Genomic DNA, 56,622 nt, shown 5'->3' on the forward strand with positions numbered 1-56,622 from the left:
GCCACCTCCTCTCGATCACTCCTCGAGCGACGTTACCTGCCGCGCGCCGCCGGAGCAGCGCGCACGATCACCAGAATTTGATACCGACGGACTTCAGCCGGCGCTGATGGAGGTGCTCCACATGGGCGATGTCGTCCTGGGCGATGAGGTCGCCCCACGCGGACGCCGCTTTCGTCCCCTGTGCCAGCAGTTCCTCCATCTCATCGTCGACGACGTCGGCGCTCTGGATGATGCGCGAGCCGAACCCGATGTGCCAGCGCTCGTCGCGCAGCACGAGCTCCATTCCCTTGACGACGCCGGGCATCTTGACCGAGAGCCCCTTGAGCGTCTCGAGCAGTGCGTGCTGACCCGCCGTGAGCACCACGCCCTCGAGGATCATGTGGTAGAGCCCGACGGCGGCCGTGAGGTTCTCGTGGTCCTGGGCGACCTGCTCCGCGATCGCGGGGAGGCGCTGCTCGAAGAGCTCGACGAGGTCCGGGCTCACGCGGTCGCGCAGGGCGTCGACCCGCTCGGTCATGGCCGCACCGGGGACGCCGCAGACCTCTCGCACCACGCGGTCGAAGAAGCGGGCGTGGCGGGCCTCGTCGCGGGCCTGGGCCTGGAAGACCTCGGCCATCTTGTCGTCGCTGCTGGCCGCGGCGTGGAACGAGGTGAGGTGCGTGGCCACCGAGGTCTCACCGATGCAGAAGCCGGCGAGCAGGCCCAGGACCTGGTCGTACTCGTCCTGGTCGAGCTGTCCGAAGGCCTCGATGTCGGCCGTGAGGTCGATGGCGTTCTCGTCCCACTGCAGCGATTCCGCGAGCTGGGCGAAGTGGCCGTACCCGGTGATCATGTATGCAGCATCCTCACATCTCCGGGAACTCGCCCGGTTCCACCTCGCGGAAGTCCGCCTTCTCGGCGCCGCAGATCGGGCACATCCAGTCGTCGGGGATGTCCTCGAAGGGCGTCCCGGGCGGGATGCCGCTGTCGGGGTCTCCCTCCTCCGGATCATAGATGAACCCACACATTTCGCAGAGCCAGCGCTTGGCCGCGGGCCGCGACGCTGTCTGCTCGACGGTCATCGGATCTCCTGACGGTTTGCCGAGGAGCGGGGGCACCGAAACGCCGCGAAGGGGCGCCGGAACCCTCCGGCGCCCCTTCGCGATCAGTGGTCGATCAGTCGTCCATCTGGGCGACGTACATCGTCACCTCGGGAGCGACCCCGATCTCCTCGAACTCCGGGGCCTCCCACACGTGGAGCTCCATGGCGTGTCTCCTTCCTGTCGGCCGTCGTTCGGACGAGCCGGCGCGACGATTCCTGGCTCTCTGGGTGGATTACTCGGGCAGCGCGAAGCAGAACAGCGCGTCACCCGCGGCGGCACCGAGCAGGCCGGGCAGGAAGCCCTCGACCCAACCGCCCCACCCGGTCGGCACCGCGATGTACTGCCGGCCGTTCACCTCGTACGTGGACGGGCTCGAGTGGTGCCCGCTGCCGCACTGGAACGAGTAGAGCTTCTCGCCGGTGTCGGCGTCGAGGGCGACGAACTCACCGGTCGGCGTGCCCTGGAAGACGAGCCCGCCGGCGGTCGTCAGCGTGGAGGCGCACATCGGGTACTCGTTGTTCCAGCGCCACTTCTCCTCGCCCGTCACCGGGTCGATGGCCGCGACGTACCCGTAGAAGTCGTCGAGGTCGACGGCGACGCCCGCGCCCCAGTAGGGGATGCTCTCCCGGAACTCGCGGCGGCGGCGGGTGGCCGTCGCCCCGACCTCCTGGACGGGTACGTAGATCAACCCCGTGCTGGGGTTGTACGACATGTGCGTCCACTCCTTGCCGCCGGCCGGGCCGGGCCAGAAGTGCACGGGGACGCCCTCCTCGTCCGGGTAGACCTTGGGCGTGACCTTGCCGTCCGGCGTGATCTCGCCCCAGGTGATGCGGTCGACGAAGGGGAAGACGCGCACCAGCTCGCCGTTGGTGCGGTCGAGGACGAAGAAGTAGCCGTTCTTGTCCGCGTGGGCGAGCAGCTTGCGCCCGTCCGGAGCGTCGAAGAGCAGGTTCTCCATCGTCGAGTCGTAGTCCCACAGGTCGTGCGGGGTGAACTGGTAGTGCCACCGGATCTGGCCGGTGTTCACGTCCACCGCCACGACGCTGTCGGTGTAGAGGTTGTCGCCGGGGCGGACGCCGCCGTCGAAGTCGGGCGCCGGGTTGCCGGTGCCGTGGTAGAGCAGCTCGAGCTCGGGGTCGTAGGTGGGGGTGACCCAGCAGTTGGCGCCGCCGCGCTGCCACGCCTCGGCGTTCTCGTCGCCCCAGGTCTCCGAGCCGGGCTCGCCCGGCTTCGGGACGGTGTAGCAACGCCACTGGCGCTCGCCGGTCTGGGCGTCGAAGGCGTCGATGTGGCCGCGGAGGCCGAACTCGCCGCCGGCGCTGCCGACGATCACCTTGTCCTTGACGATCAGCGGCGCGACCGAGCCGCTCTCGCCGGCGCGCACGTCACCGTTGACGGTGTCCCACACCAGGTCGCCGGTCTGGGCGTCGAGGGCGATGAGGTGGGCGTTGAGGGTGTAGAGGTACACCTTGCCGTGACCCACCGCGACGCCGCGGTTGACGTTGCCGCAGCACAGCGAGACGTCGTAGGGCGACGCCCACTTGTAGCGCCACAACTCCTCGCCCGTGGCGGCGTCGATCGCCCACACCTTGCCGTCCGGGCCGGAGACGTACATGACGCCCTCGACCACCAGCGGCGAGGCCTCGAACGAGTAGGTGGAGGCGCCGGAGTGCAGGCCGTTCATGCCGGCCTGGAAGACCCACGCGGGAGTCAGGCGCTTGACGGTCTCCTTGTTGATCTGGTCCAGCGGGCTGTACCGCTGGCCGTCGTAGCTGCCGTAGTAGGTCAGCCAGTTGGCGGGCTCCGACTTGGCGTTCTTGATGCGCTCGAAGTCGACGTTCCCGGTGGCCGGGGCCTGCCCCTTGGTGGCGCTGAGGGTCTTGTGCGGGACGGCCTCGCCGGCGTCCACGTAATCGGTCACGACGGAATTCCTCTCTCGGGCTCTACGGCTCTACGGGCGTGGCTGCGGGGGACGGTCCTGTTTCGCCGAGTCCGGCACCTCGCCGCCGAACACGAGCGCACCCGTCAGGCCGCGACCCTCGTCGTTGCCGGTCGTGGAGCCGTAGTAATAGGTGCCCGGGCCGGACAGCGAGAGCCGCGCCGTGCCCTTGGAGTGGTTGACCAACCAGATGATCTTGGGGTCGCCGTTGTGGGGGAGCACCGCGCAGTGGGTGTTCTTGTCGTCGTTGATGAGCGTGAGCTCGACCTCGCCCCCCTCGGGGAAGACGAGGATCGACGGCTCCCAGATGAGCTCGTCCTCCGGGATCCGGACCGTGGCCCGCATGATGCCGTCGGACCCCTTCTCGGCGTGCCCGATGGACCCCGTGCCGAGAAGTCGGCCCAGTGCTGTCCTGTTCTGGCCGTCCAGGCCGGCTGCGCTCAGCTCGGCGTCTCGATCTGTGGACGTCATCCGACGTACCTCCTCGTGGATGCCCGATCTCTTCTCCGTCGACGGGCCCGGGCCCAGGGGCGGCCGGTGCCGTCGCGGGACGTGGCGCATCGCCGGGACGTCGAGGTCGGGGAGGGCTCTCGCTGCTGCCTTCGGTCACTCGACCGTCCGGCCGACGACGTCGACCACTGGGGCGGCAGGACACGTCCGTCCCACGGCGGCCGGTCGATCGCGGGCGCCGAGCGGTGTGTGCTGAGCCACAGGCGACAGTAGGGAGCCGTTCCGACGTCGGCAAGAGGTCCAACGAGGTCAATAGATCTCGATCATGTCCACGGGGCGCCGATCACTGCCCCGGCCTCGGATGATCACGGTCGGTAGTTTTCTGGACTGTTCCGTTTTCCGGAACGGGGGACGACTCGTCCGGGACGGACCGTCAGCCCTGTCCGACCGGCGGGGTTCTGCGTGCCGAGGTGTCGTGGATCACCGTCAGGCGTCTATGGTCGGTCGTGGGCGGCGCCGCCGGCGGGGGCGGTCGGCGCCGGACGGGAGGACTGTCGGGTGGGCAGGTTCGGGTCGGCCGAGGCGCTCCGATGGCTGAGCACGCACGGGACGCACGCCGACAGCGTGGAGATGAAGACCCTGCTGGTGCCGCCGGCCGGGGCGGCGGCCGAAGCCCTGACGGGGCGCCACGCACCGACCTGGAGCGTGCGCCAGAGCTACCTCCTCGACACCGCGGAGCTGGATCTCCTCCGGGCCGGCGTGGAGGTCCGCCTGCGGCGCCGTGCGCGCGGGAAGTTCGACCTCGCGGTGTCCGCACGTCGCCGCGGCACGGAGCTCGGGTGCTACCGGCCCCGGGGCGCGCGCGTGGAGTACGACGTCGTGCCCGAGGGGGTCTGGAAGGACATCGAGGTGCGCCGCGACATCGACTCGGCGATCGCCGCGTCGGTGATCGCCGGCTCGGCGAAGGCGCGCGAGCTGCTGTCCGCCACCCAGTGCACGTGGGCCCTGACCGGCGGGAGCGAGACCGTCGACGACGCCGCCCTGAGTGAGCTACACGTGCACGGCCCGATGGTCGTGCGCCGGGTGAAGGTGTCGGCGGGCGGGCTGGGTCTGCGGCGTGTCGACCTCGAGCACTTCCGGTTCCCGAGTGGGCGCGAGCTGGTCGAGCTCTCGACGCGCTGCTGCCCACAGGAGGCGCCGGACGCCGCCGCGGGGTTCGAGCAGCTGCTCGCCGAGCGTGAGGTGATGGTCGCGCCGGAGTACCGCACGAAGACCTCCGTGTGGCACGACGAGATCGTCGGGCGCCGGTAGTCCCGGTCGTCCCGGTCCCGGTCCCGGTCCCACCCGGGCGGGGCGCGTGTGGCTACCGGGGCTCGTGGTGCCCCCGGGATACCGTGGGGCCATGGCCGGGCGGACCGAGACACCTGACAAGCGCGGGTCCCGCAGCCGCCCCATCACGGGCGGGCGGACCCCGCGCGCGAAGGGCGGCGGTGCCGACACCACGGCCCGCTCGCCCCAGCAGCGCCGTCCCACGCGGGCCCGCAAGCGGCCGGCGACGCGGACGACCAAGGGCCGTGCTCCCGCGCGCCGCACCGGGCCCGGTCCCATCGTGCGCACGCTGCGAGGCGGCTGGGTGCTCACCGCCCGCGGGCTCGGCTCCCTGGTCCGGACGCTGGGACGCGCCCGCGACGTCGACGCCGCCCACCAGCGTGACGGCGTCGCCCTCGGCCTCGTCGTGCTCGCGGTCCTCACCGCCGCGGGGGTGTGGTGGGGCGCCGGCGGGCCCGTGGGCGCGGGCCTGGACGTCGGGCTGCGCACCGTCATCGGCGCGGCGGCCCTGGTGCTGCCCGTCGTTCTCCTCGGCGTCGCGGTCGTGCTCCTGCGCACCGACCCGGAACCCGAGACCCGGCCGCGCACCGTGGTCGGCGCGCTGCTGCTCGGCGTCTGCGTGCTGGCGGTCTGGCACCTCGTGGCCGGCGCCCCGCGCGACCTCGCCGGGCGGCGCGCCGGCGGGGGCGTCCTCGGCGCCGTGGTCGCCGACCCGCTGGCGCGCGGCGTCACCGTCTGGATCGCCGGGGTCGTCCTCGTGCTCGTCGGGCTCTACGGGCTGCTCGTGCTCACCGGCACGCCGGTGCGCGAGGTCGGAGTGCGCCTGCGGGCGCTCGTCACCGGCGAGCACCCGGACGACGAGTGGGGCGGGCCCGACGACGTCGACGTCGACGGCGTGTCCGAGGACGACGACGGCACGGCGCCGACCGCCGCGATCCCGCGGCGCGGGCGCCGCAAGGGCGGCGACCTCGGCGACCTCGGCGACCCCGAGGGCCCGGAGGACGGCTCGCAGGCGGGCGACGCCGCGGGCCACCCGGCCCGCCACCGCGACCGCAACGCGGCGGCCGTCCCCGACCTGACCCGCCCCGCCGAGGACGAGCCGACGGCACCGCCGAAGGGCCGCGCGAAAGCTCCGGCGCGTGCGGCCGCGGCGGCGCCCCCGGCGCCCCCGGCGCCCCCGGAGGCTCCGGAGGAGACCGAGACCGACCCCCAGGCCGCGACGTCGTTCAGCTCGCACCGCGACGATCCCGACTCCGACTACCGGCTGCCGCCGCCCGACCTGCTCACCCCGGGCGAGGCGCCCAAGGCCCGCAGTGCCGCGAACGACGCGATGATCGAGGCCATCACCGGGGTGCTCGAGCAGTTCAAGATCGACGCCGAGGTCACCGGCTTCACCCGCGGCCCGACGGTCACCCGCTACGAGGTCGAGCTCGGGCACGGGGTGAAGGTCGAGAAGATCACCGCCCTGCACCGCAACCTCGCCTACGCCGCGGCCACCGACCGCGTGCTGCTGCTCGCGCCGATCCCGGGCAAGTCGGCGGTGGGCATCGAGGTGCCCAACACCGACCGCGAGATGGTCCGCCTCGGCGACGTCCTCAACTCGGCGACGGCCCGCGCCGAGACCCACCCGATGGTGATCGGCCTGGGCAAGGACATCGAGGGTCGGATGGTCACGGCCAACCTCGCGAAGATGCCGCACCTGCTCGTGGCCGGCTCCACCGGCTCCGGTAAGTCGAGCTTCGTCAACTCGATGCTCGTGTCCCTGCTGCAGCGGTCCACGCCGGACGAGGTCCGGATGATCCTCATCGACCCGAAGATGGTCGAGCTGACGCCCTACGAGGGCATCCCGCACCTGATCACGCCGATCATCACCTCGCCGAAGAAGGCGGCCACGGCGCTGCAGTGGCTGGTCGAGGAGATGGAGCAGCGCTACGCGGACATGCAGGCCAACCGCGTACGGCACATCGACACGTTCAACGAGAAGGTGCGCAGCGGCGCGATCCAGGCGCCGCTCGGCTCGGAGCGGGTCTACCGGCCCTACCCCTACATCATGTGCATCGTCGACGAGCTCGCCGACCTCATGATGACCGCGCCCCGCGACGTCGAGGACGCCATCGTCCGCATCACCCAGAAGGCGCGGGCCGCCGGCATCCATCTGGTGCTCGCCACGCAGCGCCCGAGCGTCGACGTCGTCACCGGCCTGATCAAGACGAACGTGCCGTCGCGTCTGGCGTTCGCGACGTCGTCGCTGACGGACTCGCGGGTCATCCTCGACCAGCCCGGTGCCGAGAAGCTCATCGGCATGGGCGACGCGCTGTTCCTGCCCATGGGCGCGGGCAAGACCAACCGCCTGCAGGGCGCGTTCATCGCCGACGACGAGATCTCCGCGGTGGTCGAGCACTGCAAGGAGCAGGCCGACCCGCAGTACACCGAGGGCGTCACCACCGAGGCCGCCGGCGAGAAGAAGGAGATCGACCCGGACATCGGGGACGACCTCGAGCTCGTGGTCGCGGCGGCCGAGCTGATCGTCACCAGCCAGTTCGGGTCGACCTCGATGCTGCAGCGCAAGCTGCGGGTCGGGTTCGCGAAGGCCGGCCGGCTCATGGACCTGCTCGAGACCCGTGGCGTCGTCGGTCCGTCGGAGGGCTCGAAGGCCCGCGACGTGCTGTTCAAGCCCGACGAGCTGCCCGACCTCCTGGCGTCGCTGCGCGGGGAACCGGTGCCGTCGGCGGCGGCCGACGACGATCCGGACGGGCCGCCGGCCGACGAGGACGTCGAGCGCGGGTAGCCGCGTCCTGCGGGGCGGCGGGTCGTGATCCTGGGGCGGCGCGAGGCTTACCCGTCCGGATGTTCTGCGCGGGTCGCCGACGGTGGCCGATGTGGGACTGCTCGGCGTGGTTCAGGGTTGCCACTCGCCGCGGCGGCGGTCGTTCATCGCGTCGGCGAGGCCGTTGTCGTAGTCGGACGGGGCGGGCATCGCCGCGATGATCGCCTGAGTTCGATCCTCGAGGGCGGTGTGGGCGAGACGGTCGGTCGGGATGTAGAGCTGGTCGTCTCGTAGGGCGTGGAGGGTCTGCTCACCGACCGAGTCGATGTCGCGGCCGTACTTCTGCGCGGCGGCAGTTCCGGCGGCGACGACGTGTTCGAGGCCGGCGGCTCGTTCGGGGTCGAGGGCTTCGGTCGGGGCGAGCTTCACGCTGTTGGCTGCGACGGAGGTGGCGACGAGGCCGGGGATGAGCACCGAGGCGCTGAGGGGGAGGTTCGAGTCCCGGAAGCCGCGTCGTAGCGCTTCGGTCATGCCGATCACGGCGAACTTGGACGCGTGGTAGGTGTAGCCGGAGCTTCGCTCGGGGAAGACGGCGAGCCCGGCCGCGGATGCCGTGGTCACCACGTGCCCCGGTCGTGATCGTTCGATCATGCGGGGGACGAAGGTCTGGATCGTGTTGTTGACTCCGCCGAGGTTCACGCCGACCACGTAGTCCCAGGTGGCGTAGGTGAGTTCGCCGACCAGCGGCTGGAACACCCCGAGGCCGACGCCGGCGTTCGCGACCACCAGGTCGACCGGGCCGAGGTGTCCTTCGATGTCCTCGGCCGCCGCGTGCAGGGCTTCGCGGTCGCGGACGTCGATCCGGCGCGTGAGGACGCGGGTGAGCGTGGAGAGCTCGTCGCGGGCCTGTGCCAGCGCGCGATCGTCGAGATCGAGAAGCACGACCGCGGCTCCTCGCCGAGCCACCGCACGTGCGATGCCCAGGCCGATGCCCTGCGATCCGCCGGTGATGACCGCGATCGTGGTGGAGTCGACGTCCATGACCCCACCATGCCACAAATCAAGAGTCTCTATGACTTTCGAGTGTGTGTGACTTTCGACTGTCTATGCTGTCCTGGTGGCCGGTCTGCGGGAGCGCAAGAAGCAAGCGACGCGCGGGGCGATCGTCGCCGCCGCTCTGCGGCTGTTCGATGAGCGCGGCTACTCCGCGACGTCGGTCGCCCAGATCGCCGAGCACGCGGAGATCTCGCCGGCCACGTTCTTCGTCTACTTCCCGACGAAGGAAGACGTCGTCTTCGCCGACCAGCAGCGCCGCGTCGAGCAGGTCAGCGAGGTCTTGCGCCAGCGCAGCGCCGACGAGCCGATCGCCGTGGTCCTGCGCCGAGCGCTGGCACGTCTGCTCGACATCGGTCCGATCGGTACGGCGAGCGAGGACGCCCAGGCCGCTCGTGGCCGTGTCGTGGCCGCATCGCCTGAACTGCGCCACGCGGCCGTCGGACGCCTGTTCGCCAGCGAGCAGCGCTGGGCCGAGGTGCTGCTCGAGACCGACCCCGCACTGGACCCACTCGTGGTCCACGCCGCCCTCGGCGCCGCCCTCGGCGCGGCCATCGCCGCCGCGACCACCGCGATCGACCAGCGCCTCCCGCTGCTCGAGCGAGTCCAGACCGCTGTGGACCTCGCACTTCCGACTGCTGCGGGCCCCGCTTGATCGGCGGGCAGGGGCTGACCTGGCACTGCCGCGCTCCTCGACCGGGTCGCCCTGCCCCGACGATCGCGGGCATGAATGGTCGGACCTCGCCCTCCGGTGTCGCCGAGGCTGGGACATGTCAGGAGGGATCAGACATGGAGCTGTGGAACCGCGCGATGGACGCCATCGAGGCACACCTCGACCACGACGTTCCCGTTCGGGACGTGGCGGCGGTGACCCTCACCTCGGAGTACCAACTCCGCCGGGTGTTCTCGATGCTGGCCGGGATGCCGCTCTCGGAGTACATCCGCCGCCGGCGCATGACAGTCGCGGCCGGCGCGGTGCGCGACGGCCACGAGGCCGTGCAGGACATCGCCGTGCGGTTCGGCTACACCTCGGCAGACGCTTTCGCGCGCGCGTTCCGGGGCGTGCACGGCGTCGGGCCCGAGCAGGCCCGCCGCCCGGGCGCGATCCTGCGTTCCCAGCCCCGTCTGTCCTTTCACCTCACGGTCGAAGGGAGAACGGACATGCAGTACCGCATCGTCGAGAAGCCGGCGTTCCGTGTAGTGGGCCGCAAGACCCGCTCCACCATCGCCTTCGAGGGCATCAACCCCGAGGCCGAGCGGCTCGTGAGGTCGCTGCCGGACGCCGACTGGGAGGCGTTCGAGGACCTCTCGGACCAGGAACCTCACGGTGGCATCTCGGTCTGGAACGACGCCGACGGGACCGGTGGGGCCGAGGGCACCGAGGCCGACTACTACGTCGGTGCCGCCACCAACAAGCCTGCGCCCCAGGGGTACGACGTCCTGGCCGTGCCCGCGCACACATGGGCGGTGTTCACCACCTCGGGAGCGTTCCCGCAGTCACTGGAGTCCCTCTGGCGGGCCGTCGGAGGTGAATGGCTACCCGCCAACCCGTACCAGCTGGATCCCGCGCCGTCGCTCGTTCACGCGACCTACCACGACGAGGACGGCGAGCACGCCGACATCGAACTCTGGCTCGCTGTCCGACCCACGACCTGACCGGCACAGCCCTACGAGCCGGGCGCGGAGGCCGAGGTCTCTCCACCGACCTCGATGGCCACGGACCCGCGCTAGTCTAGCCGCGCCCGTCACAGGGCACGACGGGCCAGCGGACGTCGTCACGGACGACCGTCGGCTCTCGCTAGCGGCGAGCCTGTGCGGTGATCAGCCAGGCGGCCGAGTCATAGCGCACGGCGCGGTCGTCGTGATGGGCCTCGACGCTGACACGCAGTGCCTCGAGAGCCCGGTCGCGGGTCTCGGGGTCGAGATCGGCGAGCAAGCCGGCGTGCTGGCCGGCCAGGTACTGCATCGCCCGCTCGGGAGTCGGGCCGAAGTCCATCGGCGCGCGCACGTCCTCCAGCGCGACGTCCACGAACCCCGCCGCGCCGAGGAGCGTCCGCACCCGATCCGGCTCGGACAGGGCGAACGGGCTCGGCGCGTCCGAGGGCGGCACCGACACCGATCGCCCCACAGCCAGCGCGGTCAGCACCTCGCGCAGGAACGCGTTGCGCTCGAACGGCTGCCAGGTCAACAGCACCAGCCGTCCACCCGGCTTCAGCGCGTTCGCGATGTTGCCGAACGCGGCCACCGGGTCGCCGAAGAACATCGCCCCATGGCGGCTGATCGCCACATCGAATCGCTCAGCCGGGAACGGATGCACCTGAGCGTCGGCCTGTTCGAACCGCGCGTTGCCGACGCCCTCGCCGGCTGCGCGACGGCGCGCGAGCTCGATCAGCTGCGAGGACAGGTCGACCCCCAGCGCGGCGCCACGTTCCGCGCGCCGCGCCGCGTCCAGGGTGCTCTGACCCGCACCGCACCCGATGTCGAGGACGTGGTCGTCCGCGGCGATCCCGGCCGCTCCGAGGAACCGGGTCCGATAGGCAGCGACCCCGCGGTCGAAGTGCTCAGCGTGATCGGCCCAGAACCGGCCGGTCGCGCCATCCCAGTTGCCCAACTGCACCGCGTTGGACGGGTCGATGTTCCCCCGAACGCTCACTCGGGCAACGGTCTCAGGCACGGGTGCACAGCAGGACATGGGGTGAGGTGGCCCCTGGCACCGGACACGGACGGTGTGGGTCAGTGATCTTGGTCAGGCCGGGGCGGGCCGCTTCGTGGTCCAGCGCGCCGAGCATGCCGATGCTGAAATGGCGCCGCTTGGGCTTGTACCAGCACTCTATCCATTCGAATATCGCGTTGGCAAAGTTCGGCACGTGAATTCCAGGTCCGTGAGTCCAGCAGTTCGAGCCACACGATGCCTCAGAACGACTCCATCATCGAATTCGTCGTAGCAGTCACCGATCGGGCCCATCGACCCGAGCAGCCCGGCGGTTTGCAGCCTCGACCCGCGCGACATCGACACGATCCCGTCGGGGATCGGGGCCTCGGCGTACGACAGGGTCGCGTTCCCGGACGGGTTCGCCGCGAGTTCGAGCCGCCCGCGCGCCTCGGTGGCGCCGCTCGGCCCGGTCCGGGTCGGGTGCCAGCGCGATCTCGGCGACCCGCTCGCGCAGCGCCATCACCGGCAACCCCACCGCCTCGTCGAGCACGGCGGCCACCACATGACGGGCATGATCAGCGGAGAGGTCGCGGAGACACTCGCTGAGCGCGCGGACGTTCGGTTCGTCGAGCCGGCCCCGCCACACCGCGGCCCCCAGCGGGGGTAGCCGCGAGAACGGGCCGTCGGCCGGCTCCAGACGCCGCGACGCCGCGACGCGCGAGCAGCCGAGCACGGCGGCGACCTCGTCGCCGGAGAACTCGTCCGAGCTCGCCAACCGTCGCGGGCGCCCGTCGAGCTCCTCGACCGCCGACCCGAGCTCGCGCAGCCCGGCCCCAGCCCGGCCCCAGCCCGGCCCCAGGCCCGCCACAGCTCGGCCTCGGCGCGGTTGTGCACCGCGAACCGCGCCCGCACGAACGCCGCCAGGTCCCGGCCGCTGACAACGACGGCGGGGAAGCCCCAGCCCCGGCCCCACCACCGGACACGGAACGGTAACGATCCCGACCGCGGGGTGATCGTCTCTGCGGCGAGCGCGTGGCGTTACGGACACTGAACGTCTGCGACGCCACGCCGCTGACACCCCGCCGACCGCGCGATGGCCTCGTCGACGACGAACACGCGATGCCCGGAGAGGCGCAGGTGCCGGTGCCCGCCGAGCGTGCCGGGCGTCGCCGAGAGGTAGGGGTGGCCGTCGACGCCCAGCAGACGGAACATCAGAGACCCGAGACGCGCAGCGTGATGTTGATCCGCTCGCCGGGCGCCGTCCCGACGTCGGGCACGTCGCGGTCGGGCAGCAGCCTCGGCACGCCGTGGTAGGCGAGGCGGTGCTCGCCCCCGAAGACGATCAGGTCGCCGGAGTACAGCTCGACGTCCTGCCACGGGCCGCGGCGATCGTGCGGGCTGCCGATGCGGAAGACGCACGCCGCGCCGAGGCTCAGCGAGACCACGGGATCGGGCGCGAGTTCCTCGCGGTCCTGGTGCATCCCGAGGCGCGCGTCGCCGCGGTAGGAGTTGATCAGTGCCACGTCGGGCTCATAGGCGACGTCGGGCTCGTCGTAGGCGTCGGCGACGGCCGTCGCCCCGAGTGTCGCCAGCCACGCCGGGAAGGGCTGGACCGGCGATCCGTCCTGGTCGTCGCGGGTGCGGCTGTAGCGGTAGGGGATCCAGTGCCAGCCGAGGCACACCGTCTCGACGCTCATCCGCGCCCCGCCGGGCAGGGTCGCGTGTCGCGCGCCGGGACCCTCGCGGGCCCACTGCTGGGCGGCGCCGACGATCCGCCGCTGCCTCTCGGGGCAGAGCCAGTCCGGGACGTGGACGACGCCCGGGGCGAGCGTGCGCCGCTCGCGCGGGATCAGTTCGAGCACCGGCCCTCCTCTTCTCCTGCCCCGGGGAACACCATGGCGGGGTGGAGCGTGGCGGCAGGATCGACGACGTGCCCGCCGTTCCCGTCGCCCTGACCCTCGACGAGATCCGCGCGGTGACCGCCTACGCCGCGGCCTCCGCACGCCCGGCGCTCGCGCTGACCGACGACGAGCGGGCGCACTCCGCGATCGCGACCGCCCAGGCCTTCGCCGACGGGGGAGCCCGCACCAAGACCCTCCGCGACGCCGCCTGGGCCGCCCATCGCGCCGCGCGGGAGGCGCGGGATGCCGGCCGTGCCGCCGCCAGCGAGGCCGCGCGCGCCGCGGGTCACGCGGCCGGGGCCGCGTTCCTGCACCCGTTCGCGAAGGACACCCAGGTCGGGCACCTCCTCGGCGCGGCGGCGTATGCCGCGCGGGCGTGCGAGCTGTCGGGCGAGGACCCCGACCACCACCTCGCCCGGTGCCGGGACCTCGCGACCCCGACCGTCGTGGACGTTCTGCGCCGCTACCCGCCCGCCCCGGCCGGCTACGGACGGCCCGGGGAGCTGATGCGCGAGCTCGCCGCCGCGCTCACCGGTCCAGCCGGGCCGTGACGACACCCGTCTCGTAGGCGAGCACGACGGCCTGGACGCGATCGCGCAGGTCGAGCTTGGTGAGGATGCGCCCCACGTGGGTCTTCACGGTCTGCTCGGCCAGCACGAGGTGCTCGGCGATCTCGCCGTTGGACAGTCCGCGGGCGACGAGCACGAGCACCTCGCGCTCGCGGGCGGTCAGCACGTTCAGCCGGGTCGAGGTCGAGCGGGCGGGCACCGCGCGGGAGGCGAACTCGGCGACCAGCCGCCGGGTGATCGACGGGGCGAGCAGCGCGTCCCCGCCCGCGACCACCCGGACGGCCCGCACCAGCTCCTCGGCCGGCGCGTCCTTGAGCAGGAAGCCGCTCGCCCCCGCGCGCAGGGCCTCGTAGACGTACTCGTCGACGTCGAACGTGGTCAGCACGAGCACCCGCACCTCGCCGTGGCGCGCGAGGATCCGCCGGGTGGCGGCGAGGCCGTCGAGGCGCGGCATGCGGACGTCCATGAGCACGACGTCCGGGGTGTGGCGGTCCACCGCAGCCACGGCCTCCTCGCCGTCGGCGGCGTGCCCGACGACCTCGAGCCCGTCCTGCGCGTCGAGCAGCGCGCCGAAGCCCTCGCGCACCATGGCCTGGTCGTCGACGACGAGGACTCGCGTCACGCGTCGCTCCCGGTGATGCCGTTCAGCGTGGCACGTGACGTCGACGGGTCAAGCTCCGCTGCGCTCCGTCTCCCGGCCGGCAGCCGAGCGTCCACCGCGAACCCGCCCTCGGCGGTCGGGCCGACGGTCAGGGCGCCCGCGACCGCGGCGGCCCGCTCGCGCATGCCCGGCAGCCCGAGCCCGGAGCCCGGTCCCGCCGCCGAGCGCCCGGGGCCGTTGACCACCCGCAGCCGCACGGCGTCCGGGGTGTGCTCGATGGTCACCGTGACCGGCGCGTCCGCCGCGTGCCGCGAGGCGTTGGCCAGTGCCTCGGCGAGGATCCGGTACAGCGAGACCGACGCCGCGGGGCCGAGCCCGGCGGGATCGCCGGTGGTGGTCACGGTCAGGTCGACGCCGGCTGCGGACGTGGCGGCGAGCAGCTCGTCGACGTCTCCCGCGCCCGGCTGCGGGGCCAGCTCGGCGTCCTCGTCGTCGGCGCGGAGCACGGACAGGACCCCGCGCAGCTCGGTGAGCGCCGCGCGCGCCGCGTCCCCGATCGCCGTGAACTCCTCGGCCGAGGCCGCGTCCACTCCCGGCAAGCGGTAGCGGGCGGTCTCCGCGCGCACGACCACCATCGACATCGAGTGGGCCACGACGTCGTGGAGGTCGCGGGCCACCCGGGCGCGCTCCTGCAGCACCGCGCGCCGCGACTCGGAGTCCGCCCGCAGCTCCTCGGCCGCGGCGATCTCCCGGCGCTGGGTGAGCACCCGTCGCGCCAGCAACCCCACCGCCAGCACGATCACGGTGAAGAAGATCCCGTCTCCGTCGCCCTCCGCCGATCGGGTCGCGACCACGAAGACGACGGCCAGCCCGACGGTGCCGACCGCGGCCGCCCACCGGGCGCACCGGGCGACGACCAGCGCCGTGAGACCGCAGAGCACCACCAGGTGCACGACCTGCACGGCGAGGGCGTGGCCGGGCTCGGGCCCGACGAACAGCGCCACCAGGAGGGCTCCCAGTGTGGACGCCACCCAGGCCCACCACGGGTGCTCGGGCGCGACGAGCACCGGCAGGACGACCACGAGCGCCGCCGCCGGCGCCGTCGCCGGGGTGACGGCCAGCTCGGCGAACGCGGTCGGCCAGGCGATCGCCAGCAGGATCCCGGCGAGGACGACACGGCCGACGATCGACCAGCGCTTCCGGCGGTCGGCCCTCGGCGCGGCAGCTCCGCTCCGCTTCGTGCCGCCTGCCATGGTGGAGAGGCTAGGAGGCCCGCGCGGGTCGTGTCGTCACACCAGGGTCCTCACCCCCGGGTATGACGTCCGGACCTCGATGGGATCGTGGTCCTGCTCGGCAGCCCACTCCGTGGCACGACGCGCGACGAGGTCGGTGGCGGCGAGCGTTCCCCGCCATGACCTGCACCGACGCCCATGCCTCCGCGCCGCCGACCCTGGCGTGGCCCCGCCGGCTCGCCAGGCCGCGGACCGCGACGATTCTCGTCGTCCTCGCGGTGCTCGGCGGACTGATGCTCGCTACCGGCACCGGGCAGGCGACCGTCCCCCGCAGCGGGCCCGAGGACCCCGGCGCGGCCCGCGCGGTCGCCGAGCTCACCGCCGGGCACGACCGCGCCGACGCCCGGCTCCCGGCGTCCTATCTCGCCGCGACGGCCCGGACCGAGCGGCGCCCCGCCGTCGTCGACGGGATGCTGCTGAACCCGGCCGGTGGGTGCTCCTCGCCGGTCGACCTGCCGCGGTCGTTCGACGACGCGTGCCGGGCGCACGACCTCGGCTACGACCTGCTGCGCCACGCCGCCGCGCGCGGCGCGCCGCTCGGGGGATGGGCTCGGGCCGCGCTGGACCGGCAGCTGGCCACCGACCTCGCGGCCGCCTGCGACGCGGGGGTCGGGACGAGCGCGATCGGCACCGGAGCGTCCTGGGATCGCCTGCGCTGCCAGGTCGTCGCCGGTCTGGCCGACGTCGCCGTCGCGGTGAACTCGTGGCGGCAGGGCTGGAGCGTGCCGGTCGTCGAGCACGGCCCGTTCGTCCGCGGCCGGGTGTGATCGCCGCACTCCTGCTCGCGATCTCGACGTTCCCGCCGATGCTCCCGCGCGGCGTGGTGACCCAGCTCGTCGAGTCCGCGGTACTGACGGGCGCCGGGCGGCGCCTCGATCGGCGGGTGGGGAGCAGGCTCCCGCCGACGGGTGTCGGTCTCGCCGGGACCTGGGTCGCGGTCACGCTCGGGATGCAGGACGTCCAGCGCGTCGACATGGGCCTGGCGCCCGTCGGCTGGTCGCTCGTCGCGGTGGTGGGGACGCTGATCGTCCTCGCGGCGCGGTGCCGGGCGGTGCGGGTCGTGCCCGTCGTGGGCGCGATGACCCTCGTGCTCGGTCTGGTCGCGGTCCCGGTGGCGACAACGGCCACGGCGGACGGGCCGCTCCCCGTCGCGGCGCCCGCCCCGCCGCGACCGGCGGCCGGTGTCCACGTCGCGCTGCCCCTCGGGCCGGGGTCGCCCGTGGAGCGCGCGGACACCGCGGTGCGGACGCTCGAGCAGGCCGGCGGGTTCGCCCGGCGGACCGTGGTGGTCGTCGTCCCGACCGGTTCGGGCTGGGCCGACCCCGCCGCGCTCGCCACGCTCGACGACGCCTGCGGGGGAGACGTCGCCACCGTGACCGTCGCGTACGACGACGCGCCGAGCTGGGTGTCGTACCTGACCGCCCGCGACGACGCCGTCGCGACCACGGCGGCGCTGCTCGCGGCGGTCGACCGGGCGCGCGCTCCCGGCACCCGGGTCCTGCTCTACGGCCAGAGCCTCGGGGCTCTCGCCGGGGCCGAGGCGTGGGCGCGCCACCCCGGCGCGGCGGACGGCGCGCTGTGGGTCGGGCCGCCCGCCGACACCCGGACCGCGGGCGGCACGGTGCTCGCCCACGCCTCCGACCCGGCAGTGGTCTGGTCGCCGCGGCTGGCGATCGCCCCACCCGACCGGCCGACGGGCACGCCCTGGGTCCCGGTGGTGTCGTTGCTGCAGACCTCGGTGGACCTGCTCGGCGCGGTCGGCGCGCCGGCCGGGCACGGGCACCACTACGGCGACGAGCACAGGGCGGCGTGGGACCACGTGCTGGCCGGATGACCGGCCGTGGGGATCCGGGTGCTGCTCGTCGACGACCCGCCGATCGTCCGGACCGGTTCCGCACGGTGCTCACCGCGGCGGGCGGGATCGGCGGCGTGAGGGATGGTCACCGCACGCGCGTGAACGACGCGCTGGTCCCCGGCCTCGCCGCGTCGGTGCGATCACAGCTCCAGCAGCATCCGACTGTTGCCGAGGGTGTTCGGCTTCACGTAGGCGAGGTCGAGGAACTCGGCGACGCCCTCGTCGGCCGACTGCATCATCTCGGCGTAGACGTCCGGGCTCACCGGCGAGCCCTCGATCTCGCGGAAGCCGTGCTGCTCGAAGAACGTCACCTCGAACGTGAGCACGAACACGCTGCGCAGGCCCAGCGCCCGGGCCTGGGCCAGCAGCTCGTGGACCAGACCGTGGCCGATGCCCGCACCCTGCATCCGCGGGTCGACGGCGATGGTGCGGATCTCGGCGAGGTCCTCCCACAGCACGTGCAGGGCGCCGCACCCCACGACCTCTCGGCCACGGACCGCGACGCGGAACTCCTGGACCGTCTCGTAGAGGGTGACCAGCGGCTTGCGCAGCAGGATGTTGTCGTCGGCGAACGAGTCGACCAGCGTCTTGATGCCGCGGACGTCGGCGGTGCGGGCGCGCCGCAGCAAGACGGGGGCGGCGGTGTCGCGGGCCGTGTCGTGCGCCGTGCCGTGCGGAGGGGTCACCGAGCGCTCACCACCAGCGGAGGGTAGGCCAGGGGTCGGGCCGATAGGCTGGGGAGGTGGTCGAGCGCTCCCCCCAATCTCCCGAGCGCCCCCGTGTGGCGCTGGTGACCCTCGGGTGCGCCCGTAACGACGTCGATTCCGAGGAACTGGCCGGCCGGCTGGCCGCCGAGGGCTGGGACGTCGAGGCGTCCGCCGACGGTGGTGACGGCAGTGACGGCGACGGGCCGGATGTCGTCGTCGTCAACACCTGCACCTTCGTCGAGCAGGCCAAGAAGGACTCGGTCGACGCCGTGCTCGCGGCCGGTGGCGGCGACGCGAAGGTCGTCGCGGTCGGGTGCATGGCCGAGCGGTACGGCGCCGAGCTCGCGGACGCGCTGCCCGAGGCGGCCGCCGTGCTCGGCTTCGACCACTACGGCGATCTGCCCGCCCGCCTCGACGACGTCCTCGCCGGGCGCCCGGTCGCGTCCCACACGCCCACCGACCGGCGCACGCTCCTGCCGATCAGCCCGGTGAAGCGCCCCGAGGCGGTCCGCGACACGAGCATCCCCGGGCACGAGTGGGTGCCGACGGTGCCGCGCCGCCGCCTCGACGACGCCCCGGTCGCGCCGCTGAAGCTCGCCTCGGGGTGCGACCGGCGCTGCACCTTCTGCGCGATCCCGTCCTTCCGCGGCGCCTTCGTCTCGCGCGACCCGGGCGACGTCGTCGCCGAGGCCGCCTGGCTCGCCGATCACGGCGTCGCCGAGGTGCTGCTGGTCAGCGAGAACTCCACGTCCTACGGCAAGGACATCGACGCCCGCGGCGCCGCCGGCGGGGCGCTCGAGCGCCTGCTGGGCGAGCTGGCGGAGGTCGCGGGGATACGACGGGTGCGCGTCTCGTACCTCCAGCCCGCCGAGGTGCGCCCGCCGCTCCTGGCGGCCATCGCCCGCACCCCGGGCGTCGCGTCGTACTACGACCTGTCCTTCCAGCACGCCAGCGCCGCGGTCCTGCGCCGCATGCGGCGGTTCGGCTCGCGCGAGACGTTCCTCGCGCTCTGCCGCGAGATCCGCGCGCTCGACCCGGAGGCGGGCATCCGCTCCAACGTCATCGTCGGCTTCCCCGGCGAGACCGAGGAGGAGCTGCAGGAGCTCGAGGCCTTCCTCGCCGAGGCGGAGCTCGATGCCGTCGGGGTGTTCGGCTACTCCGACGAGGACGGCACCGAGGCCCTCGGCCTGCCCGACAAGATCGACCCGACGGAGATCGCCGCTCGCGTCGAACGGATCACGAGCCTCGCCGAGCACGTCGCCGAGGACCGGGCCGCGCGCCGCGTGGGGACGACCGTCGAGGTGCTCGTCGAACGCTGGGACGACGAGGTGGACGCCTGGGTCGGGCGCGCCGCCCACCAGGGCCCCGACGTGGACGGCGAGTGCACCCTCGAGGGCGGCTCCGAGGCCGGCCACGAGCTGCTCGACGCCCTCGCCCCCGGCGTCGTGGTGACGGGCCGGGTGACCGACGCGGAGGGCGTCGACCTGATCGTCGAGGCCCTGACCGTCGAGGCCCTGACCGTCGAGGCCCTGACCGTCGAGTCCCCGGCCGTCGAGTCCCCGACCGTCGCCGGCGAGGGCTCGGTCGAGACCGCTGCGCCCGTCGGGGCCGGGGCCCGATGACGAGCCGCGGGTCGGGCGGGTCGTCCCCGTCGACCGCGTCCACGCCGCCGGCCGGGGTCGTCGCGCCCGTGCCCCTGGTCAACATCGCGAACGCGCTGACCGTCGTGCGGCTCGTGCTCGTGCCGGTCTTCCTCGTGGTGCTGTTCGTCGACCACGGGCAGAGCACGGCCTGGCGCTGGGCGGCGTTCGCGGTGTTCGCGATCGCCTCGCTCACCGACACCTTCGACGGCGACCTCGCGCGCCGCTGGGGGCTGGTCACCGACTTCGGCAAGATCGCCGACCCCATCGCCGACAAGGCCCTCACCGGCGCCGCGCTCGTCGGGCTGTCGATGCTCGGCGAGCTCGCGTGGTGGGTGACCATCACCATCGCGGTCCGCGAGCTCGGCGTGACGCTGCTGCGCTTCTGGGTGCTGCGCCACGGGGTGATCCCGGCCAGCCGCGGCGGCAAGATCAAGACGGTGCTGCAGACGGTCGCGCTCGGGCTCGCGATCATGCCGCTGCCGCCGGTGTCCGCGCCGGCCGTGGCGGTGCTCATGGTCGCCGCGGTCGTCGTCACCGTCGTCACCGGGGCCGACTACCTGGTGCGCGCACTGCGCCTGCGGACGAAGGCGCGCGCCGCCTGAACCTCGCTGGGCCCTGTTCGCTCAGGACGAACAGCCCCGGGCTCACGTCACCGTCCCCGCCGCGTCGATCTCGGTACGGTGGACGGACACGGTCGTCGACGCCCGGTCGGGACTCCTCCGGGCGCCGCCACGGGGACACCCACGACCAATGCTGGGAGGTATGGCATGTCGCTGCTGCTGCGCGAGGCCATCGGCGGGACCATCCGGCGCGCCCGGACCGAGCGACGCCGCACGCTGCGGGACGTCTCGCGGGAGGCGCGGGTCAGCCTGGGATACCTCTCGGAGATCGAGCGGGGCCGCAAGGAGCCGTCGAGCGAGCTGCTCGCGGCCGTCTGCGAGGCCCTGGACCTGTCGTTGCCGGAGCTGCTGGACGAGGTCGCGGACGCCATGCGTCCGACCCCGCGCCGCGTGCCGGTCGGCGCCGGGGCCGGCGGGCGCGGCGGGTTCGACGGCCCCGCGGTCGACCCCGAACTGCGCTCCGCCGTCGAGGAGGCGTTCGAGCCGGGAACGAGCTCGGGGGAGGAGCCGGCGTCCGCGAGCATGTCCGCCCGCATCCCCACCCCGCCTGAGCCCGAGGAGCCCGCCGCGCCGCGCACGGTCGCGCTGCCCGAGCCCGAGGGCGCCCCGCTCACCGACGACGGCGAGGAGGTCGTGGCGCCCGTGGAGGGGGCGACGACCGTGCGCCTGGTGGGCCTGGCCGGCGGCGTCGGCGGGCCCTGGTCGGCCACGGTGGTGTGCGTCGCGGCGTGAGTCGCGGTGATCGGGACCAGATCGGTGTGAGGCCGGTGTTTGCCGTGATCGCCGGGAACGGCGGGTCGGTGGAAGCCTCCGCAGCGAGGTGAGACGATGGTCGGGAGACCAGGCGCGGATGTCGCCCGCCTGAGCCGGATCGACGTCACGAGTTGGGCGGGAGCAGATGGCCAACCCCTTCGTCAAGGCCTGGCGGTACTTCCTGGCCGCGTTCTCTTCGAAGATCGATGAGCACGCGGACCCGAAGGTCCAGATCCAGCAGGCCATCGAGGACGCGCAGCGTCAGCACCAGGCGCTGTCGCAGCAGGCCGCGTCGGTGATCGGCAACCAGCGCCAGCTGGAGATGAAGCTGAACCGCCAGCTGTCCGACATCGAGAAGCTGCAGGCCTCGGCGCGCCAGGCGCTGGTCATGGCCGACGACGCCCGCGCCAAGGGCGACGAGGAGGGCGCGCAGCGCTACGAGGCCAGCGCCGAGCAGTTCGCGTCGCAGCTGGTGACGGCCGAGCAGAACGTCGAGGACCTCAAGACGCTGCACGACCAGTCGATCGGCGCCGCGCAGCAGGCCAAGCAGGCGGTGGAGCGCAACGCGCAGGTCCTCCAGACCAAGATCGCCGAGCGCACCAAGCTCCTCAGCCAGCTCGAGCAGGCCAAGATGCAGGAGCAGGTCTCCGCGTCGCTGCGCTCCATGAGCGAGGTCGCCGCGCCGGGCAACACGCCGTCGCTGGACGAGGTGCGCGACAAGATCGAGCGCCGGTACTCCACCGCCCTCGGTCAGGCCGAGCTCGCGCAGAACAGCGTGCAGGGCCGGATGCTCGAGGTCGAGCAGGCCACGCGCGACTACGCGGGCAAGAGCCGCCTCGACCAGATCCGCGCCTCGATGGGCCAGGGCGGCTCGCAGATCCCGGCCGGGCAGCAGTCCCAGCCGCAGGTGCAGCCGGCCCAGCCGGCCCAGCCGGCCCAGCCGCAGCAGCAGCCCACGCAGCAGCAGGTGCCGGGCCAGAACTGATCGAGGACGTCAGCCGGGGCGGGCCGCGAACCGCCCCGGCGTCGTCCCGACCACCCGCCGGAAGTGGCGGGTGAGGTGCGCCTGGTCGTGGAAGCCCGTCGCCGTCGCGACGGTCGCGGGCGGCATGCCCGCCAGCACCAGCCGCCGGGCGAGGTCCACGCGCCGCCCCGTGAGGTAGCGGTGCGGCGGGAGCCCGAACTCCGCACCGAAGGCCCGCACGAGGTGTGTGGGGTGGGCGTGCAGCAGCCGCCCGGCCTCGTCGAGGCCCAGCCCCTCGGGCAGCCGCGCGTCGAGCAGGTCCCGCAGGCGGTGGGCCAGCCGGCGGTCGTGGCGGTGCCCGTCGGACCGCTCCCCGAGGTGAGCCGCCAGCCGCTCGACGATGAACGCGAGCCTGCTCTGCGCCGCCAGCTCCTCGCCCGGGCGGTCCAGCACGTGATGCAGCTGGTCGACGCGCCGGCGCAGCACCGGGTCGTCGACGGCGGGCCGGTCGACCGCGCGGCCTATCAGGGGTGGCGCTGCGAGCGTGACGTCGTCGAGGTACACGACCCTCTTGCGGAACCCGCCGGGCCGCGCCGAGCGCCCGTCGTGGGCCACGTGCGGCGGCAGCAGGGTCACCGAGGCCGGGAGCGCGCCGTGCTCGTGGCGGTCGAGGTCGTAGCGCACGGCGCCGTCGTCGACGATCAGCAGCGTCCACGCGTCGTGGGTGTGGGCCGGGTAGGCGTGGTCGACGAAGTGCGCGTGGAACACCTCCCGGATCCCCGGTACCGCGGGCCGCCAGGCGCGCACCTCCTCACCCACGCCAGGAACGTACAAGACGCGGTGATCGCCGCCGGGTGATCGTGGACGCCATGAGCAGCGGATTCGACACCAAGATCGCCGTCGTGTTGCGCGACGACCTCGCCGGCTGGCAGTCCCTCAACGTGACCGCCTTCCTCACCAGCGGCATCACCGCGGCGACCCCGGAACTGGTCGGCGAGCCCTACGCCGACGCCGAGGGCACCCCGTACCTTGCGATGCTGGGGCAGCCGGTGATGGTGTTCGCCGCCGACGCCGCGGTGCTGCGCGCCGCGCACGGCCGGGCGCTGAGCCGAGGCCTGCGCCCCGCCGTCTTCACGGCCGACCTGTTCGCGACCGGCAACGACGAGGACAACCGGGCCGCGGTCGCCACGGTCGGCCGCGACGACCTCGACCTGGTCGGCCTCGCCGTGCACGGCCCGCGCAACGCCGTCGACAAGATCGTCAAGGGCGCGCGGATGCATCCGTGACCGGGACGTCGGCGCCCGCCACGTCCCACCGGTCCATGCGGTCCGGCGGGGCGACCAGCGCCGGGTCCTCACCGGCGCCGGGGTCCGTGGCGTCGGGATGACGGTCCGGTGGTGGACGCGGTCGATGGCGGCCCGCGCACGCGTCGTCCAGCGCCGAGACGAGCACCGCCGTCTCGTGCTCGCGGCCGGGCGGGGCGGGGTCCATCGAGGAAGTGCGGACCCGCCCGGTTTCAGCCGTGGCGCGCTTGCCGCCCGGACTGCTGCTGGGGTCGCCGCCCACGCCGGCGCTCGAGCGGCGGGTGGGGGCCGGGCTGGCAGGTGGGGCAGAAGTAGGCGATGCGGTCCTCGCGGTCCGGGGAACCCCTATCGGCGTGCTGTGTCTCTGCCTGCCCCGCCGTGCGCACCACGTCCCGGCAGCGCCGGCAGCCGCGCCCGCCGCGCTCGAACACCCAGTGCTGGGCGTTGCCCCCGAGGTCGCCGGTGGTCGACTGCTCGGGACGCCACGCGTTGCGCAGGAGCAGCGTGTGGGCCCAGGCGACGGCGTCGTGCACCTGTTTCTCGGACAGGTCGCCGACCCGCGTCCACGGGGACACGCCCAGCAGGTAGCAGATCTCCGCCTTGTAGAGGTTGCCGACGCCGCACGCCACGCGCTGGTCGAGCAGCGCGGCGCCGAGCTCGCGGTCGGGGTCGGCGCGCAGGCGGCGCGCCACCTCGGCCGCCGCCTCCGGCCCCCAGTCGACGCCGAGCAGGTCGGGGCCGAGGTGCCCGACGAGGTCGCCCTCGCGGTCGGTGCGGAGCAGCTCGAGGTCGTGCAGCCGATAGCCGACGGCGACGCGGTCGGGCACCTCGAGGATCGCGCGGATCGAGTGCTCGGGGCCGCCGTGCCACGGCCGCCCGGGCCGGTAGAGGTGCCAGGTCCCGTCCATGCGGAAGTGGCTGTGCAGGCTCGTGGCGTCGTCGAGACGGGTGAACAGGTGCTTGCCGACGCTGGCGACCTCGAGGACCGTGCGGCCGGCGAGGTCGTGCTCGACCAGCCGGGGGTGCCGCAGCTCCCCGCGCGTCAGCTCCCGGCCGGCCAGCGCGTCGTGCAGTCGCCGGCCGGCGAGGAAGACGGTGTCACCCTCGGGCACACCGTCATCGTCCCACCGCGCGGTTCGGTCGTCCGGTTCGGTCGTCGGGCTCAGTCGTCGGGACGACCGGGGTAGGCCGGCACGGGTTCCTCCGCGACGCCGTCGCGCGGATCGCCGGCGGCGACGTCGACCGGCGCGAGCGCCGACGCGAGGCGGGCGCGCAGCGCGCCGAGGTCGCGGGTGTGCGGGTCGCGGGGGTCGCTTGTCGTGCGGTCGACGCTCTGCAGGACGTCCACGAGCTGCTCGACCAGGGCCCGGGCCTCGATCCCGAGCAGCGCGAGGTCCTGGCCGTCGAGGTCGCGCGTGACCGTGCCCGCGCGCAGGGCCGAGGTGGCCTGACGGACGGCCACCACCGGGGTGTCGTCGCTGGACATGCGTTCCTCCGTTCGTCGACGGAGAGGGTCGTCGGGACGACACCGGAGTGCCACGTGCCAGGTGGGTCACAAACCCCCAGGCCGGAGAAAGAGCTCGGCGGGCGGAGCGTCGTGATCAGGGGCGGGTCGTGCACCCGGCCGCGGCGGTGGAGGTGCACTCCGCGTCCGTGATCTCCGCCAGCGGGTCGGCGGTGCGGCTGAGCACCAGGGGCCGGTCGAGCGTGACCTGGCCCGGCGCGACGTGCACGGCCGTCGGCCGCGCCCCGGTCAGCCCGGCGATGAGCAGGACGGGGCGCTCCGGTCCGGGGTCGGCGGCGAACGCGCCATCGGGGTCGACGGGGGTCACGGCCAGCTGCCGGCCGTCGTTGCCGACCAGCGTCACCAGCGCCCCCGCGGCGGGACCGCCGTGGTCGTGCAGGACCCGCCCGCGCAGGACGGGGGCGTCCTCGGGGGTGTCCTCGGGGGTGTCGTCGTCCTCCGCAGGCTCGGCGGCCTCGTCCCGGCCGAACCGTGCCACGCGCTCGATGCGCTCGGTGGTCTCGGTGGTCTCGGTGGTCTCGGTCGGCTCCGGCAGGTTCGGCACCGCCAGGCTGATCAGCAGCGCCAGCAGGGCACACCCGGCGGCGACGAGCAGCGTCGTCTGGATCGCGCCCAGCGACGGCACGAGCGAGCCCTCGACCAGCGTCGTCGCGGCCCCGAGCACGACGGCCGCCACCGCCGACGCGGTCGACGTGCCGATCGAGCGCATGAGGGTGTTGAGGCCGTTGGCGGCGGCGGTCCGGGTCGTGGGCACCGCGCGCATGATCAGCGCAGGCAGCGACCCGTAGGCCAGGGAGACGCCGGCGCCGATGACGGCGATGACCAGCGAGACCTGCCACGCCTCCGAGAGCAGCAGCGTGCCGGCGCCGTAGGCGACGCCGATCACGACCAGGCCGATCCGCAGTGACGCGCGCGGCCCCCAGGCCGCTGAGATCCGCGCAGTGACCGGCGACATCAGCATCATGACCACGCCGTTCGGCGCGAGCGTCAGGCCGGCGACGAGCAGGCTCAGGCCCAGCCCGTGGCCCGACGCGAGCGGCGCCGAGAGCAGCTGGGGGAAGACGACCATGCCGGTGAACATCGCGACGCCCACGGGGATCGAGATGAGGTTGGGCACCAGCACCGCCCGCTGGGCGTTGAGGCGCAGGTCGACCAGCGGATCGCGCACCCGCAGCTCGTAGTAGGCCCACACGAGCAGCGCCACCACGGCCACGCCCGCCGACGTCAGCGTCGCCGCGCTCGTCCAGCCCCACTCGCCGCCCTTGGACACGGCGAGCAGCAGCCCGATCAGCCCGATCGAGAGCCCGATCGCGCCGCCGGCGTCGAAGCGCCCGCCCGAGCGGGTCGGCGACTCCGGGATCACCAGGGCGACCAGCAGGAGCCCGGCGAGCCCGAGCCCGCCGGCGACCCAGAACAGCGCGTGCCAGTCGGCGATCTCGACGATCACCGCGGCCAGCGGGAGGCCGAGACCGCCGCCGATGCCCAGCGTCGCGCTCATCAGCGCGATGCCGGAGCCGAGGCGCGCCGGCGGGAGCGTGTCGCGCATGAGGCTGATGCCCAGCGGCACGGCGCTGACCGCGACGCCTTGCAGCGAGCGCCCGATGAGCACCGGCACGAGATCGTTCGTCGTCGCGCACAGCACGGACCCGGCCACGAGCAGGCCGAGCGTCGCCACGAGGACCTGGCGCTTGCCGATCATGTCGCCGAGCCGGCCCGCGATCGGCGTCGCGACGGCGCCGGCGAGCAGCGTCGCGGTGATCACCCAGGACGCGGTGGCCGTCGACGTCGAGAGCAGCCGGGGGAGCTGGGGGACGAGCGGCACGACCAGCGTCATGCACAGCGACGCGACCAGGCCCACCGAGGACAGGACGGTGACGACGAGGGCGGGGCTCGGTCCCGGGGTCGCCTGCGGGGATGCGGCCTGCTGGGCGTCCGGCGCCTCGGCGTGCGGCACGCAACCCTCCTCGGGAACGACGGGATCGTTGGCTGTGCCAACCAACAGTAGTCCGCAGCGGCCGCGGCGGAAGCGCTCGGAGACCGTGAATCCGGTCGCTCCGGGCGATCGGATCCGCCCGTGCTCACCGGGAGTTCACCCCCGTGTACGGCGAGTCCGTGAGTCTCGCACCATGGCACCAGCTCTCACCCGCCGTCGCGTCCTGTCACTGGCTGCCGCCGCGGGCGGGGCGGTGACGCTGTCGGCCTGCTCGACCGGCTCGCCGGGTCTCGTCCGCAGCGACCGTCCGGTGCTCACCCACGGCGTGCAGTCCGGCGAGGTCACCGCCGACTCCGGGCTCGTGTGGACCCGCGCCGACCGGCCCGCGCGCATGGTCGTCGAGGTCGCGTCCGACGCGTCGTTCCGCGACGCCCGCACGATCACCGGGCCGGAGCTGGCGCCGACCGCGGACTTCACCGGCCGCGTGCGCGTGCCCGCCGCCCGGGGGCCGATGACCTGGTACCGCGTCCGGGCCGAGGACGGCCGGGCCGGCTCGGAGCCGGTGGTCGGGAGCTTCCGGCCGGCGCCCGCCGACGGGCGCGACGTGCGCTTCGTCTGGACCGGGGACGTCGTCGGCCAGGGCTGGGGCATCGACCCGGCCCGCGGCGGCATGCGGCTGTTCGACGCGATGCGGGCCCGCGACCCCGACTTTCTGCTGCACTCCGGCGACACCGTCTACGCCGACGGCCCGCTCGAGGAGACCGTCGTCCTGCCCGACGGGAGCGCCTGGCGCAACACGATGACGTCGGCCAAGGCGACCGTCGCGCAGGACCTCGACGGCTACCGGGGGCAGTGGGCCTACAACCTGCTCGACGTGCCGTACCGGACGTTCACCGCGGCCGTCCCGATGATCGCGTCCTGGGACGACCACGAGGTCACCAACAACTGGTACCCCGGCGAGGTCCTCGGCGACCCGGAGTACGACCGGGAACGCCGCGTCGACGTGCTTGCCGTCCACGCCCGGCGGGCCTTCGCCGAGTGGATGCCGCTCGACCCCGCGAGTCCCGTGTACCGCCGTGTCGCCCACGGTCCGCAGCTCGACGTGTTCGTGCTGGACATGCGCACCCACCGCGGCGCCAACCCGGCCGCGGCGGGTCCGGACCCGACACCGATCCTCGGCGACGAGCAGGTGCGCTGGCTGCTCGACGGACTCGCCGCCTCGCGCGCCACGTGGAAGGTGATCGCCGCCGACATGCCGCTCGGCATCGTCGTGCGTGACGGGCGGACCGGGATCGAGGCGGTGGCGAACGGCTTGGCCGGGGCCCCGGCGGGACGCGAGAGCGAGATCGCCCGGGTGCTCACCGGGATGCGCGAGCGCGGGGTGCGCAACACCGTCTGGCTCACCGCCGACGTCCACTACACCGCGGCGAACCGGTACACCCCGGAGCAGGCCGGTGTGCCTGCCGACCCCTTCTGGGAGTTCGTCTCGGGCCCCGCCCACGCCGGCGCCTTCCCGGCGGGCCCGCTCGACCCGACCTTCGCGCCGCAGCAGGTGTTCGTGCGGGCCCCGGACCGCGAGGACGTCTCCCCGGCCGAGGGCTACCAGCACTTCGGGGAGGTGACGATCTCCGGCGGGCGCCTGCGGGTCGACCTGTGCGATGCCGCCGGGACGAGCCTCTGGTCGACGACGCTCGATCCCGCCTGACGCCCACCTGCCTGCCCACCCGACGCCCACCAGCCCCCGTTCGACCGATCCGCGGTGGTTCCTGACATACCGTCCGATGCGGTCCGCTACGGTCCGTGAGCATGATCGCGACGCCACGGGCGATGGCTCTCGTCCTCACCGCCCTGCTCGGGCTCGCGGCCTGCGGCGGCGGTTCCGGGGGCGGCGGTGAGCAGACCCCGCAGCCCGCGCCGCCCCCGTCGTCGGACCCCGCCCCGACCGGCGACCCGGGCCTGGCCGGGCGTCTCGCCGCGCAGGTCACCGGCGACGGGGCCTACGCGCGGCTGGAGGAGCTCCAGCGGATCGCCGACGCGAACGGCGGCAACCGCGCCTCCGGTCAGCCGGGCTACGACGCGAGCGTCGAGTACGTCGCCGGGCAGCTGCGCGCGGCGGGCTTCCAGGTGGAGACGCCGAGCTTCCCGTTCGACACCTTCTCCGCGCAGGCCCAGACGCTCGCGGTCGGCGGCGCACCCGGGCCGGCGGTCACCGCGCTGACCTACTCGCCGACGACTCCGCCCGAGGGTGTCACCGGTCCGCTGGTCGTGGCGCCGGACGCGCCGGCCGACGCGACGCCGGGCTGCGAGGCCACCGACTACGCGAACCTGCCCGCCCGGGGCGCGGTGCTGCTGGTGCGCCGGGGCGCGTGCACGTTCACGCAGAAGCAGCAGATCGCCTCCGAGGTCGGCGCCGCGGCCGTGCTCGTCGGCAACAACGTCCCCGGCCCGCTCGGCGGCACCCTCGGCTCGGTGGGGGAGGGGCGGCTGCCCACCGGCGGGCTCCTGCAGCCCGACTTCGACGCGCTGCTCGCCCGAGCGGGCCAGCCGGCGACGGTCACGCTCGTGACGCAGTCGCAGACGATCACGACGCGCAACGTCATCGCCCAGACCACCACCGGGCGCACGGACGAGGTCGTCATGGCCGGCGCGCACCTCGACTCCGTGCCCGAGGGGCCGGGGATCAACGACAACGGCTCCGGCTCGGCCGCGCAGCTCGAGCTCGCCGTGCGCCTCGGCGGCGCCCCGCCGGTGACCAACGCGGTGCGCTTCGCGTGGTGGGGCGCCGAGGAGGCCGGGCTGCTCGGGTCGGCCGCCTACGTCCAGGGTCTGACGCCCGAGGCGCGCCGCGACATCGCCGTGCTGTTCAACGCCGACATGCTCGGCTCGCCGAACCCGGCCTACTTCGTCTACGACGGCGACGACTCCGACCGGCAGGGCGCGCCGTCCGGGCCGCGCGGCTCCGAGGGCATCGAGCGCACTCTCAACGCCGCGCTGACCGCCGCCGGGGCGCCGCCGCAGGGCACCGACTTCGACGGCCGGTCGGACTACGGGCCCTTCGTGGAGGCCGGCATCCCCTCGGGCGGGCTGTTCAGCGGGGCCGAGGAGGTCAAGACCCCCGAGCAGGCCGCCCGCTGGGGTGGGCAGGCCGGCGTCGCGTACGACCGCTGCTACCACCAGGCCTGCGACACCCTCGCGAACATCGACCGGGTGGCGCTGGACCGGATGCTCGACGCCCTCGCGGTCGGAGTCGGCACCTATGCGGTCGATCTCGGTGGGCCGAACGGCGTCCCCACCCGGGATCAGCGCCAGACACGCTGAGGAGGGGTAGGGTTGCGGCCTTCGCAACCCCGCGCGGCGACGGTTCGACCCACCGGACCCCCCGCTCCCCGGCCGGGCCTGCCCGATCGGAGAGGATGGTCGATGATGACGGCCACCGACGGCGACTCCGAGGAGAACGGACGTGGGCGGAGCGAGCCCGCGCTCGTCCGCTCGGTCGACCGGGCGGTGACGGCGCTCGAGGTCGTCGCCGAGCGCGGCGAGGTCGGCATCACCGAGCTCGCCGAGGAGCTCGGCGTGCACAAGTCCACCGCCTCGCGCCTCGTCGCGGCACTCGCCCGCCGCGGGATGCTCGAGCAGCTCGGGGACCGCGGGCGGGTCGCGCTCGGGTTCGGGGTCGTGCGCCTCGCCGCGTCGGCCACCGGGCGGATGGACATCGCCCGCCTCGGCCAGCCGACGTGCCAGCAGCTCGCGGAGCAGGTGGGGGAGACCGTCAACCTCGCCATCCACGACGGCGAGGCCGCCATCAACGTCACCCAGGAGTTCGGCGCCGCGTCGGTGACCACCCAGAACTGGGTGGGCCGGCGGACCCCGCTGCACGCGACCTCGGCCGGCAAGGTGCTGCTGGCCTACATGAGCGACCCGGAACGGCGCGCCTTCCTGCGCCGGCGCCTGCCCCGCTACACCGAGTCCACGATCACCGAGGCCTCCGCGCTGCGCACCGAGCTCGCCCGCGTCGTCGACGAGGGCCACGCGCGCTCGTTCGAGGAGCTCGAGGTCGGCCTGCACGCGGTCGCGGTCCCGGTGTGGGGCGCGGCGGGCGACGTCGTCGCCGCGCTGAGCGCCGCCGGGCCGTCGTACCGGCTGCCGCGGCGCCGGGCGCGGGCCATCGTGCCCGACCTGCGCGCGGCCGCCGAGGATCTGTCGACGCGCCTGGGGTGGGTCGGCTCCTCGTCCTGAGCGCGCCGCGATGGCAGCGAACGTGGCGTTCGCTGCTTCTAGGCGCGCGAAGTCCCCGTTGATCACCGCCAGGCGGGTCCGCGTGTGAAATCCGCGTCTGGTTTTCGCGGCGCCGAGCCCGCAGGATGGGGCGATGACGTCCACGCCGCCGCGCCCGGGATTCGCGGCCGCCCTGCTCCGGCGCAAGCCCGTCGAGGACATCGAGCCCGGGCCCGACGGCGACACCGGACTCGCGAAGACGCTGACCCTGCGCCAGCTCACCGCGATCGGCGTCGGCGGGATCATCGGCGCCGGGATCTTCTCCCTCGCCGGGCAGGTCGCGCACGAGACCGCCGGGCCCGCGGTGCTGGTCTCGTTCCTCGTGGCCGGCGTCGCCAGCGCGGCCGCCGCGTTCTCGTACGCCGAGTTCGCCGGGCTCATCCCGCGGGCCGGATCGGCGTACACCTACGGCTACGTGGTGCTCGGCGAGCTGGTCGGCTGGTTGATCGGCTGGGACCTTCTGCTCGAGTACACCGCGATCGTCGCCGTCGTCGCGATCGGCATCTCCGGCTACTTCAACGACCTGCTCGGCTTCCTCGGCCTCGAGCTGCCCGGGTGGATGCTCGGCGCGCCGGGGACGGAGTCGGACGGGGTGCCGCCGGGCACGCACAGGGTCGACCTGTTCGCGATGCTGCTCTGCCTGCTCATCGCCTGGGTGCTCAACCGCGGGATGCGCAACGCCGCGCGCACCGAGACCGCGCTGGTCTATCTCAAGGTCGCCGTGGTGCTGCTGGTGATCGTCGTCGGCGCCTTCCACATCGACGCCGGCAACTACAGCCCGTTCGCGCCGTTCGGGCTCGCCGGGATCTTCACGGGGGCGGCGACGGTGTTCTTCGCGGTGTTCGGCTACGACGCGATGAGCACGGCGGCCGAGGAGTCGCAGGACTCCCAGAAGCACATGCCCCAGGCGATCCTGTACTCGCTGGCGATCTCCATGGTGCTCTACGTGCTGGCCTGCCTCGTGCTGACCGGGATGGTCGACTACACGCGCATCGACAGCGAGGCCGCGTTCTCCAGCGCGTTCGCCGACATCGGCCTGCCGCTGGTGGGCCTGGTCATCGCCGTCGGCGCGATCCTCGGCATCCTCACGGTGCTGTTCACGTTCCTCATGGGCGCGACGCGGGTGGGCTACGCGATGAGCCGCGACGGGCTCCTGCCGGCGTGGTTCGGGCGCACCGGCGAGAAGCACCAGGTCCCGAACCGCATCACGTGGGTCCTCGGCGTGGCCGCCGCCCTCATCGCGGGCCTCCTGCCGATCGGCGAGGCCGCGGAGCTGACGAACATCGGCATCCTGCTGGCCTTCGTCGTCGTGTGCATCGCGGTGATCGTCCTGCGCTACCGCCGCCCCGACCTGCCGCGCTCGTTCCGCTGCCCGGGCATGCCGGTGGTGCCGATCGTCGGGGTGATCTTCTCGATCTGGCTGATCACGTTCCTCGACCCGGTGACGTGGCTGCGCTTCGCGCTCTGGTTCCTGCTCGGCCTGGTGATCTACCTGGCCTACGGGCGGCGGCGCTCGAAGCTCGCGCGCGTCACGTCAGATCAGGATGGTCCTTGACCCACCACAGGAACTGGCGGGCGTGGTCGAGGTCGACGAACCGGCTGCCGATCAGCTCCACCAGCAGGTCGTTGCTCCAGTAGGCGAGCCGGCCGATCGTCTGCGAGGTCGTCTCCGGGGGCGGCAGCTCGATGCCGAACACCTGACGCGCGATCTCGCGCTTGCCGCCCGCGGGGCTGGTGTAGACGAGGATCGGCAGGAACCGCTCCGGCTCGGCGATGCACAGGACGCGGGTCAGCATCGCCTCGCGGAACCCGGGCATCGCCGGCGCGTCGTCGGAGGTGATCAGCTCGGTGAGCCGGTCCTCGGGCGCCGGCGGGTCCTCGCCGCGCAGGAGGTGCTCGATCACGCCCCGGAACGCCTCGGCGGCGCGCTGGTTGCCGAGCGCGCGCCACTCGTCGTTGAACCGGCTCATGTTCCCGGGCCGGGCGACGACCTTGCTGTTCGCGAAGTCCTTCAGCGCGACCGGCGTGGTGTAGGGCAGAGCGTCGGCCTCGAACGCCTGCCGGTAGACGTCGCGGTAGCGGCCGGCCTCCTCGTCGGGGTACGGGACGTCGACGAGGAACTCGCGACGCAGCGCCTCGATGGTTCGCCACCGCTCGGCCGGCACCATGTCCGCCGTCGCCGTGAAGCGCTGCCGCGCGGCCTCGACGTCCTCCAGCGGGCGCCGCTCGCGCTGTTGCACCGGGCCCCGCGTGCCCGCGGTCCGGCCCGCCGAGCCGGTCACGGAGGTGGACGAGCGCGTCGGCGGCCGGCTCGTGGTGCTCTTGCTCCTGGTCGTGCTGCTGCGGCTGGTCGTGCTGCTGCGCGAGCGCGTGGTCTGGCTGACCGCCCGCGGCGAGACCGGCTTGGCCCCGAGGACCCACTCGTGCCCGCAGGCCGTGCAGCGCATCATGTTGCGGCCGTCCTCGGCCATGCCGAGGTACTCGGCGGCGGACTCCTCACACGTCGGGCACGCCAGCGCCATCGCTCTCCCTCGTCGTCAGCCCGGGCCGGGACGGTGCGGTGTCCACCCTGCCGTGGGCGCCGCGGGCGCGCGCGGGGAGGGTGGGTGAGCCTCCTGTCAGGCCCGCAGACGCAGGCCCTTCGGGCTGTGGCGGAACCCGGCCTCGGTGAGCACGTCGGCGAGGACGCCGTCGAGTGCGCCCGAGCCGTCGGCCTTCTCGACCGCGATGCTGCCCAGCCAGCCCTCGCGGACGGCCGTGGCCAGCGCGGACGCGGCGGCGGCGAGCGCCTCGCGGGACGTGGTGAAGCTCAGCAGCGACTTGCCGCCGCGCTCGACGTAGATCGCCGGCTCGCCGTCGACGAGCACCACCAGCGCGCCCGCCTTGCGGCCCGGTCGGTGCGAGCTCGTCCCCCCGTCCTGGCTGCCGACGGTGGCGGGCCACTCCAGCGCTGCGCCCCAGGGCTGGGCGGGGTCGGTGGCCGCGAGGACCAGCGCCGTCGCCTCGCGGGAGCCGTCCTCGTCGCGCGACTCCGCCCGCAGCCGGTCGATCGCGCCGGGCACGGCGAACTGGGCGGCGCCCAGGCCCTCGATGACGTAGCCGCGTCGGGCACGCCCCGACTCCTCCATGGCGCGGAGCACCGGGTAGATGCCGGCGAAGCCCCCGGTCACGCGCTCGGTGTCGAGGGCGCCGCGGGTGAGCACCCCGTGGCGCTCGAGAAACGCCTCGGTGCGGGCCTGCGCGCGGCGGGTCGGGTCCTGCTCGCGCGCCGGCACCCCCGACCAGCGTCCGGCGGCGGTGGGCGGACCCGTCCGCGACGGCATCGGGGCACGCCCGAGCCGGGCGTAGCGCCCGCGCGACGGCGTCCGGCGCTGCCGGTGGGCCCCGCCCCGCGAGCCGCCCGAGCCGCGCGCCCCGCCGCCGGACACGAGCGCTCGCACCGGGGCCAGCGTGTCGTTGGTGGCGAGCCCCGCCCACACGAGGTCCCAGAGCGCGGCGACCATCGTGGCGTCGTCGGGCAGATCGATCTCGCGGGAGGTCTCCGCCTCGCCCGCCTCCCGCAGCACGGCCTGGGCGCGCTCGGTGACCTGGCGGAAGAACAGCGCGCCGCCCGCGTCGAGCGTCTCGGCCAGCGCGCGGTGCAGCGGGGTGTCAGTGAGGTCGGGCTCGGGGTCGGGCAGTAGGAGGTCGGCGAGGTCGGTGGGCGCGACCGCCAGCCAGCCGTCGCCGCCGGCAAGGGTGCCGCAGCCGGTCCAGGTGACCTCGCCGGCGCTGGTGAGCTCGTCGAGCAGGGCGGGCGCGTAGCCCGGCAGGCGCGCCGGGAGCACCAGGCTCTCCAGGGCACTCGCGGGGATCGGCGCACCCGCGAGCTGCTCGACCACGCCCAGCACGTCGTCGGGCCCCGGTGCGCGCCGGATCCGCCTGCCGACGCCCTGCCACGCGGGCAGGAAGCGCCCGAGCGCCGCCGGCTCGACGGGCTCGACCTCGGCGCGCAGGCGGGCCAGCGAGCCCCGGCGCAGACGGCGCAGCACCTCGGCGTCGCAGACGTCCGGTCCACTCGTCGCCAGGTCGGCGGGCACCCCGGGCAGCGGCGGCGCGCCGTCCGGACGCAACTCGCCGCGCACCAGCCGCCCGGAGGAGACCAGCCGGTCGATCACGCCGCCGACCACCGCGACGCCCAGCCCGAAGCGGTGCGCCGGGGCGTGCACCGGGAACGGGCCGCGGGTGCGGGCGAAGCGGGCGAGCAGGTCGCCGAGGGGGTCGGCCACCGGCTCGGTGAACGCCTCGGGCACCCCGACCGGCAGGCCCGCGCCGAGGGCGTCGCGGAAGCGACCGGCGTCCTCGATGGCGATCCAGCGCTCCTCGCCGGCCACGCGGACGCGGATCGCCCGGCGCGCCGACTCCAGCTCGGTGAGCCATTCCGGCGCGACCCCGCGGGCCGCGGCCTCGGCGGTGGTGAGGTCGCCGACGAAGCGCAGCAGGTCGGCGGTGCCCTCGACGTCGCGGACGTGGCGCTCGGGGTCGGTGCGCTGCAGCTGGCCCTCGATCTCGGCGAGGACCTCGCCGTCGAGCAGCTCGCGGATCGCCTCCGAACCCAGCAGCTCCGCGAGCAGCGCCGAGTCGAGTGAGAGCGCCGCGGCCCGCCGCTCGGCCAGCGGCGCGTCGAGCTCGTAGAGGAACATCCCGACGTAGCCGAACATCAGCGTGCGGGCGAACGGCGACGCGCTGCTGGTCGCGACATCGACGACCTGCACCCCGCGTGAGCGCACGTCGCGCATGAGCTCGACGAGGCCCGGGACGTCGTAGACGTCCTGCAGGCACTCGCGCATCGTCTCGAGGACCACCGGGAACTGCTCGAAGCGGCTCGCGACCGAGAGCAGCTGCGCCGCCCGCTGGCGCTGCTGCCACAGCGGGGTGCGCCGCGTCGGGTCGCGGCGTGGCAGGAGCAGCGAGCGGGCGGCGCACTCGCGGAACCGCGAGGCGAACAGCGCCGAGTCGCTGACCTCCGCGGTGACCACCTGCTCGACCTCGTCCGGGTCGAGCAGTACGTCCTCGGCGGTGGGCAGGATCTCCTCGCCGGCGTCGTCGAGGGCGTCGGGCAGGCGCAGGACGATGCCGTCGTCGGCACTCGCGGCCGACACCTCGAGGCCGCGGGTCTCGCGGAACCGCGCGGCGATCGCCAGCGCCCACGGCCCGTTGACCTGGGCGCCGAAGGGGGAGTGCACGACGAGGCGCCAGTCGCCCAGCTCGTCGCGGAAGCGCTCGACGACGATCGTGCGGTCGCTCGGGACGTGGCGCGTCGACTCCTTCTGCTCGCGCAGGTAGGCCAGCAGGTTGGACGCCGCCCACTCGTCGAGCCCGGCGGCCCGCGCGCGCTCGGTCGCCGCGTCGTCGTCGGCGGCGGACAGCTCGCGCACGAACGCGCCCAGCGCGCGGCCCAGCTCGAGCGGGCGGCCCAGGGCGTCGCCCTTCCAGAACGGCATCCGCGCCGGCACCCCGGGTGCGGGCTCGGCCACCACCCGGTCTCGGGTGATGTCGAGGACCCGCCAGCTCGTGGAGCCGAGCAGGAAGGTGTCGCCCACGCGCGACTCGTAGACCATCTCCTCGTCGAGCTCACCGACCCGCGAGCCACCCGTCCCGTGCTCGCCGGACCCGGGTGTGACGACCGTGTAGAGCCCGCGGTCGGGGATCGTGCCGCCGCTGGTGACCGCGAGACGCTGGGCGCCCGGGCGGCCGGAGAGCTGGTCGGTGACCCGGTCCCACGTGATGCGCGGGCGCAGCTCGCCGAAGTCGTCGCTCGGGTAGCGACCGGCCAGCATGTCGAGCACGGCCTGCATCGCCGAGTCGGGCAGCCCCGCGAACGGCGCCGCGCGACGGACGAGACCGGTGAGGTCGTCCACCGACCAGGGCTCCATCGCGGTCATCGACACCACGTGCTGGGCGAGCACGTCCAGCGGATTGCGCGGGTAGTGCATCGCCTCGATGGCGCCGTCGGCCATGCGTTCGGCGACCACGGCGCACGAGACGAGGTCGCCCCGGTACTTGGGCATGACGACACCGGTGGACACGGCGCCCACCTGGTGGCCCGCGCGGCCGACCCGCTGGAGGCCGCTGGCCACCGACGGCGGCGCCTCGACCTGCACGACGAGGTCGACCGCGCCCATGTCGATGCCCAGCTCGAGGCTGGACGTCGCGACGACGCAGGGGAGGTGGCCGGACTTCAGCGCCTCCTCCACCTGGGTGCGTTGGGTGCGGCTCATCGAGCCGTGGTGGGCGCGGGCGACGATCAGCTCGGCGGCCTCGGCCGTGCCCGACTGGCCGACCGCCTCGGCGGGGAACGGGCCTCGGTCCGAGGTCGAGCTCCGCTCCGCCATCGGCGTGCTCCCCCTGACGTCTCCCGCCACCGGGGCGAGCGCGTCGGCCTCCTCGTCCAGCTCCACCGGAGGCGAGTCCTCCGCCGCCCGGGCCCGCTCGGTGGCCAGCTCGTTGATCCGCGCGGTGAGCCGCTCGGCCAGCCGCCGCGAGTTGGCGAACACGATCGTCGAGCGGTGCTCCCCGACGAGATCGAGGATGCGCTCCTGCACGGCGGGCCAGATCGAGGCCCGCTGCGCGGCGCCGGCCGCCGAGCCCTCGACCTCCTCCTCGACGCCCGGCCCGGAGGAACGTGGCTCGCCCTCCGCGCCGAGCGCCGCCATGTCCTCGACCGGGACCTCGACGCGGACCTGCACGGTCTTCGTCGACTCCGGCGCGACCACCCGCACGGGCCGCCCGCCGCCGAGGAACGACGCGACCTCGTCGATCGGGCGCACGGTGGCCGAGAGACCGATGCGCTGCGCGGGGGCGTCGAGCAGCGCGTCGAGGCGTTCGAGGCTCAGCGCGAGGTGCGCCCCGCGCTTGGAGGCGAGCACGGCGTGCACCTCGTCGACGATCACCGTGTCGACGCCGCGCAGCGACTCGCGCGCCGCGGAGGTGAGCAGCAGGAACAGCGACTCGGGTGTCGTCACGAGGATGTCGGGCGGCGTGCGCTGGAAGCCGCGCCGCTCGTCGGCGGGGGTGTCGCCGGTGCGGGATCCGACCGTGACGTCGGGGCGGGGGAGCCCGAGGCGCTGCGCCGCCTGGCCCAGGCCGGCGAGCGGGGAGCGCAGGTTGCGCTGGACGTCGACGGTCAGGGCCTTCATCGGCGAGACGTAGAGGACGCGGCAGCGGCGCGTGGGCTCGTCGGGAGGCGGCGCGGTGGCCAGCCGGTCGAGCGCCCAGAGGAACGCCGCCAGCGTCTTGCCCGACCCGGTGGGCGCGACGACCAGCGCGTGCTGCCCGTCGGCCACCGCCTCCCACGCCCCGGCCTGCGCGGGCGTCGCGCCCGCGAACGCGCCGGTGAACCAGTCGCGCGTGGCGGGGGAGAAGCGGTCGAGAACGGACGCGGAGCGCAGCGGAACCGGACCGTCGGCGTGGGTCACGACCCCATGGTGCCCCCGACCCCTGACAGCGACACGGAGCCGGCGGAGCCGGCGCCCTGTATCCAGGTATCCAGCCGCTCGATCGGATCGGACACCGATAGCCTCACCGGGTGCGGATCGCGCTGGCTTTCCAGGGAGGCGGCAGCCACACCGCGTTCACCGCGGGCGTGATCGCCCACCTGGCGGAGAGCGGGGCGTTCGACGGGCACGAGATCGTGGCGGTCAGCGGCACGTCGGGCGGGGCGATCAACGCGTTGCTGGTCTGGTCGGCGCTGCGCGAGGGCCGGCCGGGCGACGCCCCCGCCCTGCTCGAGGGCTTCTGGGAGGACAACGCGGCGCGCAGCCCGGTGGAGCGGCTGGCGAACGCCGCCGTGGTCGGCGCGGGCCTGGTGCAGAGCCTCGGCCTCGCGCCGCCGCTGAACCCGTACCTCGTGCCGCCACCGTTCGACGGCCGCGAGGCGTTCCGGCGTCTCCTGCGCCGCCACGTGGACTTCGACGCGCTGACCGTCGACGCCGACGCCGACCACCCCCGCCTCGTGCTCGGCGCCGTCGACGTCCGCAGCGGCGCGTTCCGCGCGTTCGACAGCCGCCGCGACCGCATCACCCCGGACACCGTGCTCGCGTCGGCCGCGATCCCCACGCTGTTCCGGGCGGTCCACGTCGGCGGCGGCGCGTACTGGGACGGGCTGTTCTCGCAGAACCCGCCGGTGGCCCCGCTGCTCGACGACGACCCCGACGAGCTCTGGGTCGTGCAGATCAACCCGACCCGGCGCGACGACGAACCGCGCACGACGCTCGACATCGCCGACCGGCGCAACGAGCTCGCCGGCAACCTGTCGCTCTACCAGGAGCTGGCGTCGATCGAGAAGATCGACCAGCTCCTGGCCGCGGGCACGCTGACGCCGGCGAGCGGCTACCGGCAGGTCGCCGTCCGGGTCCTGGAGCTGGCCCGCACACCCGCGGCGGGCCTCCTCGGCGCCGCGTCGAAGGCCAACCGCGACGTCGTGTTCCTGCGCGACCTGCGGCGTCGGGGACGGAGTCAGGCGGTGGTGTTCCTCGCGGCGCTGCGCCTCGAGCAGGCGTGGACCGACGCCGACGGCGCGGCCCTGCGCGCCCTGCTCGACGGCGCCGCCACGGTGGTCGAGACGCCGTTCACCGGTGCCGATCTCGGCGCGCTGCTCGCCGGGCCCGTCACCCGGGACGTCACGCGCAAGGAGCTCGTGGGCGAGGACGTCACGTGGCGGGTCGACGTCGACGGTGTTCCCGGGCTCCTGACCGCGTCCTTCGCCGGGCGGGCGCTGCTGGCGCTGCGGCTCGGCCCGGTGCCCGAGGACGACAGATGAGCGCCCGATGAGTCCGGAGGCCCTCGTCCTGGGCCTGCTCAGCGCCGTCCGCGGGGTGACGCTCGCGATCGTCTACGCGCTGCTGCTCACCGAGCGCGCGCGGCGCCTGCTCGTCGCCTACGTCGCGGCGGGCGCCGTGATCACCTTGGGCGTCGGGATCGTGGTCGTGACGTGGCTGCACACCGGGACGCGGTCGTCCGAGGCGACCGCCGGCAGGCTGTGGATCGACCTCGGGCTCGGTGTGCTCGCGATCGTCTGGGCGGGGCTGCACCTCGCCGGGAAGGACGTCCCGCTACGCCGGACCTCCCGCCCGCGCAAGGAGCGCAGCACCGTGCTGCCCGAGGCGCTCGACCGGCGGCTGCGGTCGCCGACCGTGCCGATGGTGGTCGCAGCCGGGCTCGTGACCAACCTGCCCGGGCTCTACTACCTCGCCGCGCTCGTCGCGATCCTGCAGACCCACCCGAGCGCGGTCGGCGGGATCGCCCAGGTCACCGTCTACACGGTGCTGCGCTTCGCGGCGCCCGTCGCGGCGCTCGCCCTCGTGCTGCTGCGGCCCGACCGCACGCTGGAGATCGTCCGGTCGGCGCACGCGTGGGGACGGCGCAACTCGCGCGTGCTGCTCGGGCTCCTGGTCGGCGGGGTGGGCGTCTACCTCACGATCAAGGGGATCAGCGGGCTCACGGGCTGACGCCGCGGTCGTCGGCCGCGTCGGCGGAGAGCCCCGCGTCGTGGGCGAGCAGCGCGAGCTGCGTGCGGTTCTCGAGGTCGAGCTTGGTGAGCGCGCTGGACAGGTAGGTCTTCACGGTCGACAGGGAGAGCAGCAGCTCGGTGGAGATGCGGGCGTTGCTCCAGCCCCGCCCGACGGCGGCGGCGACGGCACGCTCCTGCTCCGAGAGCCCCGCGAGGCGGGCGCCGGCCTCGGCGCCGCGCCCGGCCTGCTTCTCCCGGCCGGTCGCCGCCGCGATCAGCCGCCGGGTCACCGACGGCGACAGGCTGGTGCCTCCGGCCGCGACCCGCCGGATCGCGTCCTCGATGTCGGCGGGCGGGGTGTCCTTGACGAGGTAGCCGGTGGCGCCCGCGCGCAGCGCCGCGAGGACGTCCTGGTCGGAGTCGAAGGTCGTCAGTACCAGGACGGCGGGCGGGTCGTGCCCGCCGAGCAGCTCCGCGGTGGCGCGCACCCCGTCGACCCGCGGCATCCGCAGGTCCATCAGCACGACGTCGGGGCGGTGCTCGGCGACGGCCGCCGGGACCTCGTCGCCGTCGGCGGCCTCGGCGACGATCGTGATGTCCTCCGCCTCGCCCAGCATGAGGCGCAGGCCCGAGCGCACCAGCGCGTCGTCGTCGACCACGAGCACGCGCGTCGGCGCCGTCATGCGATCTCCTCCCGGTGCTCGTCCCGGTGCTCGTCCCGGTGCTCGTCCCGGTGCTCGTCGAGGCGCGCCGGCCGGTCGTCGGCCCGCCGCGGTATCCGCACCGACACCCGGAACCGATCGCGGTCCGGTCCCCGCGCCAGCACGCGCCCGCCGGCGAGCTCGACCCGCTCGGTGATGCCGAGCAGCCCGTTGCCGGGTGGTCCGCCGGCGCCCGCGGACGGCAGGGGGTTGCTGACGTGGAGCTCGACCTCGCCGACGTCCGTGGCGCACAGCCGCACTTCGACCGGCCGGCCCGGCGCGTGGCGGGCGGCGTTGGTGAGCGTCTCCTGCGTGATGCGGTAGAGCGTGCGCCCGCACTCGTCGGGCACGGTCGCCGCGTCCAGCTCGCTGCGCAGCGTCACCGGCGTGCCCGCCGCACGCACCCCGTCGACGAGACGGTCGAGGTCGGCCAGCGTGGGTTGGGGCGCGATCGCGGCGGTGTCCACCTCGTCGGGGGCGTCCGGGTCGGCGTCCGGGTCGCGCAGCACCCCGAGGATCGCGCGCAGGTCGACCAGCGCGTCGCGGGCACCCGCCCGGACGACCTCGAGGGCGTCGCGGATCTCCTCGGGTGACGCCGTGCGCCGGTGGGCCAGGGCCCCGGCGTGCAGCGACACCATCGAGAGCCGGTGGGCGAGGACGTCGTGCATCTCGCGGGCGATGCGCGTGCGCTCCGCGGTGCGGGCGGCGTCGGCGCGCAGCGCGGCCTCGCGCTCGGCGCGCTCGGCCCGTTCGACCAGCGAGTCCATCAGCTCGTGGCGGGCCCGGACCGCCGCGCCGGTGGCCACCACCACGATCGTCGCACCCACGGCCCACGCGAGGGCGCCCCAGGAGCTGTTCTCGGGGGTCTGGAGCCGGAAGAGGCCCTGGAGCGGTGCGAGGACGAGGGAGAGGACGCCCAGGGCGGCGGCGGTGGGCCAGGGCCGTCGCACGGCGATCGAGTACGTCGCCACGGCGCCGGCCAGCCACGCCGAGGTGCACACGACCGTGAGCGCGTAGACGACGAGGGCGGACCCGATCGGGAAGCGCCGCCGAGCGAGGACCAGCGCGGAGGCCGCGAGCCCGCCGGCGAGGTCGACCCACCACCAGACCGGGGCCTCGCCGGCCAGCGTCGTGGGCTCGGCCCACAGCGCGAGATAGACCCCGAGCAGGGACAGCGCGACCGCACCGGCGTCCCAGAGGCGTGGGGAGGGCCCGGTGGTCGGCACGACGGTCACGCTAGCGGCACCGTCGGACACCGGCCTCGGCCGAAGGTCGACCGGAGATCGTCCGTTCGGTGCGCCGCCGTCGACGTCGCGCCGTGGTGGGGGTCGCCCGCGTCTCGCGACGATCACTGCCATGTCCGTCACGGAAGCCTCGCCCGAGCCCGCGCCCGTCACGACACCCGGACCCCGCCCCGCGCACCGTCTCGCGCGATGGCCCGTCGGGATCGTCGCCGCCCTGGTCGCCGCCGCGCACCTGTCCCTCGCGGGGCGACCGGGGTGGTTCTTCGACGAGGCCCTGATGCTCGCCATCGGGCGCGACCACCTCGACTGGGGCTCGGCCGACCAGCCGCCCGTGGCGCCCCTGCTCGCGGGACTGATGGACCTCGTCGCGCCGGGGAACATCCTGGTCCTGCGGCTGCCGGCGATCGCGGCGACCGCCGCCACCGTGCTGCTCGCCGCTCTCGTCGCCCGCGAGCTCGGCGGGGACCGGCGGGCCCAGACGCTCACCGCGATCGCCCAGGGCACCGGGACGTGGCTCGCCGTCTGCGGGCACTGGACGACGCCGTACACGCTGGAGCCCGTCCTGTGGCTCTCCCTGGGCTGGCTGCTCGTGCGCTGGTGGCGCGTGCGCGACGACCGCCTGCTCGTCGCGGTCGGCGTGGTCGTCGGCGTCGGGGCGCAGACGAAGTTCCAGATCCTGCTGCTGGCGGCCGTGCTGCTGCTCTCGGTGCTCGTGCTCGGACCCCGCACGATGCTGCGTCGCCGGCAGCTGTGGATCGGGGCGGCCGTCGCGACCGTGATCGCCGCACCGACGCTGGTCTGGCAGACCCTGAACGGGTGGCCGCAGCTGCGGATGGGGCCGGTGGTCGCCTCCGAGGCGGAGTTCCTCTACGGCGGACTCACCGGGGTGATGGTCGGGATGGTCGCGGCCGCGGGCGTGATGGGCGTGCCGCTCGTCCTCTACGGCCTCTGGCGCCTCGTGCGCGACCCCGACCTGGCCGAGCTGCGCTACCTCGCCCTGACGACGGTGCTGCTCTACGTCCTCTTCTCCGCGACGCTCGGGCGCCCGTACTACCTCGCCGGGATCTACGGGCTGCTCGCCGCGGCGGGCACCGTGGGCCTGCAGCGCCGGCGCGAGGCCGGCCATCGGCGGATGCGGTGGGTCGCCTGGCCGGCGGCCGCGCTGAGCGCCGCCGCGGCGATCGCGGCGCTGCCGCTGTCGACGGTGATGGCCTCGCCGGTGGTCGGCGACACCGTCGCGGGGGCCACGGTCGCGGCCTACGACGCGATCCCCGCGGAGCGTCGGGCGCGGACCGCCGTGATGGCCGAGTCGTACATCTACGCCGCCTACCTGGACGTCGCGGCGCCCGAGGACGCGCTGCCCCCCGCCCTGAGCAGCAACCGCAGCTACGGCTGGTTCCCGCCGCCGACCGACGAGGTCGACACCGTGCTGTACCTCGGGTCGACCGCCGACGAGCTGCGGCCGTGGTTCGCCGACGTCCGCTCCCTCGGGCCGGCGGGGAACGACGCGACGCTGTGGCTCGCGACCGGGCGGCTCGCGCCCTGGGAGAGCTTCTGGCCGCAGCTGCGACACCTCGATGTGCAGTAGTGACGCCGGGCACACCCCGGGTGGCCCGGCGGGGTTCCGGCGAAGGGCTCCCCTCGCCGATCTATTCGAGCGAAGGTGCCCTTCGGTCAGAACCGACCGCGCCGGCGCGAGCGTCGGCGGCTCAGCGGCGGTTCTGGAACCACCAGCGCAGGAGCACCACCAGCGCCGCGGCCAGGCCCAGCAGCGCCACGATCGTGCCGAGCGTGCCGCCGGTGGGGTCGAGCGAGGCGGCGGCGAGAAGGCCGGGGGTCGAGACCACGGCCCGAGGTTACGCGCGACGGCGTGCCCGGTTCGTGAGATCCGGTCGGCCGGGACCCGCCGGGCCCGACCTATCGTGGGGACGTGCGGCTGACCCACTTCCGCCAGTTGATGGACGACGAGTTCGGCGCCGTCCGCGCCGCCTCGATCTCTCGTGACCACGTCTTCGGCGCCCTGCGGGGGCGCACCGTCGAGCAGGCGCTCGAGGACGGCGACGAGCCGCGCGACGTCTGGCGGGTGGTCTGCGCGGAGTTCGAGGTGCCCGGCGAGAGACGGTGAGGCGCGGGGGATCGACCGACACGCCGGGGCCGCCCCGAACTCCCCGATCGAACACCTGTTCGTCTACCCTGCTCCGTACGGTCGTGCTCCGACGTCAGCGTCGCCGCCGTCCGTCCACAACCGTTCCGTCCGTCCCCAGGGCGGCCGGCTCCGGCACCGCGATGTCGGACCCTCCGCCTAGCGTCGGCGCCCGAGAGTCAGACCCCTGACACCCCACCATCGAGCAAGGTGACATCCCCATGGCACAGGCACCGGATCGCGACAAGGCGCTCGAGCTCGCCCTCGCCCAGATCGACAAGCAGTTCGGCAAGGGCTCGGTGATGCGCCTGGGAGACGAAGGCCGGGCCCCGGTCAACGTCATCCCCACCGGCTCGATCGCGCTCGACGTGGCGCTCGGCGTCGGCGGGCTGCCCCGCGGCCGCGTCGTCGAGATCTACGGTCCGGAGTCCTCGGGCAAGACGACGGTGACGCTGCACGCCGTCGCCAACGCCCAGGCCCAGGGCGGCATCGCGGCGTTCATCGACGCGGAGCACGCGCTCGACCCGGAGTACGCCAAGGCGCTCGGGGTCGACACGGACGCGCTGCTCGTCGCCCAGCCCGACACCGGCGAGCAGGCGCTCGAGATCATGGACATGCTGATCCGCTCGAACGCGCTCGACGTCATCGTCGTCGACTCCGTGGCCGCGCTCGTGCCGCGCGCCGAGATCGAGGGCGACATGGGCGACAGCCACGTCGGCCTGCAGGCCCGGCTCATGAGCCAGGCCCTCCGCAAGATCACCGGTGCCCTCAACGCGTCGGGCACCACGGCGATCTTCATCAACCAGCTGCGCGAGAAGGTCGGGGTCATGTTCGGCTCCCCGGAGACCACCACGGGTGGCCGGGCGCTGAAGTTCTACTCCTCGGTCCGGCTCGACATCCGCCGCATCGAGACGCTCAAGGACGGCGCCGACGCGGTCGGCAACCGGACGCGGGTGAAGGTCGTGAAGAACAAGGTGGCTCCGCCCTTCAAGCAGGCCGAGTTCGACATGATCTACGGCTCCGGCATCTCGAAGGAGGGCTCGCTGATCGACATGGGTGTCGAGCAGGCGATCGTCCGAAAGTCGGGGGCCTGGTACACGTACGAGGGCGACCAGCTGGGGCAGGGTAAGGAGAACGCCCGCAAGTTCCTCAAGGACAACCCGGACGTCGCGCTCGAGATCGAGAAGCGGATCAAGGACAAGCTCGGCATCGGGCCCAAGCTCGACGCCGACGACAGCGCGCCCGCCCCCGTCGACTTCTGACGGCGTGAACGGCCGCGAGGGGGTCGGGCGGCGCCGGTCGCCGCGGGGGCGCACGCCGGAGCCACCCGACCCCGACGGCACCGGTCCCGACCCTCGGGCCGATCCGCCCGCCGACCCCGAGTCCGTCGCGCGCACGATCTGTCTGAACCTGCTCACCAGCCGCGCCCGCTCCCGCGCCGAGCTGGCCGACTCGCTGGCCCGCAAGGGCGTCGAGGACGACGTCGCCGGCCGGGTGCTCGACCGGCTCGCCGCCGCCAAACTCGTCGACGACGCGGCGTTCGCCGAGCAATGGGTGTCGTCGCGGCACCGCCACCAGGGCCTGGGCAAGCGCGCGCTGGCCGGTGAGCTGCATCGCAAGGGCGTCGAGCGCGAGACGGCCACCACGGCGGTCGACGAGATCAGCCGTGACGACGAGCACGCCCGCGCCCGGGTGCTCGTCGAGCGCCGGCTGCCCTCGCTCGCACGGTTCGACCACGCGGTGGCCGCGCGGCGCCTGGTCGGGATGCTCGCCCGCAAGGGCTACGACGCCGGCGTGGCGTATGCGGTCGTGCGCGAGGCGCTCGCCGAGAGTTCCGTTGCGGAGGGTGACGGCGAGGCCCTCGACGATCTCCTGTCGGACCCGGACTCCGATCACCATTAGATCGCCCGCGTACGGAGTCGATCACCGACGTGGCCATCGTCACGCCACGGCACCGGGGTGACCCGGGCGACACCGGGGTTTGGCGCGTCGTAGTGTGCGGCCCACCACAGAGCGTCGCGTTCGCGGGGTTCCGCACCGACATCGGCCGGTCCGGCCGGAGTCGCGACCCGCCGACGCCGCGCGTCATCGCAGACGAGGGACCGGGGTGCCGTGACCACCACACACGACTCCGGGACGTACCGGCCGCCGGCGCCGGGACGCCCCGACATCCGCCAGCGCACCCTGCGCACCGACCGCTGGTGGCTGCCGCCGCTGGCGAACGCGCTGGGGCTCGCGACGTTCGTCGTCTACGCGACGATCCGGTCGCTGTGGGGCTCGGCGTACTACGTCGAGGAGTACCACTACCTCTCGCCGTTCTACTCGCCGTGCGTGACCGCCTCCTGCATCCCGGAGGCGAGCCATCTCGGCCAGTGGTTCCCCGCGCTGCCGTGGTTCCTGCCCTACGCGCTGGTCTCGCTGCCGTTCCTGCTGCTGTTCCGGCTCACCTGCTACTACTACCGGAAGTCGTACTACCGGGCGTTCTGGTCGTCGCCGCCCGCGTGCGCGGTCGCGGAACCGCACACGAAGTACACCGGTGAGACGCGGTTCCCGCTGATCCTGCAGAACGCCCACCGGTACTTCTTCTACATCGCCGGCCTGATCGCGCTCCTCAACACCTTCGACATGGTGCTGGCCTTCCAGAGCACCGACCCGGCCACGGGGGAGACGTCGTTCGGGCTGGGGCTCGGGACGCTCATCCTGCTGATCAACGTGATCGGTCTCTGGCTCTACACGCTGTCGTGCCACTCGTGCCGGCACATCACCGGCGGGCGCCTCAAGCACTTCTCGAAGCACCCGGTGCGCTACAAGGTCTGGACCTGGGTCTCGAAGCTGAACACGCGCCACATGCTGTTCGCGTGGCTGACGATCGGCACCCTGATCCTCACCGACCTCTACGTCATGCTCGTCGCGAGCGGCACCGTTTCCGACCTGCGGATCGTGAACTGATGGCCGATCAGCAGGACACCCATCGCGAGTCAGACCGAGTGGAGGCCGCCGTGACCGATCCGGGCACCACCACCGCGTTCGAGGCGGCCGGCGAGGGCGCCACCGGTGACCAGGTCACCCACCACACCTACGACGTCGTCGTCATCGGGGCGGGCGGCGCCGGCCTGCGGGCCGCGATCGAGGCCCGCCTGCGCGGCAAGCGGGTCGCGATCATCTGCAAGTCGCTGTTCGGTAAGGCCCACACGGTCATGGCCGAGGGCGGGATCGCGGCCTCGATGGGCAACGCGAACCCGCGCGACAACTGGGAGGTCCATTTCCGCGACACCATGCGCGGGGGGAAGTTCCTCAACAACTGGCGCATGGCCGAGCTGCACGCCAAGGAGGCGCCGCAGCGGGTCTGGGAGCTGGAGACCTACGGCGCGCTGTTCGACCGCACGCCCGACGGCAAGATCAGCCAGCGGAACTTCGGCGGCCACAACTTCCCGCGCCTGGCCCACGTCGGCGACCGCACGGGTCTGGAGCTGATCCGCACCCTGCAGCAGAAGATCGTCTCGCTGCAGCAGGAGGACTTCAAGCGCACGGGCGACTACGAGTCCGACCTCAAGGTCTTCCACGAGTACACGATCACCGAGCTGCTCAAGGCTCCGGGCGAGCGGAGCGACGGGAAGGACGAGGGCGAGCGGAGCGACGGGAAGGACGAGGGCGAGCGGAGCGACGGGAAGGACGAGGGCGAGCGGAGCGACGGGAAGGACGAGGGCGAGCGGAGCGACGGGAAGGACGGGGTCGACCGGATCGCGGGCGCCTTCGGCTACCAGCGCGCCACCGGTGAGCTCGTCTGCTTCCACTCCGCGGCCGTGGTCCTCGCGACCGGTGGCGTCGGGAAGTCCTTCAAGGTCACCAGCAATTCGTGGGAGTACACCGGCGACGGCCACGCGCTGGCCATGCGCGCCGGGGCGAAGCTGCTGAACATGGAGTTCGTCCAGTTCCACCCCACCGGGATGGTCTGGCCGCCCAGCGTCAAGGGCATCCTCGTCACCGAGTCCGTGCGTGGCGACGGCGGCGTCCTGAAGAACTCCGAGGGCGTGCGCTTCATGTTCAACTACATCCCCGAGGTGTTCCGCGAGCAGTACGCCACGAGCGAGGACGAGGGCGACCGCTGGTACACCGACGCGGACAACAACCGGCGCCCGCCGGAGCTCCTGCCCCGTGACGAGGTCGCCCGTGCGATCAACAACGAGGTCAAGGAGGGCCGCGGCTCCCCGGCCGGCGGCGTCTACCTCGACGTCTCCAGCCGCATGCCGGCCGCGGAGATCACCCGGCGCCTGCCGTCGATGTACCACCAGTTCAAGGAGCTGGCCGACGTCGACATCACCGCCGGCCCGATGGAGGTCGGCCCGACGTGCCACTACGTCATGGGCGGGGTCGAGGTCGACCCCGACACGGCGGCGTCCGCGGTGCCCGGGCTCTTCGCGGCGGGCGAGGTCGCGGGCGGGATGCACGGCTCCAACCGGCTCGGCGGCAACTCGCTGTCCGACCTGCTGGTGTTCGGCTGTCGCGCCGGCGCCGGGGCGGCGGCCTACCTCGACTCCCTCGCCGCGGTCCCGACGGTGTCCGACGCGTCGGTGACGGCGGCCCGCGAGGACGTCGAGCGCCCGATCCACAACTCGGGCGGCGAGAACGCCTACACCGTGCACCAGGAACTGCAGCAGACGATGAACGACCTCGTCGGCATCATCCGCAAGGCCGACGAGATGGAGCTGGCGCTCAAGAAGCTCCACGAGCTCCGCGACCGGATCCCGCGCGTCGCGGTCGACGGGCGGCGGGCCTACAACCCCGGCTGGCACCTCGCGCTCGACCTGCGCAACATGCTCATGGTCAGCGAGTGCATCGCGATGGCCGCGCTCGAGCGCCAGGAGAGCCGCGGCGGCCACACCCGCGACGACTACCCGACGATGGACGAGAACTGGCGCCGCGAGCTGCTCGTCTGCTCGCTGCAGGACGGCCCCGACGGTCCTGCCGTGCACCTCGAGCACCAGGCCCAGCCCGCGATGCGCGAGGACCTCTTCGACCTGTTCGAGATCGACGAGCTCAAGAAGTACTACACCGGCGACGAGCTCGGCGGCCACCGCGCCGGGAAGGAGGCCTAGGCATGGGCTACCAGGCGCAGTTCAAGGTCTGGCGCGGCGACGCGGAGGGCGGCGACTTCGTCGACTACCGCGTCGAGGTCGAGGAGGGCGAGGTCGTCCTCGACATCATGCACCGGCTCCAGGCCACCCAGGCCGGCGACATGGCCGTGCGCTGGAACTGCAAGGCCGGCAAGTGCGGGTCGTGCAGCGCCGAGGTCAACGGGCGTCCGCGCCTGATGTGCATGACGCGCATGTCGACGTTCGGCGAGGACGAGGAGATCTCCGTCGCGCCGATCCGGACGTTCCCGGTGATCCGCGACCTCGTCACCGACGTGGACTTCAACTACGCCAAGGCGCGCGAGGTCCCCGCCTTCGCGCCGCCAGAGGGTGTCGCGCCGGGCGAGTACCGGATGAGCCAGGTCGACGTCGAGCGCTCGCAGGAGTTCCGCAAGTGCATCGAGTGCTTCCTGTGCCAGAACGTCTGCCACGTGGTGCGTGACCACGAGGAGAACAAGGAGCCGTTCTCCGGCCCGCGCTTCCTCATGCGCTTCGCCGAGCTGGACATGCACCCGCTCGACGTGCGCAACCGCAAGGAGGACGCGCAGGAGGACGCCGGCCTCGGCTACTGCAACATCACCAAGTGCTGCACCGAGGTCTGCCCCGAGCACATCAAGATCACCGACAACGCGCTCATCCCGATGAAGGAGCGCGTCGTCGACCGGAAGTACGACCCGCTGGTCTGGCTCGGCAAGAAGATCTTCAAGCGGCAGGAGCTCGAGCAGCGCGGCGCCGCCGGTGCCCCGTCGCTCGAGAACCCGGGCCCGGACAACGGCTCGGCGCTCGACGCGGACCGGATCGGCCCGGTCGGCACCACCTGATCCGTTCGACGCGACGGACCCGTGTCCCGAGGACGCGGGTCCGTCGCGCGTCTCGACACCGCACGGCCCACCTGCGACGGGTACCGAGAGCAGCAGGAACGACCGATCACCCGGACGCGAGATCGCGCCGCATCGCCGCGCGCGGCCACCGGTCGAGGCCCCGGGCGGCCTCGGTCCGGCGGATCGCCCGCAGGCCGGGCCCGAGCTCGTCGTCGGCGAGCGCGCGGAAGCCCAGCCGCGCGTAGTAGGGCCCGTTCCAGGGGACGTCGACGAAGGTCGTCAGCGTGATCGCCGCGCGCCCGGCGCTCCGGGCGCGCTCGACGAGGTGCTCGACGAGACGTGCCCCGATCCCGCGGCGGGCGTGGGACGGGTGCACCGAGACCTGCTCGAGGTGCGCCTCGCCGTCCACGACGTCGTCCATGAGGTAGGCGACGGCAGCGTCCTGCTCGACCGCCACCCACAGCCCGCCGCGCTCCAGCGCGCCGGCGAGCACCACCGTCGAGGGCGGGGTGTCGTCGGCGACCGGGTCCATGCCGATGTCACGGAAGGGCGCGCCCGCCGCGACCTCGATCCGTCGCAGCAGCTCGAGCTCGTCGGGACGCGCCGTCCGGATCGTGCCGGAGGTCACGTGGCGTCCGCCCGCTCGGTCGGCGCGACCGCGATGACCGCCGGGTTGCGGCGCGACCGCTTCTCCAGCCACGTCGCCAGCCACGACAGCAGCAGGCAGAGCGCGATGTAGATGACCGCGACGACCATCGCCACCGGGATCAGCGGCGAGCCCAGGGCCGCGTTCGACCCGAGGAACTGGGCCTGGAACAGCAGCTCGGGGTAGGTGATGAGGAACCCGAGCGCGGAGTCCTTGAGCAGCACCACGAGCTGGCTGACGATCGCCGGGAGCATCGAGCGCACCGCCTGCGGCAGCAGCACGAACCGCATGACGCCCGACTTGCGCAGGCCGAGGGCGTACGCCGCCTCCGACTGCCCGCGCGGGACGGCGAGCACGCCGGCGCGGAACACCTCGGCGAGCACGGCGCCGTTGTAGAGCGTGAGGCCGAGGACCACGGCGGCATAGGTCGAGACCGTGATCCCGACCGACGGTAGGCCGTAGTAGAAGAGGAACATCAGCACGACCAGGGGCACGGCCCGGAAGAGCTCGACCACCCAGCTCGACAGCGTCCGGAGCCACCGGTGGTCCGACAGCCGCCCGAGGGCGAGCAGCGCCCCGAGGACCACGGCGAGCACGGCGCCGGACACGAACGCCCGCAGGGTGTTGATCAGCCCGTCGACCAGGGCGAGCTGGACGTTCTCGTAGAGGATCCACTCCCACACGCGGGCGTCGAGCTGCCCGGTGGCCGCGAGCCGCCAGACGATCACGGCGATCAGGGCCGCGACCAGCAGCAGGGTCACGACGCCGGCGGCGGTGTTGCGGGCCTTCGCGCGCGGCCCCGGGACGTCGAAGAGGACCGCGGTCGGGGCGCTCACGGTGTCGACTCCTCGGTTCGCAGGCTCACCGGGCCACGCTCCAGCGCTTCTCGAGCCGGCGCTGCAGCACCGTCAGGGGGATGACGAGGATGATGAAGCCGACAGCGACCCAGAGCAGGGCGACGAGCGTCGACCCGCCCTGCTCGTTGACCGCGCGGTAGAACCCGCCCGCCTCGAACACCGAGAAGCCCGCGGCCACCGTGGTGTTCTTCAGCAGGGCGATCTGCACGCTCGTCAGCGGCGGCATCACCGAGCGCACCGCCTGCGGGAGCACGACCAGCGTGAGGGTCTGGGTGAAGCCGAGCCCGAGCGCGCGCGCCGCCTCCGACTGGCCCGCGGACACCGTGCTGATCCCGCCGCGCACGACCTCGCAGACGAACGCCGCCGTGTAGAGCGAGAGCCCGACGACGGCCAGGAGGAAGAACGGCAGGTAGAAGAAGAGCCTGGTGAAGCCGAGGGCGAAGAAGAACAGCACGAGGGTCAGCGGGGTGTTCCGCAGCAGCGTCACGTAGGCCGTGCCGGTCGCGCGCATCGCGGGGACCGGGCTGACCCGCATCGCCGCCAGGACGACGCCCAGGATCAGCGACGCGACCGCCGAGAGCACGAACAGGCCGATCGTGCCGCCGAAGCGGGTCAGGTACTCGGAGAGGTTGCCGAACAGGACGTCCACGGTGCCTCCTGGCGTGGTGCCGCGGTGCCGGCCGGCCCTGTCGGACCAGCCGGCACCCGCGGCGACGCCGAGCGTCAGTAACGCTCGATGGGCGGGGGCTGGGGGGCCGGGGTACCGGAGCGGCCCAGCGTCTGGTCGTAGAGCCGTGTCCAGGTGCCGTCGGTCTCGGCCTGCTGGAGCAGATCGTTGACCTTGTTCCGCAGCGCGGCGTCGTCACGGTTCATGCCGATGCCGTAGGGCTCCTCGGAGAACGTCTGGCCCACGACGCGCAGTTGGTCGGGCGTCTGGGCGGCGTAGCCCTGCAGGATCGCGTTGTCGGTGGTGACGGCGTCGACCTGGCCGCCGCGCAGCGCGTCGACGCACTGCGAGTAGGTCTGGAACTCGACCACGTTCGAGGTCAGGTTCTGCTCGCGGACGCGCTGGATCGGCGTCGAGCCGGTCGCCGAGCACACCCGCTTGCCCTGCAGGGTCTGCGGGCCGGTGATCGACTGGTCGTCGGCTCGGACGAGGAGGTCCTGGGCGGCGACGAAGTACGGGCCGGCGAAGCCGACGCGCTGCTTGCGGCTGTCGTTGATCGTGTAGGTGCCGACGAAGAGGTCGACGTCGCCGCGGGAGATCGCGTCCTCGCGGGCGGCCGACGGGATGACCCGGTACTCGATCTGCTCGGGGGCGAAACCGAGCCCGGCGGCCATCGTGCGGGCGATCTCCACGTCGAAGCCCGTGTACTGCCCGGTGGTGGGGTCGAGCAGACCCAGACCCGGCTGGTCGTTCCGGACCCCGAGCACGATCCGGCCTCGCTGCTGCATCGCGGCGAAGATCGGCGAACCGGGGACCTGCACGTTCTGGGCGACCGGCGCGCCCGCGACCGGTGCGCCGCCGGTGGGCGAGCCCTCGCGGCCGCACGCGGCGCCGAACGCCATCGTGAGCACCGCGAGGAGCACGCCGAGGGACCGGAGCGAGACGAGGCGTCTCATGGGACGGCTCCTTCCGAACTTCTAGTGGGTGAGGATCTTTCCGAGGAAGTCGCGGGCCCGTTCGGTGGCGGGCCGGGAGAAGAAGCTGTCCGGCGTGGTGTCCTCGACGATCTCGCCGTCGGCCATGAACACGACCCGGTGCGCGGTGCGGCGGGCGAAGCCCATCTCGTGGGTGACCACGACCATCGTCATGCCGTCCTTCGCGAGACCGGCCATGACCTCGACGACCTCGCCCACCATCTCGGGGTCGAGGGCGGAGGTCGGCTCATCGAAGAGCATGACCTTCGGCTCCATCGCGAGCGCCCGGGCGATCGCCACGCGCTGCTGCTGGCCGCCGGAGAGCTGGGCGGGGTACTTGTCGGACTGGTTGCCGATGCCGACGCGGTCGAGCAGAGCGCGCGCCCGCTCCTGCGCCTCGGACTTCGACTTCCCGCGTACCTGTGTCGGCGCCAGCGTGACGTTGTCGAGGATCGTCATGTGGGCGAAGAGGTTGAACTGCTGGAACACCATGCCCACGTCGGCGCGCAGCTTCGCGAGGTCGCGGCCCTCGGCGGGCAGCGCCGTCCCGTCGATCTCGACGGTGCCGCCGTCGACCGGCTCGAGGCGGTTGATCGCCCGGCAGAGCGTCGACTTGCCCGAGCCCGACGGGCCGAGCACGACGACGACCTCGCCGCGCGCGACCTCGAGGTCGATGTCGCGCAGCACGTGCAGATCGCCGAAGTGCTTGTTGACTCCGGTCATGCGCACCATCGGGGTGCCGGCGGTCTCGTCAGCCATGCTCACGCTCCTCCACGTCGCACCACCGATCGGCGGTGAACGGAAAGTGCCAGCGGCCCGAACGGGGCGTCCACGCTCTTGAGGAAGACTTAGGGTTACTCCGACGCTCCGTAACGCGACGGACATCGCGGTCGGGGAGGAGGCCGGAGTGCGCGTACTGGTCGTGGAGGACGACGACCGGGTCGCCGCGGCCCTGCGCGCGGCCCTGACCCGCCACGAGATGGAGGTCGAGCGCGTCAGCCACGGGTTCGCGGTCCTGCCGCGACTGCCCGGTACCGACGTCGTGCTGCTCGACCTCGGCCTGCCCGATGTCGACGGGCTCGAGGTGTGCCGGCGTATCCGGGAGGCCGGCGACATCCCCGTGATCGTGGTCAGCGCCCGCGGCAGCGTCGACGAGCGGATCCTCGGGCTGCATCACGGCGCCGACGACTACCTGGTCAAGCCCTACGACGTCGGCGAGCTCGTCGCCCGCATCCACGCGGTGCGGCGGCGCCGTGGGCCGGGCCCGTCGCCGGGAGCCGCCGATCCCGTCGCGGAGCTGCGCGAGGGCGTCGTGCTCGACCGCGCCCGCCACACGCTGACCGTCGACGGCGCCGACGTGGCCCTCTCGCGCAAGGAGTTCGCGGTCCTCGCCCTGCTCGCCGACGCCGGCGGGGCCGTGTGCACGCGCGACCGCCTCGTCGCCGAGGTGTGGGGACGCCGGTGGCCGGGCGCCGACCGCACCCTCGACGTCCACGTCGCGACCCTGCGGACCAAGCTCGGCCGGCCCGGGATGGTGGCGACGGTGCGGGGTGTGGGCTACCGGCTCGACCCCGGGGCCTAGCGATGCGCACGCGGCTGCTCGTCGTCTTCTCGGTGCTGGTCGGGCTGCTGCTGCTCGGACTGGGCCTGCCGCTCGCGGGCGCGTCGGCGTCGACGGCGACGTCGCGGCTGTTCGCCGACCGACTGGGCGACACCTCGCGCTTCGCGGCGCTCTCCCAGCGGGCCGTCGGGGACAGGGACACGAGCGCCCTGGCTGCCGAGCTCGCCCGCTACGACGAGGTGTACGGCATCGCCGCGCTCGTGGTCGACCGCGAGGGTGGGGTGCTCGCGTCCTCGCGGGCGGAGGTGCCCGAGCCGGCCGCCCGCCGGGTGCAGCTGGCGCTCGCCGGGCAGCGCTCGGAACCTCCGGCGCCGATCTGGCCGTGGGACACGGCGCCCCTGCTGCTGGCCGAGCCGGTGCTGGTCGGCGGCGAGGTCCGCGGCGCGGCGGTGACGATCTCGCCGACCGCGCCCGCACGGGCCGAGACCCTGCGCGTGTGGGCGGCGCTCGCGGCGGCGGGCCTGGTGGCGCTGGCGGTCGCGGCGGGGCTCGCGCTGCCGCTGGTGCGCTGGATCCTCGCCCCGGTCGAGAGCCTCGACGAGGGCACCGCGCAGGTCGCCGCCGCGGTGCGGGCGGGCCGGGCGCCGCGCCCGGTCGGTGACGGGCGCGGCCCACCGGAGCTGCGGCGGTTGAGCAGGCACTTCGACCAGATGGCCGCGGGCGTGACCCACGCGCTGGAGTCGCAGCGCGCCTTCGTCGCCGATGCGGGCCACCAGCTGCGCAACCCGCTGACCGCGCTCCGGCTCCGGATGCAGAACGTCGGGGCCGCGCTCGCCGCCCCGGACGCCCGGGTCGACGCCGACGAGCTGGCTGCCCTGCGCGAGGAGCACGGCGCGGCGCTGGAGGAGACCGAGCGGCTCGCGCACGTGCTCGACGCGCTGCTGGCGCTCGCGCGGGCGGAGGGACGCCCGCCGCAGCCGGTGCCGATGCCGCTCGACCCGCTGCTCGACGACCGCGCGGACGCGTGGGGCGTGCTCGCCGAGCACGAGGGCCTGTCCCTGCGGCGCCGTGGCCCGGGCGGGCTCGTGGCACGCTCCGACGTCGACTCGGTGGTCGCGGTGCTCGACGCCGTGCTGGACAACGCGCTCAAGTACGCCCCGCCGGGCACCGA

Annotated in this window: 54 protein-coding genes and 1 pseudogene (1 of these 55 only partly in view); 27 read left to right on the plus strand and 28 right to left on the minus strand. The window is 73.7% G+C overall.

Translation table 11 applies throughout. From position 1 onward, the window contains the following. Positions 1–67: 67 nt before the first annotated feature. From AC2A1K_RS17875 to AC2A1K_RS17895, 5 genes are all read right to left on the minus strand, one after another. A complete protein-coding gene (locus AC2A1K_RS17875) occupies positions 68–832 on the minus strand; it encodes a ribonucleotide-diphosphate reductase subunit beta (protein ID WP_483897649.1) in 765 nt (254 codons plus the stop codon). A 13-nt stretch (positions 833–845) separates the two neighbouring features. Continuing rightward, positions 846–1,061 carry a rubredoxin gene (gene rd / locus AC2A1K_RS17880; RefSeq protein ID WP_483897650.1) on the minus strand — a complete coding sequence of 72 codons (216 nt, stop codon included), beginning with the start codon at positions 1,059–1,061 and terminating at the stop codon, positions 846–848. Between the two features lie 94 nt (positions 1,062–1,155). Then, the gene (pqqA, locus tag AC2A1K_RS17885) at positions 1,156–1,245 is read right to left on the minus strand and encodes a pyrroloquinoline quinone precursor peptide PqqA (protein ID WP_133825024.1); all 90 of its coding nucleotides are present in this window, start codon (positions 1,243–1,245) and stop codon (positions 1,156–1,158) included. A gap of 69 nt (positions 1,246–1,314) precedes the next feature. Further along, complete coding sequence (locus tag AC2A1K_RS17890) at positions 1,315–3,003, minus strand: PQQ-dependent dehydrogenase, methanol/ethanol family (RefSeq protein ID WP_483897651.1); 1,689 nt, start codon at positions 3,001–3,003, stop codon at positions 1,315–1,317. A 30-nt stretch (positions 3,004–3,033) separates the two neighbouring features. After that, the gene (locus AC2A1K_RS17895; protein ID WP_483897652.1) at positions 3,034–3,492 is read right to left on the minus strand and encodes an MSMEG_3727 family PQQ-associated protein; all 459 of its coding nucleotides are present in this window, start codon (positions 3,490–3,492) and stop codon (positions 3,034–3,036) included. A 537-nt stretch (positions 3,493–4,029) separates the two neighbouring features. Here AC2A1K_RS17895 and AC2A1K_RS17900 point away from each other — a divergent pair. Both AC2A1K_RS17900 and AC2A1K_RS17905 read left to right on the plus strand, forming a co-directional pair. Further along, positions 4,030–4,782, plus strand: a complete 753-nt coding sequence (locus AC2A1K_RS17900; RefSeq protein ID WP_483897653.1) for a hypothetical protein — start codon at positions 4,030–4,032, stop codon at positions 4,780–4,782. Between the two features lie 91 nt (positions 4,783–4,873). Further along, entirely contained in the window at positions 4,874–7,588 is a 2,715-nt protein-coding gene (locus tag AC2A1K_RS17905; protein WP_483897654.1) for a DNA translocase FtsK, read from the plus strand. Positions 7,589–7,699: 111 nt separating this feature from the next. Here AC2A1K_RS17905 and AC2A1K_RS17910 read toward each other — a convergent pair whose 3' ends face one another. After that, complete coding sequence (locus AC2A1K_RS17910) at positions 7,700–8,608, minus strand: SDR family oxidoreductase (protein ID WP_483897655.1); 909 nt, start codon at positions 8,606–8,608, stop codon at positions 7,700–7,702. 76 nt (positions 8,609–8,684) lie between these two features. On the opposite strand from AC2A1K_RS17910, the gene AC2A1K_RS17915 reads away from it, so the two are divergent. Together AC2A1K_RS17915 and AC2A1K_RS17920 are read left to right on the plus strand one after the other, a co-directional pair. Continuing rightward, positions 8,685–9,275: a TetR family transcriptional regulator gene (locus AC2A1K_RS17915; RefSeq protein WP_483897656.1), complete on the plus strand. Its 591-nt coding sequence runs from the start codon at positions 8,685–8,687 to the stop codon at positions 9,273–9,275. A gap of 134 nt (positions 9,276–9,409) precedes the next feature. After that, entirely contained in the window at positions 9,410–10,276 is an 867-nt protein-coding gene (locus tag AC2A1K_RS17920) for an AraC family transcriptional regulator (protein ID WP_483897657.1), read from the plus strand. 142 nt (positions 10,277–10,418) lie between these two features. Here the strand turns inward: AC2A1K_RS17920 and AC2A1K_RS17925 are convergent, their stop codons facing one another. The 4 genes from AC2A1K_RS17925 to AC2A1K_RS17940 all read right to left on the minus strand — a co-directional run bounded on the left by AC2A1K_RS17925 (position 10,419) and on the right by AC2A1K_RS17940 (position 13,135). After that, positions 10,419–11,273 (minus strand): class I SAM-dependent methyltransferase, encoded by an 855-nt coding sequence (locus tag AC2A1K_RS17925; protein ID WP_483897658.1) that lies wholly within the window; start codon positions 11,271–11,273, stop codon positions 10,419–10,421. A gap of 295 nt (positions 11,274–11,568) precedes the next feature. Further along, positions 11,569–12,141 carry a DUF222 domain-containing protein gene (locus AC2A1K_RS17930; protein ID WP_483897659.1) on the minus strand — a complete coding sequence of 191 codons (573 nt, stop codon included), beginning with the start codon at positions 12,139–12,141 and terminating at the stop codon, positions 11,569–11,571. Positions 12,142–12,311: 170 nt separating this feature from the next. Beyond that, on the minus strand, positions 12,312–12,485 hold the full coding sequence (locus AC2A1K_RS17935) for a hypothetical protein (protein ID WP_483897660.1): 174 nt from the start codon (positions 12,483–12,485) through the stop codon (positions 12,312–12,314). Beyond that, positions 12,485–13,135: an alpha-ketoglutarate-dependent dioxygenase AlkB family protein gene (locus AC2A1K_RS17940; protein ID WP_483897661.1), complete on the minus strand. Its 651-nt coding sequence runs from the start codon at positions 13,133–13,135 to the stop codon at positions 12,485–12,487. Before AC2A1K_RS17940 ends, AC2A1K_RS17935 begins: the two co-directional genes overlap by 1 nt. 68 nt (positions 13,136–13,203) lie before the next feature. Between AC2A1K_RS17940 and AC2A1K_RS17945 the strand changes: the two genes are divergently transcribed. Further along, positions 13,204–13,725 (plus strand): putative immunity protein, encoded by a 522-nt coding sequence (locus tag AC2A1K_RS17945; RefSeq protein WP_483897662.1) that lies wholly within the window; start codon positions 13,204–13,206, stop codon positions 13,723–13,725. On the opposite strand, the gene AC2A1K_RS17950 is transcribed toward AC2A1K_RS17945, so the two are convergent. Beyond that, positions 13,703–14,365, minus strand: a complete 663-nt coding sequence (locus AC2A1K_RS17950) for a response regulator (protein ID WP_483897663.1) — start codon at positions 14,363–14,365, stop codon at positions 13,703–13,705. The genes AC2A1K_RS17945 and AC2A1K_RS17950 overlap by 23 nt on opposite strands. Further along, positions 14,362–15,597 (minus strand): sensor histidine kinase, encoded by a 1,236-nt coding sequence (locus tag AC2A1K_RS17955; protein ID WP_483897664.1) that lies wholly within the window; start codon positions 15,595–15,597, stop codon positions 14,362–14,364. Before AC2A1K_RS17955 ends, AC2A1K_RS17950 begins: the two co-directional genes overlap by 4 nt. A gap of 158 nt (positions 15,598–15,755) precedes the next feature. Between AC2A1K_RS17955 and AC2A1K_RS17960 the strand changes: the two genes are divergently transcribed. Together AC2A1K_RS17960 and AC2A1K_RS17965 are read left to right on the plus strand one after the other, a co-directional pair. Next, positions 15,756–16,403, plus strand: coding sequence for a hypothetical protein (locus AC2A1K_RS17960; protein ID WP_483897665.1), 648 nt, complete (start codon positions 15,756–15,758; stop codon positions 16,401–16,403). Continuing rightward, entirely contained in the window at positions 16,400–17,470 is a 1,071-nt protein-coding gene (locus AC2A1K_RS17965; RefSeq protein WP_483897666.1) for an alpha/beta-hydrolase family protein, read from the plus strand. Before AC2A1K_RS17960 ends, AC2A1K_RS17965 begins: the two co-directional genes overlap by 4 nt. A gap of 161 nt (positions 17,471–17,631) precedes the next feature. Here AC2A1K_RS17965 and AC2A1K_RS17970 read toward each other — a convergent pair whose 3' ends face one another. Then, positions 17,632–18,177, minus strand: a complete 546-nt coding sequence (locus AC2A1K_RS17970) for an amino-acid N-acetyltransferase (RefSeq protein WP_483897667.1) — start codon at positions 18,175–18,177, stop codon at positions 17,632–17,634. Between the two features lie 56 nt (positions 18,178–18,233). Here AC2A1K_RS17970 and rimO point away from each other — a divergent pair, with 56 nt between their 5' ends. From rimO to AC2A1K_RS17990, 4 genes and pseudogenes are all read left to right on the plus strand, one after another. Then, entirely contained in the window at positions 18,234–19,820 is a 1,587-nt protein-coding gene (rimO, locus tag AC2A1K_RS17975; protein WP_483897668.1) for a 30S ribosomal protein S12 methylthiotransferase RimO, read from the plus strand. Further along, positions 19,817–20,443: a CDP-diacylglycerol--glycerol-3-phosphate 3-phosphatidyltransferase gene (gene pgsA, locus AC2A1K_RS17980; protein WP_483897669.1), complete on the plus strand. Its 627-nt coding sequence runs from the start codon at positions 19,817–19,819 to the stop codon at positions 20,441–20,443. The genes rimO and pgsA overlap by 4 nt, the downstream gene beginning before the upstream one ends. Before the next feature lie 165 nt (positions 20,444–20,608). Then, a pseudogene (locus AC2A1K_RS17985) lies at positions 20,609–20,824 on the plus strand (helix-turn-helix domain-containing protein); the annotation flags it as partial. A 535-nt stretch (positions 20,825–21,359) separates the two neighbouring features. Beyond that, positions 21,360–22,199, plus strand: coding sequence for a PspA/IM30 family protein (locus AC2A1K_RS17990; RefSeq protein WP_483897670.1), 840 nt, complete (start codon positions 21,360–21,362; stop codon positions 22,197–22,199). A 9-nt stretch (positions 22,200–22,208) separates the two neighbouring features. On the opposite strand, the gene AC2A1K_RS17995 is transcribed toward AC2A1K_RS17990, so the two are convergent. Then, positions 22,209–22,997 carry an AraC family transcriptional regulator gene (locus tag AC2A1K_RS17995; protein ID WP_483897671.1) on the minus strand — a complete coding sequence of 263 codons (789 nt, stop codon included), beginning with the start codon at positions 22,995–22,997 and terminating at the stop codon, positions 22,209–22,211. Between the two features lie 50 nt (positions 22,998–23,047). On the opposite strand from AC2A1K_RS17995, the gene AC2A1K_RS18000 reads away from it, so the two are divergent. Then, the gene (locus tag AC2A1K_RS18000) at positions 23,048–23,464 is read left to right on the plus strand and encodes a DUF2000 family protein (RefSeq protein WP_483897672.1); all 417 of its coding nucleotides are present in this window, start codon (positions 23,048–23,050) and stop codon (positions 23,462–23,464) included. Here the strand turns inward: AC2A1K_RS18000 and AC2A1K_RS18005 are convergent. From AC2A1K_RS18005 to AC2A1K_RS18020, 4 genes are all read right to left on the minus strand, one after another. Continuing rightward, positions 23,439–23,669, minus strand: a complete 231-nt coding sequence (locus tag AC2A1K_RS18005) for a hypothetical protein (protein WP_483897673.1) — start codon at positions 23,667–23,669, stop codon at positions 23,439–23,441. The two genes, AC2A1K_RS18000 and AC2A1K_RS18005, sit on opposite strands and share 26 nt — an antisense overlap. Positions 23,670–23,694: 25 nt before the next feature. Next, positions 23,695–24,594, minus strand: a complete 900-nt coding sequence (locus AC2A1K_RS18010; RefSeq protein WP_483897674.1) for a DNA-formamidopyrimidine glycosylase family protein — start codon at positions 24,592–24,594, stop codon at positions 23,695–23,697. Positions 24,595–24,644: 50 nt separating this feature from the next. Next, the gene (locus AC2A1K_RS18015) at positions 24,645–24,968 is read right to left on the minus strand and encodes a hypothetical protein (protein ID WP_483897675.1); all 324 of its coding nucleotides are present in this window, start codon (positions 24,966–24,968) and stop codon (positions 24,645–24,647) included. A 115-nt stretch (positions 24,969–25,083) separates the two neighbouring features. Further along, complete coding sequence (locus AC2A1K_RS18020) at positions 25,084–26,961, minus strand: MFS transporter (protein ID WP_483897676.1); 1,878 nt, start codon at positions 26,959–26,961, stop codon at positions 25,084–25,086. 172 nt (positions 26,962–27,133) lie between these two features. Between AC2A1K_RS18020 and AC2A1K_RS18025 the strand changes: the two genes are divergently transcribed. The 4 genes from AC2A1K_RS18025 (at position 27,134) to AC2A1K_RS18040 (ending at position 32,770) form a co-directional block, all read left to right on the plus strand. Then, the gene (locus tag AC2A1K_RS18025; protein WP_483897677.1) at positions 27,134–28,645 is read left to right on the plus strand and encodes an alkaline phosphatase D family protein; all 1,512 of its coding nucleotides are present in this window, start codon (positions 27,134–27,136) and stop codon (positions 28,643–28,645) included. Positions 28,646–28,746: 101 nt separating this feature from the next. Continuing rightward, the gene (locus AC2A1K_RS18030; RefSeq protein ID WP_483897678.1) at positions 28,747–30,258 is read left to right on the plus strand and encodes a M28 family metallopeptidase; all 1,512 of its coding nucleotides are present in this window, start codon (positions 28,747–28,749) and stop codon (positions 30,256–30,258) included. A 105-nt stretch (positions 30,259–30,363) separates the two neighbouring features. Next, entirely contained in the window at positions 30,364–31,176 is an 813-nt protein-coding gene (locus AC2A1K_RS18035) for an IclR family transcriptional regulator (RefSeq protein ID WP_483897709.1), read from the plus strand. A gap of 133 nt (positions 31,177–31,309) precedes the next feature. Further along, entirely contained in the window at positions 31,310–32,770 is a 1,461-nt protein-coding gene (locus tag AC2A1K_RS18040; RefSeq protein ID WP_483897679.1) for an amino acid permease, read from the plus strand. Here the strand turns inward: AC2A1K_RS18040 and AC2A1K_RS18045 are convergent. Beyond that, entirely contained in the window at positions 32,745–33,737 is a 993-nt protein-coding gene (locus AC2A1K_RS18045; protein WP_483897680.1) for a hypothetical protein, read from the minus strand. The two genes, AC2A1K_RS18040 and AC2A1K_RS18045, sit on opposite strands and share 26 nt — an antisense overlap. A gap of 96 nt (positions 33,738–33,833) precedes the next feature. Beyond that, positions 33,834–38,672: an ATP-dependent helicase gene (locus AC2A1K_RS18050; RefSeq protein WP_483897681.1), complete on the minus strand. Its 4,839-nt coding sequence runs from the start codon at positions 38,670–38,672 to the stop codon at positions 33,834–33,836. A gap of 110 nt (positions 38,673–38,782) precedes the next feature. Here AC2A1K_RS18050 and AC2A1K_RS18055 point away from each other — a divergent pair, with 110 nt between their 5' ends. Next, the gene (locus AC2A1K_RS18055; RefSeq protein WP_483897682.1) at positions 38,783–40,015 is read left to right on the plus strand and encodes a patatin-like phospholipase family protein; all 1,233 of its coding nucleotides are present in this window, start codon (positions 38,783–38,785) and stop codon (positions 40,013–40,015) included. 7 nt (positions 40,016–40,022) lie between these two features. Further along, positions 40,023–40,703, plus strand: coding sequence for a GAP family protein (locus tag AC2A1K_RS18060; protein WP_483897683.1), 681 nt, complete (start codon positions 40,023–40,025; stop codon positions 40,701–40,703). Here AC2A1K_RS18060 and AC2A1K_RS18065 read toward each other — a convergent pair. Next, positions 40,693–41,388: a response regulator transcription factor gene (locus tag AC2A1K_RS18065; protein WP_483897684.1), complete on the minus strand. Its 696-nt coding sequence runs from the start codon at positions 41,386–41,388 to the stop codon at positions 40,693–40,695. The two genes, AC2A1K_RS18060 and AC2A1K_RS18065, sit on opposite strands and share 11 nt — an antisense overlap. Beyond that, complete coding sequence (locus AC2A1K_RS18070; protein ID WP_483897685.1) at positions 41,385–42,641, minus strand: sensor histidine kinase; 1,257 nt, start codon at positions 42,639–42,641, stop codon at positions 41,385–41,387. Before AC2A1K_RS18070 ends, AC2A1K_RS18065 begins: the two co-directional genes overlap by 4 nt. 121 nt (positions 42,642–42,762) lie before the next feature. Here AC2A1K_RS18070 and AC2A1K_RS18075 point away from each other — a divergent pair, with 121 nt between their 5' ends. Further along, positions 42,763–44,238 (plus strand): glycosyltransferase family 39 protein, encoded by a 1,476-nt coding sequence (locus AC2A1K_RS18075; protein ID WP_483897686.1) that lies wholly within the window; start codon positions 42,763–42,765, stop codon positions 44,236–44,238. A gap of 121 nt (positions 44,239–44,359) precedes the next feature. On the opposite strand, the gene AC2A1K_RS18080 is transcribed toward AC2A1K_RS18075, so the two are convergent. Continuing rightward, positions 44,360–44,497, minus strand: coding sequence for a hypothetical protein (locus AC2A1K_RS18080; RefSeq protein WP_483897687.1), 138 nt, complete (start codon positions 44,495–44,497; stop codon positions 44,360–44,362). Positions 44,498–44,580: 83 nt separating this feature from the next. On the opposite strand from AC2A1K_RS18080, the gene AC2A1K_RS18085 reads away from it, so the two are divergent. The 6 genes from AC2A1K_RS18085 (at position 44,581) to AC2A1K_RS18110 (ending at position 50,746) form a co-directional block, all read left to right on the plus strand. After that, on the plus strand, positions 44,581–44,775 hold the full coding sequence (locus AC2A1K_RS18085; RefSeq protein WP_483897688.1) for a DUF3046 domain-containing protein: 195 nt from the start codon (positions 44,581–44,583) through the stop codon (positions 44,773–44,775). A gap of 239 nt (positions 44,776–45,014) precedes the next feature. Further along, complete coding sequence (gene recA, locus AC2A1K_RS18090) at positions 45,015–46,055, plus strand: recombinase RecA (protein ID WP_483897689.1); 1,041 nt, start codon at positions 45,015–45,017, stop codon at positions 46,053–46,055. 4 nt (positions 46,056–46,059) lie between these two features. Continuing rightward, positions 46,060–46,695, plus strand: a complete 636-nt coding sequence (locus AC2A1K_RS18095) for a regulatory protein RecX (RefSeq protein WP_483897690.1) — start codon at positions 46,060–46,062, stop codon at positions 46,693–46,695. A 210-nt stretch (positions 46,696–46,905) separates the two neighbouring features. Further along, complete coding sequence (locus AC2A1K_RS18100) at positions 46,906–47,742, plus strand: hypothetical protein (protein ID WP_483897691.1); 837 nt, start codon at positions 46,906–46,908, stop codon at positions 47,740–47,742. 143 nt (positions 47,743–47,885) lie between these two features. Beyond that, positions 47,886–49,889, plus strand: a complete 2,004-nt coding sequence (locus AC2A1K_RS18105; protein ID WP_483897710.1) for a fumarate reductase/succinate dehydrogenase flavoprotein subunit — start codon at positions 47,886–47,888, stop codon at positions 49,887–49,889. 2 nt (positions 49,890–49,891) lie between these two features. Further along, on the plus strand, positions 49,892–50,746 hold the full coding sequence (locus AC2A1K_RS18110) for a succinate dehydrogenase/fumarate reductase iron-sulfur subunit (protein WP_483897692.1): 855 nt from the start codon (positions 49,892–49,894) through the stop codon (positions 50,744–50,746). Between the two features lie 106 nt (positions 50,747–50,852). Here the strand turns inward: AC2A1K_RS18110 and AC2A1K_RS18115 are convergent, their stop codons facing one another. From AC2A1K_RS18115 to AC2A1K_RS18135, 5 genes are all read right to left on the minus strand, one after another. Continuing rightward, on the minus strand, positions 50,853–51,374 hold the full coding sequence (locus tag AC2A1K_RS18115) for a GNAT family N-acetyltransferase (protein WP_483897693.1): 522 nt from the start codon (positions 51,372–51,374) through the stop codon (positions 50,853–50,855). Continuing rightward, positions 51,371–52,228, minus strand: a complete 858-nt coding sequence (locus AC2A1K_RS18120) for an amino acid ABC transporter permease (RefSeq protein WP_483897694.1) — start codon at positions 52,226–52,228, stop codon at positions 51,371–51,373. Before AC2A1K_RS18120 ends, AC2A1K_RS18115 begins: the two co-directional genes overlap by 4 nt. A 25-nt stretch (positions 52,229–52,253) precedes the next feature. Beyond that, on the minus strand, positions 52,254–52,898 hold the full coding sequence (locus AC2A1K_RS18125) for an amino acid ABC transporter permease (RefSeq protein ID WP_483897695.1): 645 nt from the start codon (positions 52,896–52,898) through the stop codon (positions 52,254–52,256). A gap of 74 nt (positions 52,899–52,972) precedes the next feature. After that, positions 52,973–53,872 (minus strand): glutamate ABC transporter substrate-binding protein, encoded by a 900-nt coding sequence (locus AC2A1K_RS18130; protein WP_483897696.1) that lies wholly within the window; start codon positions 53,870–53,872, stop codon positions 52,973–52,975. A 21-nt stretch (positions 53,873–53,893) separates the two neighbouring features. Continuing rightward, positions 53,894–54,622, minus strand: coding sequence for an amino acid ABC transporter ATP-binding protein (locus AC2A1K_RS18135; RefSeq protein ID WP_483897711.1), 729 nt, complete (start codon positions 54,620–54,622; stop codon positions 53,894–53,896). A 175-nt stretch (positions 54,623–54,797) separates the two neighbouring features. Here AC2A1K_RS18135 and AC2A1K_RS18140 point away from each other — a divergent pair, with 175 nt between their 5' ends. Further along, a complete protein-coding gene (locus AC2A1K_RS18140) occupies positions 54,798–55,472 on the plus strand; it encodes a response regulator transcription factor (protein WP_483897697.1) in 675 nt (224 codons plus the stop codon). Between the two features lie 2 nt (positions 55,473–55,474). After that, positions 55,475–56,622 carry the 5' portion of a sensor histidine kinase gene (locus tag AC2A1K_RS18145; protein WP_483897698.1) on the plus strand. It continues 355 nt past the right edge of the window, so only the first 1,148 of its 1,503 coding nucleotides appear in the window; its start codon is at positions 55,475–55,477; its stop codon lies off the right edge, out of view.

This window comes from Actinomycetospora sp. 2LY8.5 (genome assembly GCF_057180585.1).

What these genes read in the sequence shown, in the direction of transcription:
- AC2A1K_RS17875 (WP_483897649.1), bottom strand. Translation starts at nt 832, where the DNA reads ATGATCACCGGGTACGGCCACTTCGCCCAGCTCGCGGAATCGCTGCAG.
- rd (WP_483897650.1), bottom strand. Translation starts at nt 1,061, where the DNA reads ATGACCGTCGAGCAGACAGCGTCGCGGCCCGCGGCCAAGCGCTGGCTC.
- pqqA (WP_133825024.1), bottom strand. Translation starts at nt 1,245, where the DNA reads ATGGAGCTCCACGTGTGGGAGGCCCCGGAGTTCGAGGAGATCGGGGTC.
- AC2A1K_RS17895 (WP_483897652.1), bottom strand. Translation starts at nt 3,492, where the DNA reads ATGACGTCCACAGATCGAGACGCCGAGCTGAGCGCAGCCGGCCTGGAC.
- AC2A1K_RS17905 (WP_483897654.1), top strand. Translation starts at nt 4,874, where the DNA reads ATGGCCGGGCGGACCGAGACACCTGACAAGCGCGGGTCCCGCAGCCGC.
- AC2A1K_RS17910 (WP_483897655.1), bottom strand. Translation starts at nt 8,608, where the DNA reads ATGGACGTCGACTCCACCACGATCGCGGTCATCACCGGCGGATCGCAG.
- AC2A1K_RS17920 (WP_483897657.1), top strand. Translation starts at nt 9,410, where the DNA reads ATGGAGCTGTGGAACCGCGCGATGGACGCCATCGAGGCACACCTCGAC.
- AC2A1K_RS17935 (WP_483897660.1), bottom strand. Translation starts at nt 12,485, where the DNA reads ATGTTCCGTCTGCTGGGCGTCGACGGCCACCCCTACCTCTCGGCGACG.
- AC2A1K_RS17955 (WP_483897664.1), bottom strand. Translation starts at nt 15,597, where the DNA reads ATGGCAGGCGGCACGAAGCGGAGCGGAGCTGCCGCGCCGAGGGCCGAC.
- AC2A1K_RS17960 (WP_483897665.1), top strand. Translation starts at nt 15,756, where the DNA reads ATGACCTGCACCGACGCCCATGCCTCCGCGCCGCCGACCCTGGCGTGG.
- pgsA (WP_483897669.1), top strand. Translation starts at nt 19,817, where the DNA reads ATGACGAGCCGCGGGTCGGGCGGGTCGTCCCCGTCGACCGCGTCCACG.
- AC2A1K_RS17990 (WP_483897670.1), top strand. Translation starts at nt 21,360, where the DNA reads ATGGCCAACCCCTTCGTCAAGGCCTGGCGGTACTTCCTGGCCGCGTTC.
- AC2A1K_RS18000 (WP_483897672.1), top strand. Translation starts at nt 23,048, where the DNA reads ATGAGCAGCGGATTCGACACCAAGATCGCCGTCGTGTTGCGCGACGAC.
- AC2A1K_RS18005 (WP_483897673.1), bottom strand. Translation starts at nt 23,669, where the DNA reads ATGGACCCCGCCCCGCCCGGCCGCGAGCACGAGACGGCGGTGCTCGTC.
- AC2A1K_RS18015 (WP_483897675.1), bottom strand. Translation starts at nt 24,968, where the DNA reads ATGTCCAGCGACGACACCCCGGTGGTGGCCGTCCGTCAGGCCACCTCG.
- AC2A1K_RS18025 (WP_483897677.1), top strand. Translation starts at nt 27,134, where the DNA reads ATGGCACCAGCTCTCACCCGCCGTCGCGTCCTGTCACTGGCTGCCGCC.
- AC2A1K_RS18030 (WP_483897678.1), top strand. Translation starts at nt 28,747, where the DNA reads ATGATCGCGACGCCACGGGCGATGGCTCTCGTCCTCACCGCCCTGCTC.
- AC2A1K_RS18035 (WP_483897709.1), top strand. Translation starts at nt 30,364, where the DNA reads ATGACGGCCACCGACGGCGACTCCGAGGAGAACGGACGTGGGCGGAGC.
- AC2A1K_RS18040 (WP_483897679.1), top strand. Translation starts at nt 31,310, where the DNA reads ATGACGTCCACGCCGCCGCGCCCGGGATTCGCGGCCGCCCTGCTCCGG.
- AC2A1K_RS18045 (WP_483897680.1), bottom strand. Translation starts at nt 33,737, where the DNA reads ATGGCGCTGGCGTGCCCGACGTGTGAGGAGTCCGCCGCCGAGTACCTC.
- AC2A1K_RS18060 (WP_483897683.1), top strand. Translation starts at nt 40,023, where the DNA reads ATGAGTCCGGAGGCCCTCGTCCTGGGCCTGCTCAGCGCCGTCCGCGGG.
- AC2A1K_RS18065 (WP_483897684.1), bottom strand. Translation starts at nt 41,388, where the DNA reads ATGACGGCGCCGACGCGCGTGCTCGTGGTCGACGACGACGCGCTGGTG.
- AC2A1K_RS18075 (WP_483897686.1), top strand. Translation starts at nt 42,763, where the DNA reads ATGTCCGTCACGGAAGCCTCGCCCGAGCCCGCGCCCGTCACGACACCC.
- recA (WP_483897689.1), top strand. Translation starts at nt 45,015, where the DNA reads ATGGCACAGGCACCGGATCGCGACAAGGCGCTCGAGCTCGCCCTCGCC.
- AC2A1K_RS18110 (WP_483897692.1), top strand. Translation starts at nt 49,892, where the DNA reads ATGGGCTACCAGGCGCAGTTCAAGGTCTGGCGCGGCGACGCGGAGGGC.
- AC2A1K_RS18130 (WP_483897696.1), bottom strand. Translation starts at nt 53,872, where the DNA reads ATGAGACGCCTCGTCTCGCTCCGGTCCCTCGGCGTGCTCCTCGCGGTG.
- AC2A1K_RS18135 (WP_483897711.1), bottom strand. Translation starts at nt 54,622, where the DNA reads ATGGTGCGCATGACCGGAGTCAACAAGCACTTCGGCGATCTGCACGTG.